The organism is Streptomyces griseochromogenes (genome assembly GCF_001542625.1).
Lineage (GTDB): Bacteria > Actinomycetota > Actinomycetes > Streptomycetales > Streptomycetaceae > Streptomyces > Streptomyces griseochromogenes.
On record NZ_CP016279.1, the window covers coordinates 10214788 to 10272458 of the forward strand.

Genomic DNA, 57671 nt, shown 5'->3' on the forward strand with positions numbered 1-57671 from the left:
CCCCGCTTCGAGATCGCGGAGGCGCTGGAGAAGGCGGCCCTGGAGGAGCTGCACAACCGGCGCCCCGACCGGATCCTGGCCACCAACGTCGAGTTCTGGGCCGCGATCATGCTGGACTTCGCGCAGGTCCCGGCGCACATGTTCACCTCGATGTTCACGTGCGCGAGGACCGCCGGATGGTCCGCGCACATCCTCGAACAGAAGCGGACCGGACGACTCGTGCGGCCCTCCGCGCGCTATGTGGGCCCTGGCCCGCGCGGCCCGCAGGAGATCGAGGGCTACGCGGACATCGCCCACTGACGGGGTCGATCAGGAGCACGGGCGACCGCGGGTGCATCGTGGCTTGTCGTGGTCGCGTGGCGGAGCCGCATGCCGACGCGGCTCCGTGCTCCTCGGGAAGTCGGTCAGGCCAGGGTCAGCAGGTTCCCGTGGTGGCGTTCCGCCACCAGCGGGTGTGCCCTCAGCTTGCCCTTGAGTTCGTTGTAGCCGTACTCGGCGAAGAGCGGGTTCGCCGGGTCGGTCGTGATGCCCGGGGCCGTGGCCGCGTGCGGGAAGGGCAGCGGCGCGATCCTGGCGTCCAGGCGGGGGTTGTAGAAGAAGGGGACCGAGAAGCGTTCGGTGGCTCCGGGCGGGCTGATCACCCGGTGGTTGGTGGCGATCAGGTAGCCGTTGGTGGCCACTTCCAGGAGTTCGCCGAGGTTGACGACGAAGGCGTCCTGGAGCGGGGGCACCTCGTGGAAGAGGCCGTCCTCGCGCTGGACCTGGAGGCCGCCGACGGTGTCCTGAAGCAGCAGGGTGAGGAACCCGTAGTCCTTGTGGGCGCCGACGCCCTGGTCGGTGCCGTCGCCCGCGCTGCCGGGGTAGCGGACGAGCTTGAGGTGCGGGTGTGCGTGGTCGCCGAAGATCGGGTCGTAGAAGCCGGCGGGGGCGCCGATCGCGGTGAGCAGTTCGTGCAGGAGGCGCTGGGCCACCGAGCTGAGCTTGTCGATCCAGGCCAGGGCGGCCGTGCGCAGCTCGGGGAGGGCGGCCGGCCACTGGTTGGGGCCCTCCAGCCACCAGTACGGCGGCTCGCCGGGGCCGGGGGCGTGGGCGGGGCGTTCGGCTCCTATGTCGAGCTGGTCGCGCCAGTCGCGTGCGCCGCGGGTCCGTTCGTCGCCGGTGCGGGTGTAGCCGCGGAAGTGCGGGGAGTTGACGTTGTCGAGCGCGAGCCTCTCGGCCTCGGGGAGGGCGAAGAAGGCGCGCATGGCTCTGAGCAGGGTGTCGGTCTCGGCTCGGGTCACGCCGTGTCCGACGAGCTGGAAGAAGCCGACGTCGTGGGCGGCGCTGTGCAGCTGGGCGTGGAGCAGGGCGCGGGCCTGGGGGCCGCGGTCGGCGGCCGACAGGTCGATGATCGGGAGCTGGTCGTACGACGGGGTCGTCGCGATGTGCGTCGTCATGGGTGCGTCCACAGGGTGTGTGGGCCACGGGCAGGCCGCCGAGGGTAGGGCGGCGCCCAGAATGCCGTAAGAAGGGGAGAAAAAAGGGGCTGAATTCAGGCCGAAAGCCGACAGCCCATGCTCGTGACGCGCACGTAGTCCACGTGGCGGCGGCGAACGAGCATCGGAAGCATGGGGCCAAGGGTAACGCGCCTCGGCGCGGACCCCTTCAGCCCCGGGCGGGCCCCTTCAGCCCAGCGATTCCTCCATGAGCACCGCCCACTGGGCCACCACCCGCTCGCGGCGGGCGGTGTCGTCGGTGAGGAGGTTGGCGAGGCCGAGGCCGCGGGCCATGTCGAGCAGTCCCTGGACGGTCTCGCGGACGCCGGGGCGCCTCTCGTCGGCGCCGAGGAGTTCTACGGCGATGCGGTGGGTCTCGCGGCCGACGCGGGCCTCCAGCTCGGTCACGCGCGAGCGCAGCTGCTCCTCGTCGGAAGCGGCGACCCACAGGTGCAGGGCGGCGCGGAAGAGGGGGCCGGTGTAGAGGTCGACGAGGGCGGAGACGACGGCGTGGCGGTCGGCGGCGCCGTCCGGGAACAGCTCCCTGAGGGCGGTGGAGCGCTGTTCGGCGACGTACTCGACGGCGGCCGTGAACAGGTCCTCACGGGTGGGGAAGTGGTGCTGGGCGGCACCCCGGGAGACGCCGGCGCGTTCGGCGACGACGGCGACCGTGGAGCCTGCCCAGCCGTGCTCGGCGAGGCAGGCCACGGCGGCCTCCAGGAGCCGCTGCCGGGTGGCCCGGCTGCGGTCCTGTTTGGGGCTGCGATCCGGCTTCGGGTCCGGCTTCGGGTCCGGTTTCGGGTCCCCATGCGGCACGTGGTCGCGTTCCGCCGTCGTGCTCACGTCCTCACACCACCCATGCCGCGTCCCGTCTTTCCAGGAAGGCCGTCATCCCCTCCCGGGCCTGGGCGGAGGAGAACAGCCGGGCCGAGAGCGCGGTCAGCTCCGCCGCGTCCCGGTCGAATGTCTCCAGCACCCTAGCCGTGAGCAGCGGTTTCGTCTCGGCCAGGGCCTGGGGGGAGGAGCGGCGCAGGCCGTCCAGGATGGGGGCGAGGGCTTCGTCCACGTCGTCGCCGGTGACGGTGAGCAGGCCGAGGCGTACGGCCTCGGCGGGGTCGAACCGCTCGCCGGTGAGGTAGTAGCGGGCCAGCGCCCGGGGGTCGGCGCGGGGGATCACCGGCAGGGAGATCACCGCCGGGGCCACGCCGATGCGGACCTCGGTGAAGGCGAAGGTGGCGCCGGTGGCGGCGGCGGAGATGTCGCAGGCGGCCAGCAGGCCGAGGCCGCCCGCGCGGACGTGTCCGGTGACCCGGGCGAGAACGGGTCTGGGCAGCTCGACGATCTGTCGCAGCAGGCCGACCAGGGCGTCCGGGTCGGGCGGGTCGCGCAGGTCGGCTCCGGCGCAGAAGGTGGTGCCGGTGTGGGTGAGGACGACGGCCCGGACCTCGGGGTCCTCGGCGCAGTCGGCCAGGGCCTTGGCGAGGTCGCCGACGAGGGCCGTCGAGAGTGCGTTGCGGGTGTCGGTGGCGTCCAGGCTGAGGGTTTCGACGCCGCGCGCGCGGGTGCGTCCGATCAGTGCGCTCATGTGTGCTCCCGGAGCTGCCGGCGCAGGATCTTCCCGGAGGTCGCGCGCGGCACGGTGTTGATGAAGGTGATCCGGCGGACGCGTTTGTAGGGCGCGACGCGCTCGGCGACGTACAGCATGATCTCGTTCTCGCTCAGGTCGTCGGCGGTGGGCTGGCGTACGACGAAGGCGTGCGGGATCTCGTTGCCGTCGTCGTTGCGGCCGCCGACGACGGCGGCGTCGGCGATGCCGGGGTGGGTGAGCAGCAGTGCCTCCAGTTCGGCGGGGGCCACCTGGAAGCCCTTGTACTTGATGAGTTCCTTGACCCGGTCGACGACGAAGAGCCAGCCGGCCTCGTCCACGTGGCCGACGTCTCCGGTGTGCAGCCAGCCCTCGGCGTCGATCATGGCGGCGGTGGCGTCGGGGCGGCCGAGGTAGCCCTTCATCACCTGCGGGCCGCGGATCAGGATCTCGCCGGACTCGCCGGTGCCGAGGTCCTTGCCGGGGTCCTCCAGGGAGACGATCCGCATCTCGGTGCCGGCGATGAGCTTGCCGACCGTGCCGGCGGGGGCCTCGTGCAGGGCGTCGAGGGGGACGACGTGGGTGCCGGGCGACAGTTCGGTCATGCCGTAGGCCTGGCCGATGGGCGGCAGGCCGAGCCGTTCGGCGCAGGCGGCGGCGAGCCGGGCGTCCAGCGGGGCGGCGGAGCAGATGACGTACTTCAGGGAGGAGAGGTCGTAGCGGGCCACGGCCGGGTGTTTCGCGAGGGCGAGGACGATCGGCGGGGCGACGTACAGGCCGGTGATGCGGTGGTTCTCGATGGCCGCGAGGAAGGTCTCCAGGTCGAAGCGGGGCAGGACGACGATCGTGGCGCCCTTGCGCAGGGGCGCGTTCATCAGGGCGGTCAGGCCGTAGATGTGGAAGAACGGCAGCACGGCGAGGATGCGGTCGCCGGGGCCCGTCGGGACGGGGGGCTCCAACTGGGCGAGGTTGGTGGCGATCTGCCGGTGGGTGAGCATCACGCCCTTGGGTATGCCGGTGGTGCCGGAGGAGTACGGCAGCGCGGCGATGTCCTCGGCCGGGTCGAAGTGGGTCCTCGGCTCGGGTGCGCGGGACGCGAGCATGTCGGCGAGGGAGCGGTGCCCGGGGGCGCTGTCGCAGACGAAGATCTCCTCCACCCCGCCCGCGATCTCGGCGGCCCGGCGGGCGGACTCCAGCAGCGGCGAGACGGTGATGATCCAGCGGGCGGCGCTGTCGGCGAGCTGTTTGGCGAACTCCTCGGGTGTGGCGAGCGGGTGCACGGTGGTGACGCAGGCCCCCGCGCGCGTGGCCGCGTAGAAGGCGGTCGGGAAGGTGATCGTGTTGGGGCTGTGCAGGGCGAGGACGTCGCCCTTGCGCACGCCCGCGTCGGCGAGGGCGGCGGCCAGCCGCCGGTGGAACCGGTCCACCTGCTCGTACGTGAGGGTGGTGCCGTCCGTGCCGTCGATGAGGGCCGGCAGGTCGCCGAATTCGGCGGCGCGGCCCAGTACGGCTTCGTGGATGGGCAGTTCTACGGGCGGAACGTCTGCGTACGCGCTGCGGAACACGGTTCCTCCATGCGGCTGCGGCGGCCTAGTACGACTTGGGCAGGCCCAGGGTCTGGTGGGAAACGTAGTTGAGAATCATCTCCCGGCTCACCGGAGCAATACGAGCCACACGCGCCGCCGTTATCAACGAGGCGAGCCCGAACTCGCGCGTGAGGCCGTTGCCGCCGAGGGTGTGGACGGCCTGGTCGACGGCCTTCACACAGGCCTCTCCGGCCGCGTACTTGGCCATGTTGGCCGCCTCGCCCGCGCCGATGTCGTCGCCGGCGTCGTACAGATGGGCCGCCTTCTGCATCATCAGCCTGGCCAGTTCCAGGTCGATGTGCGCCTGTGCGAGGGGGTGGGCGATGGCCTGGTGGGAGCCGATGGGGGCCTTCCAGACGGTGCGGTCGCGGGCGTACTCGATCGCTTTGGAGAGCGCGTAGCGGCCCATGCCGATCGCGAAGGCGGCGGTCATGATGCGTTCGGGGTTGAGTCCGGCGAACAGCTGCAGCAGACCGGCGTCCTCGTCGCCGACGAGCGCGTCGGCCGGCAGCCGTACGTCGTCCAGGACCAGCTCGAACTGCTTCTCGGCGGCGTTGAGCTCCATGTCGATGGGGTTCTTGTGGAAGCCCTCCGCGTCCGTGGGGACGATGAACAGGCAGGGCTTGAGGCGTCCGGTGCGGGCGTCTTCGGTGCGGCCGACGATCAGGACGGCGTCGGCCATGTCGACACCGGAGATGAAGACCTTTCGGCCGGTGAGGAGCCAGTCGGCGCCGTCCTTGCGCGCCGTCGTGGCGATGCGGTGGCTGTTGGAGCCGGCGTCGGGTTCGGTGATGCCGAAGGCCATGAGACGGGTGCCGTCGGCGATTCCGGGGAGCCACGTCTCCTTCTGGGCCTCCGTACCGAAGCGGGAGATCACGGTGCCGCAGATGGCCGGTGACACCACCAGCATGAGCAGGGGCGATCCGGCTGCGCCCAACTCTTCCAGGACTATGGAGAGTTCGGTGATGCCGCCGCCTCCGCCTCCGTGTTCCTCCGGGAGGTTGACGCCGAGGTAGCCGAGTTTCCCCGCCTCGGACCAGAGTTCGCTGAGGGGCTTGCCTTCGGCGACCGCGCGGGTGAGGTAGTCGCGGCCGTAGCGCCTGCCCAGGGCGGCTACCGCGGACCGAAGGGCCTTGTGTTCTTCGGATTCGAGGTGGGTGGTCATGCGAGTCCTCCGCGTGCGGGTTGGGTGTGGTTTCTCGCGCAGTTCCCCGCGCCCCTAGGTTTCTTGCACCACCGCCAGCAACATGCCCGGCTCCACCTGCTGCCCAGGTCTGGCGTGCAGGGCCGTGAGTGTTCCTGTGGCCGGTGCCGAGATCTGGTGCTGCATCTTCATCGCCTCCAGCCAGATCAGGGGATCTCCGGCCTGTACGGGCGTCCCTTCCGTCAGGCCCTCGGCGATGCGCACGACCGTGCCCGGCATCGGCGCGAGCAGGGAGCCGGGGGCGTGCTGGGCCGTCGGGTCGGGGAAGCGGGGCAGGGCGGTGAGGGCGGTGGAGTTGACGTGGACCTGGTCGCCGTAGCGTGCGATCTCGAAGCGCCGCTGTACGCCGTCCGCTTCGAGTACGACCAGGCGGGCGTCGGCGTGGACGACCCGTACCCCGTCGGCGGCGAGGCCCTGCCGGGTGTGCCGGTAGCGGACCTCGCGCTCCTCGCCCGCCATCTCGTACCGCTTGACCTGCGGCTGCGAGGGCAGGTTGCGCCAGCCGCCGAAGCGGGAGCGGCCGTGGGCGTCGGCGAGGGCGGCGGCCAGCGGGGCGTAGGGGTCGGGGGCGGGGCCGGTCAGGTCGGTGAGGTGGCGGTCGTAGAAGGCGGTGTCCATGCGGCCCGCCGTGAACTCCTCGTGCCGCAGGGAGCGGACCAGCAGGTCCCGGTTGGTGACCGGGCCGTGGAGCGCGGCACGTTCCAGGGCGCCCGCGAGCTTGCGGAGGGCCTCCGCGCGCGTGGGCGCGTGGGCGACGGCCTTGGCGAGCATCGGGTCGTAGTGGACGCCGATCACGTCGCCGTCGGTGTAGCCGGTGTCGAGGCGGACCCCTGCGGGTACGGCGAGGCGGTGCAGGGTGCCGGTCTGCGGGGCCCAGTCGCGGGCGGGGTCCTCGGCGTACAGTCGGGCCTCGATCGCGTGGCCGCGCGCGCGTGGCGGGTCTTTCGGGAGGGCGTGGCCCTCGGCGACACGGAGCTGTTCGGCGACCAGGTCGATGCCGAACACCTCCTCCGTGACGGGGTGTTCGACCTGAAGGCGGGTGTTCATCTCCAGGAAGTGCGCGCGGCCGTCGGCGACCAGGAACTCGACGGTCCCGGCGCCCACGTAGCCGACGGCGGAGGCGGCCTGTACGGCCAGCGCGTACAGATCCTCCGTGAGCCCCTCGGAGAGGCCGGGTGCCGGGGCTTCCTCGATCACCTTCTGGTGGCGGCGCTGGAGGGAGCAGTCGCGGGTGCCGAGTGTCCAGATCGTGCCGTGGGTGTCGGCGAGGATCTGCACCTCGACGTGGCGGCCGCGTTCGATGTAGGGCTCGACGAAGACCTCGCCGTCGCCGAAGGCGCTCGCGGCCTCGGCGCGCGCGCCCTCCAGCGCGGCGCTCAGCTCCTCCAGGCCGCGCACGATCCGCATCCCGCGTCCGCCGCCGCCCGCGGCCGCCTTGACGAGCACCGGCAGATCGGCCTCGGTGACCTCCCCGAGGGGGGCGATCCCCATCAGCTCCTTGGCGCGCGTCTTGGACGCCATCGCCTCGATCGCCTCCGGCGGCGGGCCGATCCAGACCAGGCCGGCGTCGCGGACGGCACGGGCGAAGTCGGGGTTCTCGGAGAGGAAGCCGTATCCGGGGTGCACGGCGTCCGCGCCGGCGGCCAGCGCCGCCTTCACGATCAGGTCGCCGCGCAGATACGTCTGGGCGGGCGTCGCCCCCGGCAGCCGTACGGCCGTGTCGGCCACGCGCGCGTGGAGCGCGTTCTCGTCCGCGTCCGAGTGCACGGCGACCGTCCGGATTCCCAACTCACCACAGGTGCGGAAGATCCGGCAGGCGATCTCGCCCCGGTTGGCGACGAGCAGAGTCGAAATCATGAGCCTCACATCCGGAAGACGCCGAAGCCGCCCCGCGCGCCCTCGTAGGGGGCGGTGTGGATCGCGGACAGGCACAGGCCGAGGACGGTGCGGGTGTCGCGCGGGTCGATGACGCCGTCGTCGTACAGCCGCCCGGACAGGAACATCGGCAGCGACTCGGACTCGACCTGCTGCTCCACCATGGCGCGCAGGGCGGCGTCCGCGTCCTCGTCGTACGGCGCTCCCTTGGCCGCCGCCGACTGCCGGGCGACGATCGAGAGCACACCCGCGAGCTGCTGCGGGCCCATGACGGCCGACTTGGCGCTGGGCCAGGCGAACAGGAAGCGGGGGTCGTAGGCGCGCCCGCACATGCCGTAGTGCCCGGCGCCGTAGGAGGACCCGATGAGGACGGACAGGTGGGGGACGCGGCTGTTGCTCACCGCGTTGATCATCATCGCGCCGTGCTTGATGATCCCGCCCTGCTCGTACTCCTTGCCGACCATGTAGCCGGTGGTGTTGTGCAGGAAGAGCAGCGGGATGTCGCGCTGGTTGGCGAGCTGGATGAACTGGGCGGCCTTCTGCGACTCCTCGCTGAACAGGACGCCCTGGGCGTTGGCCAGGATGCCGACGGGGTAGCCGTGCAGGCTCGCCCAGCCGGTGGCGAGGCTGGTGCCGTACAGCGGCTTGAACTCGTCGAAGTCGGAGCCGTCGACGATCCGGGCGATGACCTCGCGCGGGTCGAAGGGGATCTTCAGGTCGCCCGGGACGATGCCGAGCAGTTCCTCCGGGTCGTACTCGGGCGGGGTGGCCGGGCCCGGATCGCCGTACGCCTTGCGGTGGTTGAGGCGGGCGACCACGCGGCGCGCCTGGCGCAGCGCGTCCTGCTCGTCCACGGCGAAGTAGTCGGCGAGGCCCGACACGCGGGCGTGCATCTCGGCGCCGCCCAGGGACTCGTCGTCGCTCTCCTCGCCGGTCGCCATCTTCACCAGCGGCGGGCCGCCGAGGAAGACCTTCGCCCGCTCCTTGACCATGATCACGTGGTCGGACATGCCGGGGATGTACGCGCCGCCGGCGGTGGAGTTGCCGAAGACGACGGCGACGGTCGGGATGCCGGCGGCGGAGAGCCGGGTGAGGTCGCGGAAGATGGCGCCGCCCGGGATGAAGATCTCCTTCTGGGACGGCAGATCGGCTCCCCCGGACTCCACCAGGCTGATGCAGGGCAGCCGGTTGGCGAGCGCGATGTCGTTGGCGCGCAGGGCCTTCTTCAGGCTCCAGGGGTTGCTGGCGCCGCCGCGCACGGTCGGGTCGTTGGCGGTGATCAGGCACTCCACGCCCGCGACCACGCCGATGCCGGTGACCAGGGAGGCGCCGACCGTGTAGTCGCTGCCCCAGGCGGCCAGCGGGGACAGCTCCAGGAACGGGGTGTCCGGGTCGAGGAGCAGCTCGATGCGCTCGCGGGCGAGCAGCTTGCCGCGCCCCCGGTGCCGCTGGACGTACTTCTCGCCGCCGCCCGCGAGGGCTTTGGCGTGCTCGGCCTCCAGGTCGGCGAGCTTGGCGAGCATGGCCTCGCGGTTCGCCCGGTGGTCCGGGCCGTTGATGTCGAGGGCGGAGGACAGGACGGTCAAAGCAGGGCCTCCGGGATGTCCAGGTGGCGGGAGCGCAGCCATTCGCCGAGGGCCTTGGCCTGCGGGTCGAAGCGGTGCTGGGCGGCGACGCCCGCGCCGAGGATGCCCTCCACGACGAAGTTGAGGGCGCGGAGGCCTGGCAGCACGTGCCGGGTGACGGGCAGATCGCGGCTCTCGGGGATCAGCTCCCGGAAACGGTCGGCGGTCAGCTCGTGGACGAGCCACCGCCAGGCCTCGTCGGACCGCGCCCACACACCCACGTTGGCGTTCCCGCCCTTGTCCCCGCTGCGGGCGCCGGCGACGAGGCCGAGGGGCGCCCGGCGGGTCGGTCCGGCAGGGAGGGGCTCGGGCAGGGGCGGCTGCGGTGCGTCGTCCAGGGCGCGTGTCTCCTGGGGCGGGGACACAGGGATACGGCGTCCGTCGTCGAGGACCGCCACATGGTCGACGACACCATGGGGGACGTACACACCCTCGAAGACCCCATAGGGGGCACCCTTTCCGGGTGGCGCCAGCACATGGAACCCGGGGTAGCTGGCCAGTGCCAGCTCCACGGCCGCCCCGCTCAGCGCCCGGCCCACGACCTGCTGGTCCGGGTCCCGTACGACGAGTCGCAGCAGGGCGCTCGCGGTCTCCTCGGTGTCGGCGTCGGGCCGGTCGGTGCGCACCAGGTCCCAGCGGACCTCTGCCGGCGGGGACTTCGCCAGGGCCTCGGACAGCTGCTCCCGGACCAGGGCCGCCTTGGCCTCGATGTCGAGTCCGGTGAGGACGAAGGCGACCTCGTTGCGGAAGCCGCCGAGCCGGTTGAGCCCCACCTTGAGGGTCGGCGGGGGTGCCTCCCCGCGCACGCCCTCGATCCGCACCCGGTCAGGACCGTCCTGGCTCAGCCGTACGGTGTCCAGCCGGGCGGTGACGTCGGGGCCCGCGTACCGGGCGCCGCCGGTCTCGTAGAGCAGCTGGGCGGTGATCGTGCCGGTGTCGACGAAGCCGCCGGTGCCGGGGTGTTTGGTGATGACGCTGGTGCCGTCGGCGTGGATCTCGGCGAGCGGGAAGCCCGGACGGCGTACGTCGCCCTCGGTGAAGAACGCGTAGTTCCCGCCGGTCGCCTGGGTCCCGCACTCCAGGACGTGCCCGGCGACGACGGCGCCCGCGAGGCGGTCGTACTCCCCGGGCCGCCAGCCGAAGTGGGCGGCGGCGGGCCCGGTGACGAGCGCCGCGTCGGTCACCCGGCCGGTGATCACGATGTCGGCGCCGGCCCGCAGGCATTCGGCGATGCCGAACCCGCCGAGGTAGGCGTGGGCGGCGAGGGTGCCGGGGTGGGCGGCGGTCAGGTCGTCGCCCTCGACGTGCGCGACCCGGACCGGGATGCCGAGCCGGTCGGCCAACAGCCGTACCTCATCGGCGAGTCGGGCCGGGTTGAGACCGCCCGCGTTGGTGACGATCCGCACCCCGCGCTCATGGGCGAGGCCGAGGCAGTCCTCCAGCTGGCGCAGGAACGTGCGGGCGTAGCCGGCGGCCGGGTCCTTCAGCCGGTCCCGGCCGAGGATCAGCATGGTCAGCTCGGCGAGATAGTCGCCGGTGAGGACGTCGACCTCGCCGCCGGTGAGCATCTCGCGCAGGGCACCGGCGCGGTCGCCGTAGAAGCCAGAGAAGTTACCGATGCGCAGAACCGTCACTCCGGGGTCCCCTTCGGCGGGCGGCCGGTGCCGGGCGGGCCCGCGAAGGCCTGGGCGATGTCGAGCCAGCGGTCGGCGTCGGAGCCCTCGGCGTGGAGGGTGAGGTCGGCGCGGTGGGCGCGCTGGGTGACCAGGAGGCAGAAGTCGAGGGCGGGGCCGGTGACACGCTGGCGCGCGTCGGGCTCTCCATAGGTCCACACCTCGCCGGACGGGGCCGTCACTTCGACGCGGAACTCCTCGCCCGGCACGGGCAGGCCGTGCACGCCGAAGGCGAAGTCCCGCGCCCGCACCCCGATGCGGACCACATGGCGGAGTCGGTCGGTGGGTGGGCGCACCACACCTAGGGCGTCTGCGACATCCTGGCCATGGGCCCAGGTCTCCATGAGCCGGCCCGTGGCCATGGCGGCGCCCGACATGGGCGGCCCGAACCAGGCGAACCGGGCGCCGCTCGGCGCCGCCCTGAGCGCTCCGTCGAGCGCGGCCCGGCCCTCCCGCCACCGGGACAGCAGTTCGGCGGGCCGAAGCCGGGCGCCTTCCTCGGCGCCCTCGTCCACATAGGCGTCGGGGGCGGTCAGGGCCTGTTTCACGGACTCCTGGAAGCCGTCCGGGTCCGTCACGGCGAGCAGTGCGGCCTGGTCGGTCCAGTGCAGATGGGCGATCTGGTGGGCGATGGTCCAGCGCGGCGCGGGCGTCGCGAGCGCCCACCGCTCCTCGGTCAACTCGGTTACCAGAAGGTCGAGTTGTTCGCTTTCCTCGCGCAGGTCGTCGAAGACGGGCGTCGGGTCGGACATGGGGGGAGCATGGCAGCGGCACCAGAAACAATCAAGCGTGCTTGCATGAATTTGACCGGAAGCCGACCGGTGGGGGCGCTGCCCCCACCGTCCGTCACACCGCGTCCACCGGTGGATACACCGGCTCCCACCGCGCCGCCCGGACCGCCGCCTCGACGTCGTCCAGACCGGCCCGTGCCACTCCCTCCTCCGCCGCCGCCCCGGCCACCGCCACCGCGACCGCCTCCGACGTGCGGCGCAGGTCGCGGATCGGCGGGAGGACCGGCGTGTTCGGCCGGGCGGCATCCGCGTCGTCCGTCCGGCGGGCCACCGCGTCCGCCGCAGCACGGAGCATGCGGTCGGTGACCCGGGAGGCGCGCGCGACGACCGCGCCGAGGCCGAGACCGGGGAAGACCAGGGCGTTGTTGGCCTGGCCGATCTCGTACGTCGTACCGTCCCGTTCGACCGGCGCGAAGGGGCTGCCGGTGGCCACCAGCGCCTTGCCGTCGGTCCAGTCGAGCAGGTCGGCCGGGCCGGCCTCGGCGAGGGCGGTGGGGTTGGACATGGGCAGGATGATCGGCCGCTCGCTGTGCCGGGCCATCTCGCGGACGATCGTCTCGCTGAAGGCGCCGCCCTGGCCGGAGGTGCCGATGAGGATGGTCGGCCGCACCCTGCGCACCACCTCGTCCAGCGGAACACCGGGGAGGCTCTCGTCACGGCGCCAGTCATCGACCTCATCGGCGGGACGGGCGTACGGCACCTGGAAGTCGCGGAGCTTGTCGCCCTGGTCGGCGGTGAGCAGGCCGTACCGGTCGACGCACCAGAAGCGGGCGGTGGCCTCGGCCTCGGACAGCCCCTCGGCGACGAGGGCGTCCCGGAGCTGTTCGGCGACGCCGATACCGGCCGTGCCCGCGCCGAAGACCACGATCCGGTGCCGGGGCAGGGGCAGGCCGGCGGCCCGGGCGCCGGAGAGGACGGCGGCGAGGTTGACGGCGCCGGTGCCCTGGATGTCGTCGTTGAAGGTGCACACCCGGTCGCGGTAGCGGTCGAGGATGCGGCGGGCGTTGGCGGTGCCGAAGTCCTCCCAGTGCAGCAGGGCTTTCGGGAAGAGCCTGGTCGCCGTGGTGACGTAGGCGTCGATGAAGGCGTCGTAGGTGTCGCGGTCGGCGCGGGGGTGCCGGTTGCCGAGGTAGAGGGGATTGTCGAGGAGTTCCTGACGGTTGGTGCCGACGTCGAGCATGACCGGCAGGGTGCGGCGTGGGTCGATGCCGGCGGCGGCCGTGTAGACGGCGAGCTTGCCGACGGCGATGTCGATGCCGCCGACGCCCCAGTCGCCGATGCCGAGGATGCCCTCGCCGTCGGTGGCCACGATCAGATCGACGTCGTCGGCGCCGAGGCCGCTCGCGCGCAGGGAGCGCTCGATGTCGTCCGGGGCGTCCACGGAGAGGTAGATCCCGCGCGGGCGGCGGTACTCGTAGCTGTAGCGCTCGATGGCCGTGCCCACGGTGGGGGTGTAGACGATGGGCAGCATCTCTTCGAGGTGGTCGCCGACGAGCCGGTAGAACAGCGCCTCGTTGCGGTCGTGCAGGTTGGTCAGGTTGACGCTCTTGGCGAGGTCGTCCGGCTGCTGCCGGAACTGGGCGTAGGCCCGTTCGGCCTGCTCGTCCTGGGTGAGCACATGGGGAGGGATCAGACCGACGAGGTCCAGGGCCCGGCGTTCCGCTCCGGTGAACGCGGTGCCGCGATTGATCCGGGGGTCGGCGAGCACGGCTCGGCCACGGGCGGTGATCTTCAGCGGGCGGGGGGTGGTGTCGCTGGTGCCGGTCACGGGGCCACTTTTCCACAAGGGCGACTCCCGTGCGCACGTGAACCACTACTCTCAGTGAGCATCGTCGGGGATGATCACACCGTTGCTGTCGCAGGTGATCCGCTCACTGGGTGATGACGCGGATCGGGTGTCCCGGGTCGCGTGGGCACACCGTGATGATCAGGCGGCCGCGGCCCGGCGAGACGCCGGTGGGGGTGTTCGCCCGCTCGGCGTTGGGGTCCCGCTGGTCCTCGTGGGGGAGCCAGCTCGTGGTGCCGCTGTCCCATTCGCGGTCGGACACGGTGAGGAGGGGGACGCGTTCCGCGCGGCAGACGGAGCAGCTGAGGGGGCCCGGTCCGGTGAGGTTCCAGGCGATGTGGCCGCCGACCTTCCAGCCGGGTGCGGTGGACAGGTCGCAGACGTATCGGTCGCCTTCGTCCTCCGGTCCTGCCCATGCGGCGATACGGTCCTGCAGGGAAGGGGCGAGGACTTCGATCCACGGGTACTCGACGATCTCCTCGGGATGCAGCACGCAGGGGGACGGGACGAGTTCGGGGCGGCCGACGACCTCCGGTACCGGCTGCTCGGCCAGAACGGTTGCGACGTCCTCCGAGTGACGCCGGCGCAGCTGTACGTGGGGCTCGTAGCGGCTGTCCCCGTGCCTTTCGAAGCCGCACCAGAACACCTGGAGCAGGTCGCCCTCCCCCGTGTCGGGCAGTGCGGGGACGTCACGCCGGTACAACTGGGCCACGGCGATCAGCGGAACGGGGTCCGTGTCGGCGAGATGCGGGGCGTGCCGGCCGCGCTTGAACCCCGCGAGTTCCTCCCGTTCCTCGGCGTTCGGCCCGGTCCGTGGGTCGCGCCGCCAGGCCCGCCGCAGGATCTCGCGCTCGCGCAGTACGTCGGCATAGCGGTAGCCGCTCCCGCGCTTGTGCGGGATCACACAGACCGGCCAGGGCTCGTCGGCGGGCCACAGCAGCGGGCCGCCGGCCGAACTGTCGTGCGTCGTGGGGGTCCCGCGGCGGGGGTGCAGACGCGTGGCGGTGCGGCGCGTCGGGGTGAGTTCAGGGAAGATCGCCGCCACGTCGACGGGGCGGGGCGGGGTGGTACGGGTCATGTGCGGGAGATCCCTGGTGGGTGGTGGGGGCGTCGAGTGACGTGGTCATCGCGTGCCGGTCGGCCGCCACCTGCGCACGAGGTCTCCTTCTGTCGTCAGCCAGGTGCCGTCGCCGAGAGCGAGGGGGTCGCAGCACGTGGTGCCGGGATAGGCGAGCTCGCCGGTGGGCCGGAGAGTGTGGCCGTCCAGGATCAGGTGGCGGTTGTCCTCCGTGTCCTCCTCCTCGGCGACAGCGGCCAGGACCCGGTCCCGGTCGAGGAAACCGGGGCGATGGCCGACGAAGCGCAGGCCCTCGGGAAGCGTCTCCCCGACTTCGGCGACGACGTCTTCCGCACCCGCCTCCCAACGGCTGATCCACTCGCCTCCCACGTCCGTCTTGATCACCGCCCCGTCGAGGCTCAGCCCGGCGAACGGGTCGTTCTCCAGGCCTATGTTCGCCGTGTGCAGGGCATCGTCCCGCAGGGTGACCTCAAGGGAGTGGAACGTGTCGCCCATCAACGCGTCCAGGAACACCTGACCCGGGTCGGTGCGGGACTGCTGGAAGATGTAGCCCGCCGTCGCCGACGGCAGCACCGTGTCGGTGACGTGTCGTCCGTCGGCCAGATCGAGGGCGACGCACAGGTCTCCCCGGTACAGGCCGTCCCGGCCCGGTCGGCCCGTGGTGGTGACGAGAAGACGGCGGCCCGACGCGTCCGGGGTGCAGGCGGGGGTGGCGTTGTGCGCGTCCGGCCACGGCTGGAACCTGTACGTCCACCGCACGCGCCCCGCGATGTCGTACACCGTGACCAGGCCGTTGACGATCAGCGCGAGACCGCCGTCCGGCAGTGGCGAGGCGAACCCGTGCTCCTCACCGGACCGCGGGCAGGGCCAGTGGCGCTGTTCGGCGAAGAGGCGGGAGGCGTCCGCGGCCACCCTGCACACGACCGTCTCGTCCCCGGACCGGGAGACCAGCCAGCAGGAGCGGTCGCGCACCAGGAACGAGTCATGCCGGGTGGAGCAGTCGCGGTAACCCGGCAGTTCCTGTTCGGCGAGGAGTTCGGCGGTGTGGCATGCGTAGTTCATGATCCTGGATCATGGACGTCCGATCAGCGCCCGTCGGTTCCCGGGCCCTTGCCGCCGCCCGTGGAAAAGGGCGCGCGTGGCGGGTGGGCGCCGCAGTACCGTCGGCCGGTGCTCGATGACGACGGTTACTTCGGAGAGTCGGTAGCGGCCACGTACGACGAGTCGGCCGCGGGGATGTTCGAGGCGGAGGTCGTGGAACCGGCCGTCGGCTTCCTGGCGGAGCTGGCGGGTGAGGGGGGCCGGGCCCTGGAGCTGGGCGTCGGCACCGGACGGATCGCGCTGCCGCTCGCGGGGCGCGGGGTCGAGGTGCACGGCGTCGATCTGTCCCGGGCGATGGTGGAGCGGCTGCGGGCCAAGCCGGGCGGGGACGGGATCGGGGTGACGATCGGGGACTTCGCGACCACGAGGGTGGACGGCACCTTCTCCCTCGCCTACCTCGTCTACAACACGATCATGAATCTGACCTCGCAGGACGCCCAGGTGGACTGCTTTTGCAACGCCGCGGCCCATCTGGAGCCCGGCGGCCGCTTCGTCGTCGAGGTCGGGGTGCCCGATCTGCGGCGGCTGCCGCCCGGGCAGGACGCGGTGCCCTTCCGTGTGGACGGCGGGCGGCTGGGCTTCGATCTCTACGACGTGGCGACGCAGTCGCTCACCTCGCACCATGTGGAGGTCGTGGACGGCCGCGGTACATATCTGGCGGTCCCGTTCCGGTACGTGTGGCCGGCCGAGCTGGACCTGATGGCCCGGCTCGCGGGGCTGCGGCTGCGCGAGCGGTGGGACGGCTGGACCCGGGAGCCCTTCACCGGCGAGAGCCGACAGCATGTGTCGGTGTGGGAGAAACCCGCCCGCTGACGCCGTCCGGCGCCCGCTGACGCCTACTGACCCTCGGCCGGAAGGGGCGGCACCTTGCTCCGGCCCACCTGGGTCCGTACCGCGCCGATGCTCGCCGCGATGACCAGGGCGATCGCGGCGGCCTCCGCGGCGGACAGGGCCTGGCCGAGGATCAGGAAGCCGGCCGTCGCCGCGAGGGCCGGCTCCAGGCTCATCAGGATGGCGAAGGTGGAGGCGGGCAGGCGGCGCAGGGCGAGGAGTTCGAGGGTGTAGGGCAGGACCGAGGAGAGCAGGGCCACCGCCGAGCCGAGCGCGACGGTGCCGGGGTCGAGGAGACGGCTGCCTGCGTCGACGATGCCGAGGGGGAGGAAGAGCAGGGCCGCGATCGCCATGGCCAGCGCCAGTCCGTCCGCCTGCGGGAAGCGGCGGCCGGTACGGGCGCTGAAGACTATGTATGACGCCCACATGGCGCCGGCGCCCAGGGCAAAGGCGACGCCTATGGGGTCGAGGTCGCTGAAGCCTCCGCCGCCGAGCAGGAACACGCCCGCGAGGGCGAGGCCCGCCCAGAGCGCGTTGATCGCACGGCGGGAGGCCAGGACGGACAGGGCCAGCGGGCCGAGGACCTCCAGGGTGACGGCGGGGCCGAGCGGGATGCGGGCCACCGCCTCGTAGAAGAGGCCGTTCATCGCGCCCATGGTGATGCCGAAGACGAGCACCGTGCCCCAGTCGGTGCGGGAGTGGCCGCGCAGCCGGGGGCGGCAGACCACGAGCAGGACGATCGCCGCCGCGAGCAGACGCAGGGTGACGACGCCGAGGGCTCCGGCCCTCGGCATCAGGGTGACCGCGAGGGCGCCGCCGAACTGCACCGAGACACCTCCGGCCAGCACCAGGCCGACCGGACCCAGCGAGCCGAGGCGGCCGGGGGTGCGCGAAGACTGCGGCGGCATCGATGACATCGAGGTGGCGGCGCTGGGGCTGTTGACGGTGCTCACGGCGGTCCTGTGCTGGCTCGGATCAGATCATGTACATCTCCATGTACTACCGAGTCCAGGGTAATGGACTTCGTCAGGGGTGTGAACTGCTTATGGAACTGTCCTGGATGGTGAGATGCACCCCTCTCGGATACCGGTCCCGAGACCGGTTTCAGAGACCGGTTTCAGAGACCGGTTTCAGAGGCTGGTTTCAGAGGCTGGTTTCAGAGGCCGGGCCACGGCTCCTCGTGCGCGGGCCGGGGCCAGGTGGCGCCCTGGGCGGAGACCGGACCGGCGGCCTGGGCCGGGTACGGGTCGTGACCGTACGGCCCGTACCCGGTCGTGTACTCGTACACCGGCGCCTGCGCCGGTGCGGGCGGGGGCTCCTCCTCGAACAGCGGCAGCCGCAGCTCGGCCGTGTCCATGGACGCGTTGTTCTGTGAGCGGTGCAGCCGCGCGTACGCCCCGCCCCGGGCGAGGAGTTCGTCGTGACGGCCGGTCTCCACGATGCGGCCGCGGTCGACGACGAGGATGCGGTCGGCGTCGGGGGCGAGGTTGAGGTCGTGCGTGATCATGATCGTCGTACGGCCCGCCATCAGACGGCGCAGGGGTTTGACGACGCGGCGGGCGGCCATCGCGTCCAGGCCCGTGGTCGGCTCGTCCAGGACCAGCACCGGTGCGTCGCGCAGGATCGCGCGGGCGATCGCCAGACGCTGGAGCTGGCCGCCGGACAGCCGGGCCGAGTTGGGATCGATTCCGGTGTCGTAACCCTCGGGGAGCCGGACGATGAAGTCGTGCGCGTCGGCCGCCCGCGCCGCCTCCTCGATCGCCCGGTCGCTGGCGCCGGGGCGGCCGCAGGCGATGTTGGCGCGGACCGTGTCGTGCAGGACCAGGGTCTCCTGCGGGAGGAGGGTGACGTACTCGCGCAGCCGGGCCAGCGGGAAGTCGCGCAGCGGAACGCCGTCGAGGAGGACGTCTCCCGCGTCCGGGTCGTAGAAGCGGAGCAGGAGCTTGGAGACCGTGGACTTTCCGGCACCGCTCGGGCCGGTGATGATCACCAGTTCGCCGGGGCTGACCGCGAAGGAGAGTCCCTGGAGGGCGGCCTTGTCCGCGCCGGGGTAGCGGAAGGAGACACCCCGCGCCTCGACCGTGCCGTCCGGGCGGCCGGTCTCGGTGCCGTGCCGCGGGTCGGTGACCGAGGGCCGCACGTCCAGGATCTCGATCAGCCGCTCGGCGCCCGCCGTGGCCGCGGTGACCGTGAGCCCGAGCTGAGCCAGCCCGCGCACCGGCGGATAGAGGTAGCCGAGGAACGCGGCGAAGGCGAGGAGCTGGCCGAGCGTCATACGCCCGGTGGAGATCTCCCAGGCGCCGATGCCGATCACGGCGAGCACACAGACCGTCTCGATGACCTGGACGAGCTGCTCGTAGGCCTCGCCCAGCCGGGTCGAGCGGACGGAGGCACGGAACCAGGCGTTCGCCTCCTCGCGCAGCCGCCGGAGCTCGGCGTCCCGGCGGTCGTAGGCCTGGGTGAGCACGATGTTGCCGAGGGACTCCTCGACGACGGAGGTGATCGCGCCGTCGGCGACCCGGCCCTCGCGGGAGACGTCCTTGATGGCACCGGAGAAACGGCGCGCGGCCAGCCAGAACAGGGGCGCGAGGACGAAGGTGGCGGCGGCCAGGTCCCAGCGCAGCCAGAACGCGGCGGCCGCGTAGAAGAGGGCGGAGAAGGCGGCCGAGGCGGCGCCCACCAGACCGGACACGACCATCGTCTCGATCGCCTCGACGTCGCTGGTCAGGCGGGAGAGCAGATCGCCCTGGCGGTGGTGCTGGAAGAAGTGCGGGGGCAACTGCTGGACGTGGTCGAAGACATGCTCGCGCAGCCGCATCACGAAGCGTTCGGTCACCCACGCGGCAAGGGAGTTGCCCGCGTACGCGACCAGCGCGCCGACGACGGCGATGCCCAGCCACTTGACGGCCGGGCTCCAGAACGCGGCGAGCGAACCCTTCTGCAGGGCGTGGTCGGTGAGGTCGCTGAAGAGCAGGATGGCCTCGGTCTCGGCCAGCGCGGCGATCACCGTGCACACCCAGACCAGGAGCAGCCAGCGGCGCAGCCCTCCGGTCAGCGGCCAGAAGCGGCGGAACGCGGTGCGGGCCGGAATGGCGGGCGTGTCCTCGTACTCATATTCCTCGGCCTCGCTCTCAGCCACGCCCATTTCACACCCCTGCTTTCCTTCGCCGGAATTTCTGGAATTCAGAACCGCAAAGAGGACCGACGGCGAACCGTCGGTCCTCGTTACGGCTGGATCAGCGGTCCTGGCCGGGGATCGGCTTGGGCAGCGGCTTCGGCGCCTTCTTCTTGGGCTTCGGCTTCGGTGGCGGGGGAGGCAGCTGCTTCTTGGGCTTCGGGGGCAGCGGGGCGAGCTTCCTGAGGCTCATTTCCGACTCCTTTTAGTAGCGCTGTACTTGCGTCTTGAATTCCGTGTCCGGAACCCGACATCGAAGAAGCTACACAGGAGGTCTGTGATTACCCTTGGAATACCTGGGAGTTACTTTAGGGACTCAGCGGCGGGCCATGTAGACGTCGAACGCCTTGTGCAGCAGCCGGTTGAGCGGGAAGTCCCACTCGCCCAGGTACTCCACGGCCTCGCCGCCCGCGCCCACCTTGAAGCGGAGCAGCCCCAGCAGATGGTTGGACTCCTCCAGGGTGTCGGTGATGCCCCGGAAGTCATAGACATGGGCGCCGAGTTCATGGGCGTCGGTCATCATCCGCCACTGCATGGCGTTGTTGGGCTGGACCTCGCGCTTGCGGCTGGTGGAGGCGCCGTAGGAGTACCAGACGTGGCCGCCGACGATCAGCATGGTGGCGGCGGCGAGGACGTCACCCTCGTGCTGGGCGAGGTACAGGCGCATCCGGTCCGGGTCCTCGGCCGTCAGCGCCGTCCACATGCGCTGGAAGTACGACAGCGGGCGCGCGATGAACCGGTCGCGCTCGGCGGTCTCGGCGTAGAGACCGTGGAAGACCGGAAGGTCCTGGTAGCCCCCGCGTACGACCGTCACGCCCGCCTTGCCGGCCTTCTTGATGTTGCGCCGCCACTGCTGGTTGAGGCCGCGGTGGACGTCCTCCAACGACCGCCCGGCGAACGGAACCTGGCACACGTACCGGGGCTGGCCGACGGCGAAGCCCTCCTCGCCGCCCGGCTCGGCCTGCCGCCAGCCCAGGCGGCGCAGACGCTCTGCGAGTTCCCCGGCACGCGGCTCGTACGACGTCGCGTCCGCGTCCCGCAGCCGGTGTGCGCCCGGGTCGGCGATCGCGGCTTTGACCGCCTCGGGGCTCCACCGCCGTACCACCACGGGCGGCCCCATCTTCACCGAGAAGGCGCCCCGGCGCTTCAGGTACGCGAGCATCGGCTCCAGCCAGCGCTCCAGGCCGGGCGCGTGCCAGTCGATGACGGGCCCTTCGGGCAGGTACGCCAGATACCGCTTCACCTTGGGCAACGGCCGCAGCAGCACCAGCCCGACGCCGACCGGCCGCCCGGCCGCATCGAACCAACCCAGGCTCTCCGCCTGCCAGTCGGGCTTCACGTCCCCCCAGGACGGCAGCTGCATATGGCTGGCGGAGGGCAGGGAGGCCACGAAGGCCAGATGCTCGGCACGGCTGATGGGGCGGAGTGTGAGGGTCATGCGCGGGACTCCTTCGGGGTGACTGGTCCGGCCACCCTCTATGAGCCCCTCCGCGGAACCGGCGGTTGCGGGCACCAGGGGCAGCCCGGCGCCCGCAACCGCTCCCACCGTGGAACTCAGGTCGAAGAACTCAGTTCACGTGCTCCTGGCGAGCGCGGACCCACGTCACCACGACGAGAGCCGCGGTGACGTACATGACGACGCTGGCGGTGGCCACGGATTCGACGTACGGCTCGTAGCCGTCCGCGCGGAGCTGGAGCGTCAGGAAAGCGAGAGCAGTGCCGAGCGCCGCTATCGCGGTCGCCAGACTCGCGAACGGGACCTTGGCCATGGGTTGTTCCTCCAAACTGCGAGACGACTGGTCACTCCCGAGTCTACGGATGCCCCGTCAACTGCCCTTTTCGCATGCGGGAACACCTCTCAGCTCCCCTTTTCCTTCTGCAACCCCTCCGCCAGCACCTCCGCCAGATGCCGCCCCCGCACCCCCGCCAGCTGCTCCAGCTGCGTCCGGCACGAGAAGCCGTCCGCCAGGATCACCGTCCCCTCGGCCGCGTCCCGCACCGAAGGCAGCAGCTGTTCCTCGGCACACGCCTTCGACACCTCGAAGTGCCCCGCCTCGAAGCCGAAGTTGCCCGCGAGGCCGCAGCAGCCGCCGCTCAGCTCGCCGGTCAGGCCCGCGGACTCGCGCAGTGCGCGGTCGGCGGTGTCGCCGAGGACCGCGTGCTGATGACAGTGGGTCTGCCCGACGACCGGACGGTCCACGGCGGGCGGGGTCCAGTCGGGCGCGTGCCGCCGCAGTGCCTCGGCGAACGTGAGGACCGCCGAGGCCAGCCGGGCCGCGCGCGGGTCGTCGTGCAGCAGCTCCGGGAGGTCGCCGCGGAGGGCCGCCGCACAGCTCGGCTCCAGGACGACGACCGGAGCGCCTTCGCGCAGCACCGGTTCCATCAGGTCCAGCGTGCGGCGCAGCACCGCGCGGGCCCGGTCGAGCTGGCCCGTGGAGACATAGGTCAGGCCACAGCAGACCTGCCCGCCCGACGGCCGGGACGGCGGGGGCACCACTCTGAGCCCGGCGTCCTCCAGCACCCGTACGGCCGCCTGCCCGACCGAGGGCGAGAGGTGCTCGGTGAAGGTGTCGGGCCACAGGACGAGCGGCTCTCCCGTGGTGCGCCGCTTCCGCCGCCGCCACCAGCGGCTGAACGTCTCCGGCGCCACCCGGGGGATCTCCCGCTCCGGCGCGATCCCGCCCAGCCGCTTCCCCGCCCGCGCGAACAGCCCCACGGCCGCGAGCCTGTTGAGCAGCGGGGCGGTGCGGGTCCGTGCCACCCAGCGCAGCCACACCGGCAGCCGGCCCATCGAGTAGTGGGCGGCCGGGCGGCGCCGTCCCGCGTAGTGATGGTGCAGGAACTCGGCCTTGTAGGTGGCCATGTCGACGCCGACCGGGCAGTCCGAGCGGCAGCCCTTGCAGGACAGGCACAGGTCCAGCGCCTCCCGGACCTCCGCCGAGCGCCAGCCGTCCGTGACCAGCTCGCCGGCCAGCATCTCGTGCAGCAGCCGGGCCCGCCCGCGCGTGGAGTGCTCCTCCTCCCCGGTCACCCGGAAGGAGGGACACATCACGGCCGGCCCGGCCGCCGTGCTCGTACGGCACTTGGCGACGCCGACGCAGCGGCGGACGGCCGCGCGGAAGTCGCCGCCGTCCGCCGGATAGCCGAAGGCCACGTCCACCGGACGGCGGGGCAGGACGGAGAAGCGCAGGTCGGCGTCGAGCGGGGCCGGGCGGACCAGCATGCCGGGGTTGAGCAGGTCGTCGGGGTCCCAGACCGCCTTGGCCCGCTCGAAGAGCCGTACCGTCTCGTCGCCGTACATGCGCGGCAACAGCTCCGCGCGGGCCTGTCCGTCGCCGTGCTCCCCGGACAGCGAGCCGCCGTGGGCGACGACCAGGTCGGCGAGTTCCTCGGAGAAGCGCCGGAAGCGGCCGATGCCCGCCTCGGTGAGCAGGTCGAAGTCGATGCGGACGTGGATGCAGCCGTCCCCGAAATGGCCGTACGGCGTGCCGCGCAGGCCGTGGGCGGCGAGCAGGGCACGGAAGTCCCGCAGATACGGGCCGAGCCGGGCGGGCGGCACCGCGCAGTCCTCCCAGCCGGGCCAGGCCTCGGTGCCGTCGGGCATACGCGTCGCCGTACCGCTCGCGTCCTCGCGGATGCGCCACAGGGCCCGCTGGGCCGCCGCGTCCGTCACCACGAGGGAGTCGACGACGTCGGCCGCGCGGACGATCGCCTCCGCACGCGCCCGTGCCTCGGCGACCGTCTCCCCGCCGGTCTCCACGAACAGCCAGGCGCCCCCCTTCGGCAGCCCGGCCGGCGAGCGCACCAGGTCGGCCGCCATGCCCTCCACCGTCAGCGGGCCGAGCGGCAGAAGCCCGGCGGCGGCCTCGGCGGCGCCGCTCTCGTCGCCGTACCCCAGCACCGCGAGGGCACGCGCGCGTGGCGCCTCCACCAGCCCTACGACCGCCTCGGTCAGGATCCCGAGGGTGCCCTCCGAGCCGCAGAAGGAGCGGGCGACATCGGCGCCCTTCTCGGGCAGCAGGGCGTCGAGGGCGTATCCGGAGATGCGGCGGGGCAGATCCGGGAAGCCGGTGCGCAGACGGGCCAGGTCGCCCTCCACCAGGGCGCGCAGCCCGTCCGGGGCACCGGCCCAGTCCCGGCCGAGCCGCAGCCGCTGCCCGCGCGCGGTGATGACGGACAGCTCCCGCACACTGTCGGCCGTGGTCCCCCAGGCGACCGAATGCGAGCCGCACGAGTTGTTGCCGATCATTCCGCCGAGCGTGCAGCGGCCGTGGGTGGACGGGTCGGGGCCGAAGCGCAGACCGTGCGGGGCGGCGGCCTCCTGGAGGCGGTCGAGGACGAGCCCCGGCTGGACGACGGCCGTGCGCGTGCCCGGGTCCAGCTCCAGCAGCCCGTTCATGTGCCGGGTGAAGTCCAGCACCACGCCCGTGCCGGTCGCCTGCCCCGCGATCGACGTGCCTCCGCCGCGCGCCACCACCGGCACCCCGCGCGCCCGGCACACCTCCAGCACCGCCGCGACGTCGTCCGCGTCCCGCGGGGCCACCACCCCCACCGGGACACGCCGGTAGTTGGACGCGTCCATGGTCACGAGCGCCCGGGCGGTGACATCGAAGCCGACCTCACCCCGGACGACCCCGCGCAGCTCCGTCTCAAGGCCCGAGAGATCCGTCATGCGTCAAGGATGCATCCGATCACACACAGTCACCAGAAGTTTTCCACAGTCCCGCACATATCGTCGTACAACCTCACAGGGTCCAGGACTCGGCGATCTCGTCTCATCGGACGGACATGGTTCCGTCCCGTTTCGTCTAGCGGATACCCTCCGACTCGTGGCCGACATCCAGATTCCCGCTGACATCAAGCCCGCCGACGGACGCTTCGGCGCAGGCCCCTCCAAGGTGCGCACCCAGGCGCTCGACGCGCTCGCCGCCACCGGAACCTCCCTGCTCGGCACCTCCCACCGCCAGGCCCCCGTCAAGAACCTGGTGGGCCAGGTCCGCGAAGGCATCAGCTCCCTGTTCTCCCTCCCCGAGGGCTACGAGGTCATCCTCGGCAACGGCGGCTCCACCGCCTTCTGGGACATCGCCACCCACGGACTGATCGACAACAAGTCCCAGCACCTCAACTTCGGCGAGTTCTCCTCCAAGTTCGCCAAGGCAGCCAAGCTCGCCCCGTGGCTGGCCGAGCCCACCGTCATCTCCTCGGACCCGGGCACCCACCCCGACACGCAGGCCGAGGCGGGCGTCGACGTCTACGCCCTCACCCACAACGAGACCTCCACCGGTGTCGCCATGCCGATCAAGCGCGTGGCCGGTGCCGACCAGGGCTCCCTCGTCCTGGTGGACGCCACCTCCGGCGCCGGCGGCCTGCCCGTCGACATCGCCGAGACCGACGTCTACTACTTCGCCCCGCAGAAGTCCTTCGCCTCCGACGGCGGCCTGTGGATCGGCATCTTCTCCCCCGCCGCCATCGAGCGCGCCGAACGCGTCCACGCGTCCGGCCGCCACGTCCCGGAGTTCTTCTCGCTGCCCACCGCGATCGACAACTCCCGCAAGAACCAGACGTACAACACCCCGGCCCTGGCCACCCTCTTCCTGCTGAACCAGCAGCTGGAGTGGCTCAACGGCCAGGGCGGCCTGGCCTTCTCCACCGCCCGTACGAAGGACTCCTCGACCCGCCTGTACACCTGGGCGGAGGAATCCAAGTACGCCACCCCGTTCGTCACCGACCCGGCCAAGCGCTCCCAGGTCATCGGCACGATCGACTTCTCCGACGAGATCGACGCCGCCGCCGTCGCCAAGGTCCTGCGCGCCAACGGCATCGTCGACACCGAGCCCTACCGCAAGCTCGGCCGCAACCAGCTGCGCATCGCCATGTTCCCGGCGATCGACCCGGCCGACGTCGAGGCCCTGACGAAGTGCGTCGATCACGTGATCGAGAAGCTGTAGTCGTTCTCCCCCGACACTCAGGGCGCCCGGTGCCGACACCGGGCGCCCTCTTGTTCGTTCGGCTCCGCGGTGAGGCCTTCAGCCCCGTCGCCGCAACCGCCGCACCCCGAGGCCGGCAGCGATCCCGATCGCGGCGAAGGCGGCGACGACCGCGCCGGTCTTGAAACCCCCGCCGAAGGTGGCGCTGTTGCCCACGCCCGTGGCGGAACTGCCCCCTCCCGAGGGCACCTTGCCCGAAGACGCCCCCTCCGGTGCGTCCTCCGCCTGCACCGAACTGTCGGCCCCCTCACTGCCGTACATCAGCTTGGTGCCGTCCGGTGAGTACGAGACGGACTCCCCCTGCCCCTGCAGGGGGACGTCGAGGCGCCCTTCCCGTTTGATCCGCCCGCCGTTCCAGTCGTAGTAGATGCCGCCGAAGTACCCCCGTACGGCGAGCTGTCGGCCGTTCGGCGAGAAGGCCGCGTCGGTGGCCCAGAGGTCGACGGTGGCGACGGGCCTGAAGATGTTCGCGCCGGAAGCGGACAGGGTCGCGGGCCCCTCGTACAGATGCCCGCCGTCCTCCTTCTTGTCGATGATGTACACGCGCCCGGTCTTCGGATGGACGAGGAGCGACTCGGCGTCCCTCGGCCCGTTCGCGTACTTCACGACGTACTGCGTGGCGCTGACCGTCTGGTTCTTGAGCACCTTCGGCTCGGGCAGCCGGTAGATCCACACGTACGGCCACTTGCCGCCGAGGTTGTCGCCGATGTCTCCGACGTAGATCTGGTGGTCCGGCCCGATGGAGATGGCCTCGACATCGCGCGGGGAACCGATTCCGCGCAGGGTCACCGTGGCGACGGTCTTTCCCGTCCGGCTGTCCACGGCGTAGATGTACGGCCCGTCGTCGCTGTCGTTGTGCGTCCAGTAGATGCCGGGGTGCAGCGTGGAGGCGGCCAGGCCGCTGGACTCGGTGATCCTCGGGTCCTTGATGGTGAACCCCTGATCACCGGTACTGCCACCGTCGGCGGCGGATGCGGGCAGCGCACAGGCACCCGCGAGCAGGACCCCGGCGAGCAGGGCGAACGGTCGACGCATGCGTCAAGCCTGCCATTCCTCGCGGGGGTTTACGGGGCGTGGCGGGCCTCACACCCCACACGCGCGCGTGATCGTCCATCATGAGCGGATGCTCAGGTTCATGCCCGTAGGTGACTCCATGACGATCGGGAGTACGGGCGAACACACGTGGCGTTACCGGCTGTGGCGGCATCTGTGCGAGGCGTACGACGGCCCGTTCACGTTCGTCGGCCCGCGCGAGGAGCTGTACGACAAGCACGCCGAGGCGCCCACGTCGTACGCCTACGCCGAGCCGGACTTCCCCCGCTCGCACCTGGCAGGCTGGGGCGAGGGATGGCTGCACATGGCTCCGCTGATCGGCGAGGCGATACGGGAACACCGGCCCGGCGTCCTGCTCGTCTCCCTCGGCCTGATCGACCTGGGCTTCTACACGAACGCCGAGCAGACGGCGGAGAATGTACGGGCCTTCGTCGCGGCCGCCCGGGAAGCATCGCCGCGCATCCGCATGGTCCTGCTCCCGGTGATCCCGAACATCCGCGCCCACGCTGACGCGCCCTTCGCCGAGCAGGTGGACCGGTTCAACGTCCTGCTCGCCAAGGCCGTGGCCGACCTGGACGAGCCCCGCTCGCCGATCCTGCTGGCGTCGCCGCCCGAGTCGTACGACATCCACGCCGACACCTACGACGGCACGCATCCCAACGCGAGCGGGGAGCACCGGATCGCGGGGGCGTTCGCGGGGGCGATGTACGAGGCGTGGGGGGTCGGACAGGCGTACATGGCTGGAACGGACTGACCTGATTCCGGCGCCTCCCCGTCACTGTACGTATCGTTGTACTGCGCGGCTGCACTCGTGCGTGGGGCAGCCGGGGAGGAGCGCCACGATGACCGTCCTTGAAGACAGGATCGAGATGGCCGACGCCGACGCCGACACCAAGGGCTTGGACGAGTGGTTCGAGCGCCTTGAGCGGATGCCCGTCCCCGAAGGATTCCGGGTCGAGATCGTCGGGGGCAACGTTTTTATGACGCCGCAGCGCGACACGCATTGGATGGTCATCCGCGAGTTCCTCTGGGCCGTCGAGGACAGGTTCGGGAGGAGTGTCAGGGTGTTCTCGGATGTCCGCATCGACTTCCCGGGCTACCAGAACGGCTTCTGCCCGGACATCGCCATGCTCAAGGACTCGGCGAAGAAAGACGACAAGGGCCACTGGCGGTACCAGGACGTCGAGTTCGTCGCAGAGGTCATCTCCCAGGGAACGGCCCAGAACGACTACGGCCCGAAGAAGATCGCCTACGCCGAGGCCGAGGTCCCCGTCTATGTCATCGCCGATCCCTACCAGGGCCGCTGCTACGTCTACACCGACCCCAAGGACGGCGACTACGAGAACAGGACGCCGGTGGATTTCGGCACCGACATCGACCTGACCGGCACCGTGGTCGACCTCGTCCTCGAAACCGACGACTTCCCCCGCGACTGAGTTGCTTGCCTAGAGCCCACTCCAAGCCGTTGGCTAATGGACCATGAAGTACACACAGCTAGGACGCACGGGACTCAAGGTCAGCCGACTCGTCCTCGGCACCATGAACTTCGGCCCGCAGACCGACGAAGCCGGCAGTCACGCGATCATGGACGCGGCGCTGGACGCGGGCATCAACTTCTTCGACACCGCGAACGTGTACGGGTGGGGTGAGAACAAGGGGCGGACCGAGTCCATCATCGGGAACTGGTTCGCCAAGGGCGGCGACCGGCGCGACAAGGTCGTCCTCGCCACCAAGATGTACGGCAACATGGCCGGCGACGGCGAGCCCTGGCCCAACCACGACAAGCTCTCCGCGCTCAACATCCGACGGGCCGTGGACGCCAGCCTCAAGCGGCTGCAGACCGACCACATCGACCTGTACCAGTTCCACCACATCGACCGGAACACTCCCTTCGAGGAGATCTGGCAGGCGATCGACGTACTGATCCAGCAGGGCAAGATCCTCTACGTCGGCTCCTCCAACTTCCCGGGCTACAAGATCGCCCAGGCCAACGAGATCGCCGCCCGCCGAGGCGGCACCATCGGGCTCGTCAGCGAGCAGTGCCTGTACAACCTGGCCGAGCGCCGTGCCGAGATGGAGGTCATCCCGGCCGCGCAGGACTACGGCCTCGGGGTCATCGCATGGTCGCCGCTGAACGGCGGCCTGCTCGGCGGCGTGATCAAGAAGGAGGTGCAGGGCGTGCGCCGCGCCTCCGGCCGGGCCGCCGACGCCCTCGCCGATCCCGCCTCCCGCGCGCAGATCCAGGCGTACGAGGACCTGCTCGACAAGCACGGCGTGGAGCCCGGCGAGGCCGCCCTGGCCTGGCTGCTCACCCGCCCCGGCGTGACCGGCCCGATCGTCGGCCCGCGCACGGCAGAGCAGCTGGAGTCCGCGCTGCGGGCGGTCGAGCTGCGGCTGAGCGAGGAGCTGCTGTCCGGGCTGGACGAGATCTTCCCGGGTCCGGGCCCGTCCCCGGAGGCCTTCGCCTGGTAGCGCCACGACAGGGGCGACGGGGCCGCATTCGATGTGCGGCCCCGCCGCGTGGGCGCGACCGGCCAGGAACGGCTCGCGGCCGACGTACGAGGCCACAGTTCCCCAGCCCGGCCGGGGAACTACCTGAGCGCCGCCGACACGGCAACCACCACGAACATCAGCACAAGCACACCGGCCATGATCCGGTTCCGGGTTTTCGGGTCCACGTACCCGAGCCTAACCGGCCCCGCCGAGCGCCCAGCGGGCGACCGTCTCGTACCGGGGCTGCTCGCCGGGCACCCCGGATCTGGGCAGGTTGCTGCGCACCAGGGCGAGGTCGCCCACCGTCCAGGTGCGGCTCACGAAGGTTTTCAGGGCCTCGACGTACGGCCGTACGTTCACCGAGTCCCGGGCGCGTGCCACCGTCAGATGGGCCAGATAGCGACGGTGCTCCCCCATCGGCACACCGGACTTCACCGCCGCCGCCTCCGTACGATCGGCCAGCAGCCGCATGGCCGGCAGGTCCCCGTCGGCGCCCACCCACAGCACTTGCCCGTGCCCGAACTGCCCGCCGCCCCGCAGGGCCAGCGGGAAGGGGGACGTACGGTGGGCCGCGCGGCCCAGGCGGGTCGACAGGTCCGGCACGACGGCATCGTCGACCTCGCCGTAGAAGGCCAGCGTGAAGTGCCAGCCGGGGCGGTTGGTCCAGCGCAGGTTCTCCGCGCCGGGCAGCCTCTTCAGCTTCGCGACCTCGGCGGCCAGCTCATGGACGACATCCTCCGGGGGCAGCACGGCGGCGAAGAGTCTCATGCCTTCACCTTGGCAGACACCGGTCGGCATGATGGGCCCATGACGATCAACATCCGAAAGGCCGGCCCGGACGACATCCCCGTGATACTCGGCATGTTCGACAGCGCCGTTCAGTGGCTGGTCTCGCAGGGGCGCACCCGGCAGTGGGGCACCACGCCCTGGTCGGAGAACCCCAGGGCGGTGGCCATGATCACCCGGTACGTCACCGAGGGCAGCCCGTACATCGCCGAGTACGACGGTGTCCCGGCCGCCACGCTCACCCTCACCGACGCGCCCGGTGAGTATCTGGAACCCGCCGACGAGCCCGAGCGGTTCATCCACATCCTCGCCTCGGACCGCCGCTTCAAGGGCCTCGGCACCGGTGCCGCCCTGCTCGCCCACGCGGTCGAGGAGACCCGGAAGGCCGGGATCTCGCTCCTGCGCGTCGACTGCTACGCGGGCGACGACGGCAAGCTGGTCGCCTTCTACGAGAACAACGGCTTCATCCCGGCCGAGTCCTTCACCGTCGCCGTGCCCGGCGACGACACATGGCCGGGGCAGGTGCTGGCCCGGAGGGTCCGGTAGCAGACCCCCCGGGGGCGGGGACGGCTCAGGCCGCCGTGGCCAGCCGCTCCCGGTCCCGCGGGACGAACCGCACCCGCGGGTGGCCGCGGTGCCAGCCCACCGACAGGCGCAGCCCGCCGACGCGGACCAGGACCAGGCCGATGGTGGCGGCCGCGGCGACGGAGACGATGCCGCCGAGGGCGAAGCCGACCCGGGGGCCGTAGGTGTCGGTGATCCAGCCGACGACCGGGGCACCGAGCGGCGTACCGCCCATGAAGACCATCATGAACAGGGCCATGACCCGGCCGCGCATGGCCGGATCGGTGGCCATCTGCACGGCGGTGTTCGCGGTGACGTTGACCGTCAGGCCGAAGATCCCGATGGGGACCATGAGCAGCGCGAACAGCCAGTACGACGGCGCGAGCGCGGCCACGATCTCCAGCGTGCCGAAGGCCATCGCCGCGGCGGTCAGGATGCGCAGACGGGCCGTGCCGCGTCTGGCGGCCAGCAGGGCGCCGCACAGGGAGCCGGCGGCGATCAGCGTGTTGAACAGGCTGTAGCCGCCCGCACCGGCGTGGAAGACGTCGTCGGCGTAGGCCGACAGCCACACCGGGAAGTTGAAGCCGAACGTGCCGATGAATCCGACGAGGACGATCGGCCAGATCAGCTCCGGGCGGCCGGCGACATAGCGCAGGCCCTCGCGCAGCTGGCCCTTGCCACGCGGGGCTCGCTCGACCACGTGCAGCTCACGGGCGCGCATCAGCAGCAGGCCGGCGATGGGGGCGACGAAGGACAGGCCGTTGAAGAGGAACGCCCAGCCGGTGCCCACGCCCGTGATCAGGACGCCTGCGACGGCGGGGCCGACCAGGCGGGCGGACTGGAAGTTCGCCGAGTTCAGGCTGACCGCGTTCTGCAGCTGCTTCGGGCCGACCATCTCGGAGACGAAGGACTGCCGGGCCGGGTTGTCGACCACCGTGGCGAGGCCGACGGCGAGGGCGGCGACGTAGACGTGCCAGACCCGGACGTCCCCGGAGAGGGTCAGGAAGGCGAGCGCCAGGCCCGTGACGGCCATGGACGCCTGGGTGACCAGCAGCGTGGGGCGCTTGGGCAGCCGGTCGACGAGGACGCCGCCGTAGAGGCCGAGCAGCAGCATCGGCAGAAACTGCAGGGCCGTCGTGATGCCGACGGCCGCGGAGGAGCCGGTGAGGCTGAGTACGAGCCAGTCCTGGGCGATGCGCTGCATCCAGGTGCCGGTGTTGGAGACGACCTGGCCGATGAAGAAGAGGCGGTAGTTCCTGATCTTCAGCGAGCTGAACATCGAGGACTTGCGGGAGGTGGGGGTAGTAGGTATCGGTGCGGGGGCGGAAGGTGCTCCGGGTCCCGTACTCAAAAGGTTCGCCTCCTTGGCGACGGTTTCTACAGGTGCGCGAGCTTCTCCAGCACGGGGGCGGCGGCGCGCAGTTTGGCCCACTCGTCCTCGTCGAGGCCCTCGACCAGGCCGGCCAGGAACGCGTTGCGCTTGCGGCGGCTCTCCTCGAGCATCGCCTCGGCCTCTTCGGTCCTGCTGACGACCTTCTGGCGCCGGTCCTCGGGGTGCGGCTCCAGACGGACCAGGCCCTTGGCTTCGAGCAGCGCCACGATGCGGGTCATCGACGGCGGCTGGACGTGCTCCTTGCGGGCCAGCTCACCCGGGGTGGCCTGGCCGCAGCGGGAGAGGGTGCCGAGCACCGACATCTCGGTCGGGCTCAGCGACTCGTCGACCCGCTGGTGCTTGAGTCGGCGGGACAGCCGCATCACGGAGGAGCGGAGGGCGTTCACGGCGGCAGCGTCGTCGCCATGGGTAAGGTCCGGCATGTTCTTTAGAGTAACTCATTACCCTCTCTAAGGACCACCGGAAATGCGCCTACAGGCCCGTGACCCTGGCCACGGGACCCAGATATCACTCATATGGGTGATCCACACGTGGAACGTGACGCATCGGCCAGATAAGTACAGCGACCCTCGTGTCCATGGGGACCAGCGTGCTCAGCCTGCGCATGGACGGGGAGCTGCTCGAAAGGCTCCGCCGTCACGCGGCGAAAAGAGGAATGAGCGTGCAGGACTATGTGGTCCGCACGCTCATTCGGGACGACTTCGACCAGCGATTCCAGACCGCCGTCGAGGAGACGGAGAAGTTCTACGGGGTCACCTGAGGCCTCAGGTGAGTCCCAGGGCCGGCATCAGGTAGTAGAAGAGGAAGACCGCCGAGACGACGTACATCGGGACCGGGATCTCACGGCCCCGCCCCGCGGCCAGGCGCAGCACCACGAAGGTGATGAAGCCCATGCCGATGCCGTTCGTGATCGAGTACGTGAACGGCATCATCAGCATGGTCACGAAGGCGGGGATCGCGATGGTGTAGTCCGCCCAGTCGATCTCCTTGACGGAGTTCGACAGGATCAGGAAGCCCACCGTGATCAGAGCCGGCGTGGCCGCCTGGGACGGGACCATGGTGGCGACCGGCGTGAGGAAGAGGGCCACCGCGAAGAGGGCGCCCGTGACGACGTTCGCGAAACCCGTGCGCGCGCCCTCGCCGACACCCGCCGTGGACTCCACGAACGCGGTGGTGGCCGAGGAGGAGCTGGCGCCGCCCGCCGCGACCGCGAGGCCGTCGACGAACAGGACCTTGTTGATGCCCGGCATATAGCCCTGGGCGTCGGTCAGCTTGGCCTCGTCGCTGACGCCCATGATCGTGCCCATCGCGTCGAAGAAGCACGACAGAAGGACGGTGAAGACGAAGAGGATCCCCGTCAGGATGCCGACCTTGGAGAAGCCGCCGAACAGGCTGACCTGGCCGATCAGGCCGAAGTCGGGGGTGGCGACCGGGTTGCCCGGCCACTTCGGGACGGTCAGGCCCCAGGTGGAGACGGTGGCCACCGAGTTGATGATCAGCGCAAGGACCGTCATCCCGACGATGGAGATCAGGATCGCTCCCGACACCTTGCGCACGATCAGCGCGAAGGTGAGCAGCGCGCCCAGGATGAAGATCAGCACCGGCCAGCCGTCGAGGTGGCCGGTGGCGCCGAGCTGCAGCGGGACGGTCGTCTGGGCGGCGTCCGGGATACGGGTGACGAAGCCGGAGTCGACCAGGCCGATCAGCATGATGAACAGGCCGATACCGATGGAGATGGCCTTGCGCAGGCCGAACGGCACCGCGTTCATCACGCGCTCGCGCAGACCCGTGGCGACCAGCAGCATGACCACGAAACCGGCCAGCACGACCATGCCCATGGCGTCGGGCCAGGACATGCGGGGCGCGAGCTGGAGCGCGACGACCGAGTTCACGCCGAGACCGGCGGCGAGCGCGATCGGCACATTGCCGATGACACCCATCAGGAGCGTGGCGAACGCCGCCGTCAGGGCGGTCGCCGTGACCAGCTGGCCGTTGTCCAGATGGTGCCCGTACATGTCCTTCGCGCTGCCGAGGATGATCGGGTTCAGCACGATGATGTACGCCATCGCGAAGAAGGTGGCGAAACCGCCACGGATCTCGCGGGCCAGGCTGCTGCCGCGCTCGGAGATCTTGAAGTAGCGGTCGAGGGCGCCGTAGGCGGGCTCGCCACCCGGCTGTTCGGGGGCGGGGACCTTGGCGGGTGCCGGGGTGGACATGCGGGACCTCATCACCGACAGGGTTCCCCCGAGCCCTGTTGGAGTTTCATACGATCAGAAGTGGCCGAAGACAAACGGTTTCAGTATGAACGTATGAGTGTTAGATCGCTATCTCCGCGCGTAGATATGTCAGACCCTTAAGCTGTGCCCCATGGCTAAGTGGACCCCCAAGCACGACGCGCCGGAGCCTCTGGAAGGCCCCGTGGTCGCCACCATCACCGGCGGCACGGTCGTGTGGTTCGTCCTCTTCCTGGTCCAGCTCCCCTTCTACGGCTGGTTCGCCGACCACGACCACACCTGGTGGCTGTGGACCTGCCTGGCCGGAGGCGGGCTGGGGCTCATCGGTGTCTGGTACGTCCGCAGGCGGGACGCGGCGATCAAGCGGGCCGCTTCGCTGGAGTCGGCGGAATAGCTCCGTCGACCGACGGGACGACCGGGGGCTCCGCCCCGGTCGGGTGGGCGGGCGGGCGAGTCCGCACGTACCGTCGAATCCATGAGCCATATAGACGCGGGTGCTGAACTCGACCCTGTGCACCCCGTGGCGCTCCCCGAGCACCCGTCGGCGGGATTGACCGGCGCCGAAGTCGCGGAGCGAGTGGCGCGCGGACAGGTCAACGACGTGCCGGTGCGCAGCAGCCGCTCCCTGGGCGAGATCGTCCGCGCGAACGTCTTCACCCGGTTCAACGCGATCATCGGCGTCCTGTGGCTGATCATGCTGTTCGTCGCACCGATCCAGGACAGCCTCTTCGGCTTCGTGATCCTCGCCAACACCGGCATCGGCATCGTGCAGGAGTGGCGCGCGAAGCAGACCCTCGACTCGCTCGCCGTGATCGGCGAGTCCCGGCCGACCGTCCGCCGCGACGGGAACGCCACCGAGGTGGCCACGAACGAGATCGTCCTGGACGACCTCATAGAGATAGGCCCGGGCGACAAGATCGTCGTGGACGGGGTGTGCGCCGAGGCCGACGGTCTGGAGATCGACGAGTCGCTGCTCACCGGTGAGGCCGACCCCGTCGTCAAACACCCCGGCGGCCAGGTGATGTCCGGCAGCTTCGTGGTCGCGGGCGGCGGCGCGTTCCGGGCGACCAAGGTGGGCCGCGAGGCGTACGCCGCCCAGCTCGCCGAGGATGCCTCCCGCTTCACCCTCGTCCACTCCGAGCTGCGCTCCGGCATCTCCACGATCCTCAAGTACGTGACGTGGATGATGGTCCCGGCCGCGATCGGCCTGGTCGTCACCCAGCTCGTCGTCAAGAACGACGACCTGAAGGACGCGGTCGCCCGCACGGTCGGCGGCATCGTCCCGATGGTCCCGGAGGGGCTGGTGCTCCTCACCTCCGTGGCCTTCGCGATCGGTGTCATCCGGCTGGGCCGCAAACAGTGCCTGGTGCAGGAGCTGCCGGCCATCGAGGGCCTCGCCCGCGTCGACACCGTCTGCCTGGACAAGACCGGCACGCTCACCGAGGGCGGCATGGACGTCACCGAGCTCAGGACGCTGGACGGGGTCGACGAGACGTACGTACGCAAGGCGCTCGGTGCGCTCGGCGAGTCCGACCCGCGCCCCAACGCCTCCCTCCAGGCGATCATCGACGCCTGCCCGGACAGCGAGGAGTGGCGCTGCATCGAGTCGCTGCCCTTCTCCTCCGCCCGCAAGTACAGCGGCGCCGCCTTCAGCGAGGGCGACGGCGAGGCCAGCACCTGGCTGCTGGGCGCCCCCGACGTCCTGCTCGGCGCCGACGACCCGGCCCTGGCCGAAACCGAGCGCCTCAACGAACAGGGCCTGCGGGTCCTACTCCTCGCCCGCGCCACCCGCGACCTGGACGACCCCGAACCGGCCCGGGGCGCCCGCCCCACCGCTCTGGTGGTGCTGGAGCAGCGGCTGCGGCCCGACGCCGCCGACACCCTGCGCTACTTCGCGGAACAGAACGTCCGCGCCAAGGTCATCTCCGGCGACAACGCGGTGTCCGTCGGCGCGGTCGCCGACAAGCTGGGCCTGTCCGGTACGGCGGTGGACGCGCGTCGGCTGCCCGGCGACCGGGAGGGCATGGCGGGGGCGCTGGACGAGGGGACCGTGTTCGGGCGGGTCACCCCGCAGCAGAAGCGGGACATGGTCGGCGCGCTGCAGTCGAAGGGGCACACGGTCGCGATGACCGGCGACGGTGTGAACGACGTGCTCGCCCTCAAGGACGCGGACATCGGCGTCTCGATGGGCTCGGGCTCGGAGGCGACCCGAGCGGTCGCGCAGATCGTCCTGCTGAACAACAGCTTCGCCACGCTGCCCTCGGTGGTCGCCGAGGGCCGCCGGGTGATCGGCAACATCACGCGGGTGGCCACGCTGTTCCTGGTCAAGACGGTCTATTCGGTGCTGCTGGCGCTCCTGGTGGTGTGCTGGCAGGTCGAATACCCCTTCCTGCCCCGCCACCTGACCCTGCTGTCCACCCTCACCATCGGTGTCCCGGCCTTCTTCCTGGCTCTCGCGCCCAACAAGGAACGGGCCAGACCCCACTTCGTGCGCACGGTCATGCGCTACTCGATCCCGGGCGGGGTGGTGGCCGGGGTGGCGACCTTCGTGACGTACCTGATCGCCCGGAACCACTACGCCGGGCCGGGCTCCCTGGACGCGGAGACCAGCGCGGCGACCCTGACCCTGTTCCTGGTCTCCATGTGGGTCCTGGCGATCATCGCCCGCCCCTACACCTGGTGGCGCCTCACCCTGGTGGCGTCGATGGGCGTGGCATTCGTGTTCGTCCTCGCGGTGCCCTCGCTCCAGAACTTCTTCGCGCTGAAGCTCATCGGGGTCACGATGCCGTGGACCGCGGTAGCCATCGCCGTGGTGGCGGCGGCCGCCCTGGAGTTCCTCTGGAAATGGGTCGACCGCCGGTTCCCGGTGTGAGGCTGTAAGGGCTACTGCACGTCGACGAAGTCACCCGTGGCGTTGACCGCCGGGGTGGTCGAGGTGCCCGCGAAGCTGAAGCGCCAGTAGCCGTCGTAGTTCGCGGTGGTGGTGGTCTTCAGGTTGCCGTACGAGTCCGTGTACACCGTCTTGACGGTGGTGTACGTGGTCGTGCCGTACTTGCGGAACTGGAGCTTGACCGGCTGGTTGGTGTAGCCGTGGTACTGGTTGTCGTCCCAGTTGGCGCGGGACAGCTTGCCCGTCACCGTGAGGGTCTTGCCCTTGGCGATGGGCTCCGGGCCCGCGTCCACCGTCAGCTTGGAGTAGCGCTGGACCAGGGTGGAGCCGAGGCCGCCCTGGTCCTTGTAGCCCACCTTGCTCAGGTCGGAGGGGTTCTGCTGGTCCTGACCGTTGAAGGCGACCGCCTCGGCCGCCACGCCCCAGGTACCGGCGTCCGCGCTCTTCGGGTCGGGGTCGGTCGGGTAGATGTCGACCGTGCCCGTGCAGGTGGCGGTGGTGGACGAGGTGGCGGTGCAGGTCGCCGGGTTGTCGCCGTACAGCTCGGTGGTCTCGGTGTCGTAGGAGCCCTTGTAGAGGAAGGCGTCCGTGTAGAAGTCGCTCGCGGTGATGTCCACGTCCGAGCCGTGGGTGAGCGTGTACGAGTAGGTCGTGCTGACCTTATTGGTCGAGCCAACCTTGATCGCGCCTGCGATCGTGACGTTCGAGAAGCTGACGTTCAGGGTGTACGGCGTGCCGCTCGTCCCGGTGGCGTGCGCGGCCGGCACGGCGAGGGAGGAGAGGGCCAGGGCGCCGGAGACGGCGGCCACGGTGGCACGTATGCGCATGTGTTCCCCTGGAGGGAGAAGTGATCGTGGAGTCGGTTGACTCAAGCGATCAGATCCGCGAGGGGGGTGGCGGGTTGTACGGCAAGATCGATTCTCGGCCACATTTTGACCGTGCATTACCGGCCCGTGACGGAAGTGAGAGGAAACGTTCCGGCCGCCGGAAGCGCATGCTCCCGACGGCTGGAACGGCCCTGTTCACCTCACGTCGACGAAGTCACCCGCGGCGCTGACCGCCGGGGTCGTGGAGTCGCCCGCGAAGGCGAAGCGGTAGTAGCCGTCGGCCGACGCGGTCGTCGTGGTCTTCAGGTTGCCCCTGGAGTCCGCCCTGACCGTCTTCAGCGTGGTGTAGGTGCTGGAGCCGTTCTTGCGGAACTGGAGCTTGACCGACTGGCCGCTGTAGCCGGAGTACTTGGCCGCGTCCCAGTTGGCCCGGGTCAGGGCACCGGTGACGGTGAGGGTCTTGCCCTTCTTCACCGGCTCCGGGGCGGCGTCGGCCGTCAGCTTGGACAGACGCTGGGCCTGGAAGGTCTTGGCGTTGTCCCGCTGGACGTAGTTGGTGTCCCTGGCCCGGGCGATCGCCCAGACCTTCCACGTGCCGGCCACCTTGTTGACGAGGTTGGCGCCGGCCTTCAGCGTGTAGGTCGCCGTGCAGGTCGACTTGGTGGCGCTGACCACCGTGCACTTGGACCGGTGGTCGCCGGTGTTGGCGACCGCACCGCTGTCGGACTCGTCGATGTTCGGGCCGTGGTACAGGATCGCCTGCGCCCACTCGACACCCCCGTCGTCCGTCACGGTGAAGGACACGGAGAAGGTCTTGCTCCCGGTCGCGCCGACGACGACGGGCTTGCCGCCGTTGACCACGACGTTCGAGATCTTGGTGTCGCCGCGGCCCGCGTCGGCGTGGGCGGCCGGAATGGCGAGGGCGGAGAGGGCCAGGGCGCCGGATACGGCGGCCACGGTGGCACGGAAGCGCATGTACGTTCCCCCGGTGGAGAAGGATGGACACGGGGTCCAGATGGTCATGGGAGCCGATCGGCTCCCATGATCAGACCGTCGAGGCCGCCGAGTGGTTGTACGTGTGTTCGGATGAATCCGGCCGACCACGGACCCGGACACCCGGCTCACGTGACCTACCGCACGTCGACGAAGTCGCCCGGGGGTGGGACGCGTCGAGATCAGTCGAACCAGCGGTCTCGGGCGAGTTCCTCCGTCCGTGACGGGTCCTCCAGCAGGGCCGCCACCTCGAAGCGGCGCGGCCACTGGCCGGCCGCCCAGGCCAGACCGGCGGCGACGCCCTCCAGGGTGGCCGCGTGCAGAACGCCGTCGCCGGTCAGCCGCCAGTCGATCTCCACGCCGTCCACGACCAGTTCCTCGTGCTCGACATAGGTGTCCGGGGTGCGCGGACCGAGCAGCGCCCGCACCGGCTCCGGTACGTCGTGCTCGGCGCCCTCGGAGTGCACCTCGCCGGTGACGGACTCGCTCAGCCGCCGCACCTGGAACAGCTCGGCCAGCTCGGCGGCCCGGGACGGCCGCACGGGCAGCAGCGGGACGCCGGAGGTGAACGGCAGCAGATCGGGCGAGTCGACCACCACGGCGTCGGAGGCGTCCACGACCTCCACCCGCCCGTCGGCCACGGCCCGCAGCTCGTCCGGGAGGGTCACCTGCTCGGGGTCCAGCTCGGCCAGCGCGCCGTACAGCCCGTGCAGCTGGGCCGAGGTGACCGGCCGCTCGGGGTCGGCGAGGCGGTCCAGCAGCTCGGCACCGCCACCGGGCTCGTCCAGCAGGGCGGCGACGGAGGTCCGCACCCCCAGGGCGTGCAGCACCTGCTCGTCCTCGAAGCCGGTGGCGTCGGCCTCGTCGTACAGGCCGCGCAGCAGCGGGTCCCCGCCGGCCGCGAGCAGACCGGCGGGCCGCCGCCCGTCCAGGACGGGGTGCCCGCGCAACCACCAGGCCGTGTACGGCCGTACGACCTCGTGGGTGCCGTCGGGCAGCAGGATGCGCACCGGCTGGGTGAGGGCGTCGCGCAGCGGCGGCCGGGCGAGCAGGGAGAGGGCCTCGGGCCAGTGGTCGTCGTCCACCAGGTCGAGGTCTCGTACGGCGACCAGCTCGGTGGCGACCGGAGGCACCGGGCTGTCCGGGAAGCGGTCGAGGACGTCCTCGCACCACACGTCCACGGCGTCCAGCAGCCCCGCGTCGTCCGGCTCGGCGAAGTCGCCTTCCCTGGGCTCCAGTTCGTCCGGATCGAGAACGACGTCCGTGGCCCGGACGAGCGCGAAGTCCGCGAGGACACCACAGGCGGTGAGCGGTTGTTCACCCCATTTCGCGGCCAGCTCACCGTCCACGGCCGCCAGTTCACCCTCGCGGATCACCCGGGCGAAGGCGCTGCCGGGAAAGACCAGCTCGCCCGCCGGTGCGAGCTCACCGTCCTCGTCGGGCAGGGCGAGGGCGCCCAGCCAGGGCTCGTCACCGGGTTCCAGACCCGCGTCGCGCACCAGGGCGAGGACGGTGTCGGCCAGCTCCTCCGCGTCCGGTGCGTCCTCCTCCCACAGCACGCCGCCCTCGTCGTCCAGTGAGGCGGCCACCGCGGCCCGCACCTGCGGGGTGGTCAGCACCGCGCGCGGGGTCGCGGGCAGCGCGCCCAGCTTCTCCAGCAGCGGGTGGGCGGCGTCCTCGTGGGCGACCTTGAGCCCGAGCCGGCCGAGCACGTCGGGGTGGATGAGGGCGGCGTCCGGGCTGGGCAGCATGACCTGCCGGGGCCCGATGGTGGTCCGCCCGTCGGCGAGCGGCACGGGCAGCCCCGACAGCCGGTCGGGGTCGACCCCGGCGAGGCTGTCGTAGAGCCGCCACCACCAGTCCGGGTCCTTCTCCAGACCGGCGAGCCGGTCGACGACGTCGGCGAGCGGAAGCCGGGCGACCCCGAGGGTGCGCAGCTCGACGCGCCGTTCGAGCCCGGCGGGGAGCAGGGTCGGCAGCACCTCCGCGAGAACCCGTACGGTGTCCGCTCCCGCGCCCTCCACCACTTCGGCGTCCCGCGGCCGCAGCGCCTCCGGAAGCTCCACGTCCCCCTTGGGCTCGACGGCCGGGGGCAGGAAGGCGGTACGTGGCAGCCGCTCCAGAACGGCCTGGCGCAGCGCGCCGTCCAGCTCGCCCTTGCCCAGCGGCCCCGGTACGAGGTCGATGACGCCGTCGCTCACCGGGCGCCACTGTGCGAGCAGTTCCGTGTAGGCGTCCGCCGCCCGCTGGACCAGGAAGTCGGTCAGCGGGCCGGGGGCCGCGTGCCGGCGGGTGGTGTCCAGCGGGAAGGACCCGATGAGGAGCGCGGGTACGCCGAGGGGCTCGTCGCTCGGGGTGGGCGCGTGCACGACGGCGGTGGTGCGCGGCCGGACCGGCCGCCCGTCGGCATCCGCCGGCACGGCCCAGGTGACCGACCAGTGCGGGCGCAGACGCTCCTCGACCGGGCGATCGGCGAGCAGGTCCGGGGTGAGCGGCCCGTGGGCGGAGACGGTACGCCAGCGGGTGGCGCCCTCCCGCGAGTCCTCCACGACGGTGAAGGTGCCCTCGGTACGGCGGCGCAGCGTGCGCGGGGCATCGCCGTCGACCTCCACCACCACTTCCTCCAGCCCCGGCAGGGCGAGGAGCAGGGCGTCGTCGACGGCGGTGAGGAGGCGCTCGGCGAGGTCGGCGGCGGCCGTGTCGCGCAGGGGCAGGATCACGGCGGTGTCGTACGGCTCCGGGGCGGAACCCTCGGCGGCGAAGGGCAGCCGGAGGAGGGGCACGTGCCCGTCACGGCGCCGGATCTCGTCCCCCAGCCCGGGGCTGTGCCGGGCGGTGTCTCCGGCCAGCTCACGCGCCTCGGCCAGCGACCACCGGACCCCGCCGTGGCGTCCGACGATGGCGGGCTCGTCGGTGACGGCGATGACGGCGGCGAACCCGACCCCGAACCGGCCGACGGCGCCGTGGGTGTCCTGCGCGTCCCGCTTGGCCGAGGCACGCAGGGTGGACAGCGACTCGACACCGGCCGCGTCCAGCGGGGCGCCGGTGTTCGCGGCGACCAGCACACCGTCGCGGAGGGTGAGCCGCAAGCGTCCCGGCGTCTTCGCCCGTGCGGCGGCATCGGCGGCGTTCTGGGCCAGCTCGACGACCAGCCGGTCCCGGTAGCCACCGAGGACCAGGTCCTCCTCGGCGTTGGCGTCCTCGCGGAACCGGGCGGGGCTGGTGGCCCAGGCGTCGAGGACACCGCGGCGAAGACGGGCGCTGCCGAAGGGGTCGGCGCCCTCGGCGGCCGGCCGCACGTACTTGCTCACGTTCACTCTCCCTGTCGACGTGAGGACGAAGGTACAGCGCGGGCGGCCACGAGACCGAAGGGAGAGGTCAGGCCTTCGGGGGTGGTCGTTGACGGCGGCGCGCCAAGGGCCGTGGACACGCCAGGAGCGGTGGGTACGGCGCGGCCCGCGGGCGCGAAGCCCCTGCCCACCGCGAGCCGCCCGGCCCGCCCGACGCGCGGGCCGGACGCGAACGCGGCCCGTGCAAGGGACCACCCCCGGCAGGCCGGGTCAGGGCGCGCTCTCCTTCTCGTCGAGGCGCTCGCCGGCCCTGGTCGTACCGGAATCCGCGGAATCGCGCCGCGGCGCGGTGGTGCCCAACTGGGTCGGCGTGGCGCCCTGTTGCGCGCCGATCGCCGCTAGGAGTGCCCCAGTTCCGCCGTCTCCTCGTCCCCCGGCTCCGGAACCGAGCCCGAGTCGCGGGACGGCCGGAGGGGGAAGACGTCGACCTTCATCTCGTCGATCACCGGCACGGCCGGCTGGGGCGGCTTCGGCATGACCGCCGCCTCCGAGTGGCCGCCGCAGCCGTACGACAGGGAGACCACGCGGCCGTCGGCCGGGGAGAACTCGTTCGCGCAGACGCCGAAGGCCTGGCCGAGCGAGCCGCCGATGGGGGTGAGGAAGCCGCAGGACATGCACGTCGCGGGGGCGGCCTGGGCCATCGGCGTCTTGGAGCCGAACGCCTCCTCCCAGCGGTCGGCGGCGATGTGCAGGCCGTAGCGGGAGAGGACTCGGGCGCGGCGCATGCCCAGTTCCTCGGCCAGTGCGGCGATCGAGCCGCGGACGGGGACCGTCGGCTGGACGGCCGGGGTTCCCGGGCTTACGTCCGCGTCCTCGGCCTCCGCCAGTTCCGCCATGTCCTCGGACACGACCGAGTTCGGCGGGGGCTCCTCCTCGCCCAGGTAGCCGGGCTCCAGGCGCAGGTCCTCCTGGTCGGTGGGGAGCAGATCGCCGGGGCCGAGGTCGCCGGGGCGCAGGCGCTCGCTCCAGGGGACCCACTCGGGGGCGAGGAGGGCGTCGGGGCCGGGGAGGAGGACCACCTCGTCCAGGGTCACGATCTTGGCGCGGGAGGCCCGGGCCACGGTCGCCGCCCAGCGCCAGCCGCGATAGCCGAGTTCTTTGCACTCGAAGAAGTGCGTGACAACACGGTCGCCCTCCGACACCAGGCCGACGTGCTCACCCACCACACCGGGCGCGGCCGCCTCCTCGGCGGCGGCTCGGGCGAGGTCCACCGCCTCGGCGCACAGACGGTCGGGGGTGCGGCTTCGCGTTGTCGCTGCGCTCACAGGTATCGCTTCTCTCCTACGCCGTCTCTGAGTGCGGCTGCCTCCGGCGGTGAAGCGGACGGAGCGGACCTGGGGACCGCATCGACGTCCGCATCCGATCGCGCTCGGGCGCACCTCTGCCATCCATTGTGCTTGATGGCTGAGATACGCACGCTACCCCGTCGCCAGTGGTCGGGGACAGTCCGGCGCTTCGCGGCGGTATTTCCGAGCCGCCCACCGGACTCGCCCGGCCGGGAGGCGGCGACCCGGCATCCCGACTCGCTTGAGCTCAAACCGCACTATCGGGCGGTGTCTCGGGGCACTATGAACCACGTGGCAGGCGCGGACAGGGGGAGCGTTCGGGGCGGCGGTTCGGGTCGGGTCGGTGGGGCCGTCCGCGCGGTCGGGCGTGCCCTGCACTTTCCCGTGACCGGAACCGCGCGCGGGATCCGGAAGGCCACGCACGCCCATGGCGCCGGCGAGTCGGGGCTGGGGAAGCTGATCGAGCTGCACGCGGTCAACGGGGCCGGTGACGTCATGATCACCGTCGCCCTGGCCTCCACCGTGTTCTTCTCCGTGCCCACCGACGAGGCCCGGGGGCGCGTCGCGCTGTATCTCGCCATCACCATGGCCCCCTTCACCCTCCTCGCCCCCGTCGTCGGCCCCCTCCTGGACCGGCTTCCGCACGGGCGGCGGGCCGCGATGGCCGCGGCGATGCTGACCCGGGCCCTGCTCGCGCTGATCATCTCCGGGGCCGTGGCCGGCGGCGGTCTGGAGCTCTATCCGGCCGCGCTGGGGGTGCTGGTGGCTTCGAGGGCGTACGGGGTGGTGCGCAGCGCTGTCGTGCCGCGGCTGCTGCCGCCCCGGTTCTCCCTGGTCAAAGCCAATTCGCGGGTCACCCTCGCCGGGCTCCTGGCCACCGGTGTGGCCGCGCCGATCGGGGCGGGGCTGCATGCCGTCGGGGATCCCTGGCCGCTGTACGGCGCTTTCGTGATCTTCATTGCAGGGACGTTCCTGTCCTTCTCGCTGCCGCCCAAGGTGGACTCCGCCAAGGGCGAGGCCCGGGCCCTGCTCGCGGCCGACGAACAGCATCTGCACGGGCCGTACCGCAAGCAGGCCAGGCGGCCCGGGCTGCGCACGGTCGGGCCGGCCGTCACCCATGCCCTCGGAGCCAACGCCGCGCTGCGCTGTCTGTCCGGCTTCCTGATCTTCTTCCTCGCCTTCCTGCTGCGCGAGCACCCGCTGACCGGGGAGAGCGCGGCGGTCTCGCTGGGAATCGTGGGCGTGGCGGCGGGCGCCGGCAACGCGCTGGGCACGGCCGTCGGCGCCTGGCTGAAAGCGAGGGCTCCGGAGATCATCATCGTGACCGTCGTCGCGGTGGTGCTCGGAACCGCGATCGTGGCCGCGCTGTTCTTCGGGGCCTTCCTCGTGGCCTGTCTGGCCGCCGTAGCCGGGTTCGGGCAGGCGCTGGCGAAGCTGTCCCTGGACGCGCTGATCCAGCGGGACGTGCCCGAGCTGGTGCGGACCTCGGCCTTCGCGCGCTCGGAGACGCTGTTGCAGATGGCGTGGGTGTTCGGCGGCGCGATCGGCATCGTGATGCCCCTCAACGGCGCCCTGGGACTGGTGGTCGCGGCGGCGATCGTGGCCGCCGGCTGGCTGACCACCCTGCGCGGACTGCTCGCCTCGGCGCGGCACGGCACCAGGCCGCGGGCGCGAGTGGCGTAACGAACCGGGCACGCCGCACCCCACATGGGCGGACGGCTCCGGGTGCCCGATAGCCTTCGGCCATGACCACGCTGCAATCCGTTGTGCGACGCCGCCGCGCCGTCGCCGCCGCCGGCGCCGTTTCCGCCGGACTGCTCGTTCTGTCGGCATGCGAGAAGCCCACGCCCGTCGCGACGATCACCGTCGGCCGAAGCTCGGTCAACTCCGAGGCGCTCTGCTACAACGACGGCAAACCGCTGGACCAGAAGTCGCTCGCGAAGTGCGCCAAGAAGGCCGGCGACATCGAGTCGATCAAGGTGGACCCGGACCAGACAATCCGTGTCGGTGTCGACCCGAAGATCGCTGACGCGGGCTGGGTCCTGCTGGTGAACGGCCGCCAGTTCACCGACGTGAGCAAGAAGACCTACACCACCGTCCCGGGCAGCGCGTTCTTCAACGTCCAGTACGGCACCCAGGGCGACACCAACACGGTCTCCATCCAGATGGGCCAGAGCCCGGCGAAGGGCCTGTGGTCCTTCAAGCTGAAGAAGGCCTGATCACGCCTTCCGTACGCGCCCTCGTAGCCACCGCGGTCCCCGCCGAACGGGACGCGGTGGCACAAGCGTTCCCCGGCGCGGGTGAGGCGATACGGCTGCCGGGGGCCCCGGAAGGCCCGGACCTCCCCGGGGTCTCGGTGGTCCGGACGGCCGCCGGGTACGACCTGCTGGCCGCCGGTGTCGGGCCCGCCCGCGCCGCCGCCTCCACCGCCACCGCGCTCACCGCCGCCGCCGTCGGCGGCGCCCCTTACGGCCTCGTCGTGTCCGTCGGGATCGGCGGTGGCTTCCAGCCCGGGGCGCCGCTCGGCTCGCTCGTCGTCGCCGACGCGATCACCGTGGCCGATCTGGGCGCCGAGAGCGCCGACGGCTTCCTCCCGGTCACCGAACTCGGCTTCGGAACCGTCACCCACCGCTCGCCCGCATCACTCGTACGAGCAGTGTCCGAGGCGGTCGGCGCGCGCGTCGGCACCATCCTCACCGTCTCCACCGTGACCGGCACCGCCGCCCGCGCCGCCGAGCTGCGCGCCCGCCACCCGCGGGCCCTCGCCGAGGGCATGGAGGGGTTCGGCGTGGCCGAGGCGGCAGCCGCGCACGGGGTGCCCGTGCTGGAGATCCGCGCCGTGTCCAACCCGGTCGGCCCGCGCGACCGAGCCGCCTGGCGCATCGGCGACGCCCTCGCCGCCCTCACCGAGGGCTTCGGGAAGCTCGCGCCCGCATTGGAGAGTTGGAACACCCATGACCAGTGATGCGCTGCAGATCGCGTACTCCCCCTGCCCGAACGACACGTTCGTCTTCGACGCCCTCGCCCACGGCCGCATTCCCGGCGCGCCCGCGCTGGACGTGACCTTCGCCGACATCGACATCACCAACGGCATGGCCGAGCGCGGCGAGTTCGACGTGCTGAAGGTGTCGTACGCCGTGCTGCCCTACGTCCTCGACGAGTACGCGCTGCTGCCGTGCGGCGGTGCGCTGGGGCGGGGGTGCGGGCCGCTCGTGCTCACGCGGGAGGCGGGTGCGGACCTGACGGGCCGTACGGTCGCGGTGCCGAGCGAGAAGTCGACCGCCTATCTGCTGTTCCGGCTGTGGGCGGCGGACACTCTGCCCGGAGCGGTCGGCGAGATCGTGGTCATGCCGTTCCACGAGATCATGCCGGCCGTGCGCGACGGCAAGGTGGACGCCGGGCTCGTCATCCACGAAGCCCGCTTCACCTACCAGGACTACGGGCTGCACAAGCTCGCCGACATGGGCGAGCACTGGGAGCGCAGCACCGGGCTGCCGATCCCGCTGGGCGCGATCATCGCCAAGCGGTCGCTGGGGGCCCGGGCACTCGGTCTGCTCGCGGACTCCATCCGCGACTCCGTCCGGGCCGCCTGGGACGACCCGGAGGTCTCTCGGCCGTATGTCATGGAACACGCCCAGGAGATGGACCCGGCCGTCGCCGACCAGCACATCGGGCTGTACGTCAACGAGTTCACCGCCGGCCTCGGCGAGGACGGCTATGCGGCGGTCCGCGGGCTGCTCACACGTGCGGCGGCCGAGGGGCTGCTGCCGCCCCTCGGCCCGGATGCTCTCGCCTTCCCCTGACCGGACCTACACGTCCAGCTGGTCCGCGACCGCGCGCAGCAGGCCCGCGATCTTCTTGCCGGAGGCCTTCTCCGGGTAGCGGCCCTTCTCCAGCATCGGCGTGATGTTCTCGAGAAGGGTCGTCAGGTCCTGCACGATGGAAGCCAGCTCGTCCGGCTTCTTGCGCTGCGCGGCCGCGACCGACGGGGTCGGGTCGAGCACGGTCACGGAGAGCGCCTGATCACCGCGCTGACCGGCGACGACGCCGAACTCCACGCGCTGTCCCGGCTTGAGTGAATCGACTCCGGCGGGGAGAACCGAGGAATGGACGAAGACGTCACCGCCGTCGTCGCGGGAGAGAAAGCCGAAGCCCTTCTCGCTGTTGAACCACTTGACCTTGCCGGTAGGCACGTCTGTCCTCGTCCTCGTACTCGTTGGGAAAACTACTTCGGAAACGGCTCTTGATAGCACTAGAGCGGGTCGCCCATGACCCGCCGCTACCAAGCGCTACCAAGGCTAATGGTCTTCGGGCGGGTGACAAGACGTCCCCCGGTTGTTCTCTCGCGCAGGGAACTACCCTGGTCCGGTGCGTGACAAAACCCAAACGAATTCCGCCGGGCCCGGTGACCGACTGATCCGAGCCGGAGCGGTGCTGTTCTTCATCGGGGCCGTGGCCACCCTGGTCACCGTGGTCCCGCTGTTCCTCGGCGCGAAGCCTTTTCCGACGTACATGTACGGGCTGAGCATGCTCATGGCCGTCGGGTTCCTCGTGGCCGGAGCGGGAGTACTGCGCTCGATCGCCGCGGGGCGGCGTCAGGCACGCTCGGCCGCGCCGGGCGCCTCGCGGTAACCGGCCAGCCAGGCCGGGAAGGCGGTGAGGTCGTCGAGTACGACGTCCGCGCCTGCGGCACGCAGTTCCTCCGCGTCGCAGGGGCCGGTGGCCACGGCCACGGGCAGTGCGCCGGCCGCGCGCGCCCCGCGTACGTCCCCGACGTGGTCGCCCACATAGACGCTCGCGCCGTACTCGCGCAGCGCCTCCGCCTTCTGCTCGGCCCACAGGTCGCCGACGACCACGTCGGGCTCCAGGCCCAGGTGGGCGAGGTGCAGCTTGGCGTTCGGCTCGTACTTCGCGGTGACCACCATCGTCCGGCCGCCGGCCGCGCGCACCGCCTCGATCGCCTCCCTCGCGCCTGCCATGGCGGGGGTCGCGGCGACGGCGATCGACGGGTACATCTCCCGGTACAGGTCGGCCATCGCGGGAATCCTCTCGGCCGGGAACCAGTTGACCAGCTCCTCCGCGAGCGGGGGTCCCAGGCGGGTCACCGCGAGGTCGGCGTCGATGTAGGTCCCGGTCCGCTCCGCCAGGGCGAGGTAGCAGGCGTGGATGCCCGGGCGGGAGTCGATGAGGGTCATGTCTAGGTCGAAGCCGATGGTGAGGGACATGGCCGCCATTGTGCCGCGCGGCGTCAAGGGCCATCACCCCGGCCTCCGGCCGCGTTCCGCCTCCCACCCGCACCACCCGTACAACGCTCACCACCGGGTGCGGGTGGCCCCCGCGGGGCTGATCCCCCGACGGCAAGTGCGGGCAGTTCCGGTGGAGTCGGGGTGTTGTGGGAGTGCCGGCGGGTTCGGTGAGGTCGGATCGTTGTCGGGCGGCGTCGGCGTCATCGCTTGCGTTGGGAGCGCCAGAGCAGGAACAGGGCCGAGGCCACGGCCGCGCCGCGGAGTACCCAGGGCCAGGTCCCGGCCACGGCGTCGTTCATGTGGCCCTGGGCGATGGGAGAGCCCCAGCGGCCGCTGCTGCGGCCCCACAGCCAGACCAGGCCGGACGCGACCGCGAGACCGGGTACGCCCAGTACCGCCCACTTGGTCTCGACGGGGGTCAGCCGGCGGGAGGTGTAGGCGATCAGCCAGCCCGCCCCCAGCGCGACCAGGTTGTCGAGCACGGCGCCGGCGACCAGCGCCGCGGCCGCCAGCAGGAGGAGGGGGTTGGACCAGCCGGCGGCTGGGCCGGGGAGGAGACGGCGGGCGGGGCGGGCCGCAGGAGCCGGCGGGGCCGGTGGCGGGGTGCGGCGGGCGAACAGGCGGCGGCGAAGGGTGCGCGGCCGGGCTGCGGGCTGCTGGTCCGCGGCCTTCGCCGGCTCCTCGGGGGTGCCCTCCGCCTCCTCCGGCTCCTTCCGCGGCTGTTTGAGCAGGTCGGGGATCTCCACCCCGCCGACGAAACCCGGTACGAGGTCGTCACCGCCCGCCGGTCCGAACGGACTGTCCTGTACCCGCCACCAGTCGGGCTGCATCGCGCTGTCCCCGAGTTCGTGCGCGGCGGCGAGATGCGGCGGGGACGGTGCGGAGCGCGGGGCGGGCCGCTCGGGCTCGGCGGGGCGTGGCCGGGGGACGATCCTGCGCAGCCCCTTGGGCCGTTCCTCCCCGTCCGGCGTATCCCGCGTGCCGCGGCTGTCCGTCCCCCGGTGGACGGGCACGGCGGCGGACGGCGGCTGAGGCCGGCCCGCACCGCCCGCCGCCTCGACCACCTCGTTCGGCGTGCCCAGCCGGTCCAGGATGCGGCGCACGGCGGCGGGACTGTCCGCCGTCGCCTTGGCCCGCTCCCGGTCGATCTCGTTCCGCAGCTCCGACACCAGCCGCATCCGCACGGCCGACGGCAGCTGCCGCTGGTGAGCGACATCGCCGACGCGGCTCAGATACTCGTAGACGACCTGGTCGCTTTCGATCCCCACGCAGCCCCTCCGGGGTGACACCGATGAACCCCGCTGAGGACGGTACCGCTTCTTCCCTCTCGCCCGGAGCCGCTGCGCCCGCCCGGTCGGCTACCGTTGGCCGGATGAGCCCCGAGGCCCACTCAGCCCCCCGGTCCCTCGCCGAGTCGCTCCGCATGAGGGACGACGCCTCGCTGGCCGCGCTGCTGCGCAGCCGACCCGATCTCATCACCCCCGTCCCCACCGACCTCACCCAGCTGGCGACCCGCGCCGGCACCCGCGCCTCGGTCCTGCGCGCGCTGGAGCGGCTGGACGCCTTCGCGCTGCAGACCGCGGAGGCGCTTGCCGTGGCCCCGGACCCGGCGTCGTACAGCGAACTCCTCGGGCTGATGGCGGGGGACGCCGGGGACGAGACCGTGGCCGCCGCGCTGCCCCGCGCCGTCGCCACCCTGCGCGAACAGGCCCTGGTATGGGGCGACGACGAGCGGCTGCGCCTGGTGCGGACGGCACGGGAGCTGCTCGCGCCGTCCCCGCAGCACCCCTCGCCGACCGGCCTCGGCCCGACCGTGCAGGAGGCCGGCTCGGGCATGTCCCCGGGGCGGTTCCAGGAGATCGTCACCGCCGCCGGGCTGGGCTCGACCCATGACTCGGTCTCGGCGGTGGCCGCGCTCACCTCGCTGTTCACCGACCGCACGAAGATGACCGCGCTGCTCGCCGAAGCCCCCGAGGCCTCCCGCGAGGTGCTGTCGCGGCTGGTGTGGGGGCCGCCGTACGGGCAGGTCACCCCGGACCCGGCCGCCCATCTGCGCTGGCTGCTGGACCGCGGCCTGCTGCTGCCGACCGGCCCGGGCACGGTCGTCCTGCCCCGCGAGGTGGCCCTGCATCTGCGCGAGGGCCACGCCCACCGCGCGCCCGAGCCGCTGCCGCCGGCCGTCGAACCGGCCGCCACGCACGCTCCCCAGGTGGTGGACGCCACCGCGGCCGGGCAGGCGTACACCTCGCTGGCCACCGTCGAGGAACTGCTGAAGGACTGGGACGAGGGCGGTCCCGCCGTGCTGCGGGCCGGCGGGCTGAGCGTGCGGGACCTGAAGCGGACCGCCGTCGCCCTGGACGTGCCGGAACCGGTCGCCGCCTTCTGGGTCGAGCTGGCGTACGCGGCGGGACTGCTGGCCTCCGACGGCGAGGCCGACGAGCGGTACGCGGCCACCCCCGCCTACGACGAGTGGCTGGAGCGGCCCCCCGCCGAGCGCTGGGCGCGGCTCGCCGAGGCCTGGCTCACGGCCACCCGCACGCCGGGGGTGGTCGGCGGGCGGGACCCGAAGGACCGCGCGCTGTCCGCGCTGGGACCCGGACTCGACCGGTCCGCCGCGCCCGAGGTACGGCACCGGGTGCTGATCCTGCTGGCCGGCCTGCCGCAGGGCACCGCCCCGACCGCCGAGTCGGTGCTGGCCCGGCTGCGCTGGGAACGGCCGCTGCGCGGTCAGCAGGGAGAGGGCGGCGACGACGATCTGCGCTCCCGGCTGGCCCGCTGGACCCTCTCGGAGGCGGAACTGCTCGGCGTCACCGGGCGCGGGGCGCTGTCCGCGCACGGGCGGGCACTGCTCGGCGCCACCCCCGCGGCCGCGTCGGCGGCTTCGTCGGCATCGGCAGCCGACGCGGCGGGCTCCGGCTCCCCGAAGACCTCCGGTCCCGGTGACAAGCTCCCCGTCCACCACCGCCCGGCCGCGCACGCCGAGCCCCACTCCCCCGTGGAACGGGCCGTCGCCTCCGCCGCCGCTGCCCGTCTTCTCGCGCCCCTGCTGCCCGAACCGCTGGACCACGTGTTGTTGCAGGCCGACCTGACGGCGGTGGCCCCCGGCCCGCTGCGGCGTCCCCTCGCCGCCATGCTGGATGTCCTCGCGGACGTCGAGTCCAAGGGCGGCGCGACCGTCTACCGCTTCACCCCGGCCTCGGTCCGGCGCGCCCTGGACGCCGGCCGTACCGCCGCCGACCTGCACGCCTTCCTCACCGAGCACTCCCGTACGCCGGTCCCGCAGCCGCTGGCGTACCTGATCGACGACGTGGCCCGCAAGCACGGCCATCTGCGGGTGGGCGCGGCCTCGGCGTATGTGCGCTGCGACGACGACGCCCTGCTGAACGAGATCCTCGCCGACAAGCGGGCGGCCGCCCTGCGGCTGCGCCGCCTCGCCCCGACCGTGCTGGCCGCCCAGTCGGACCCGGGCTCGCTGCTGGAGGGCCTGCGCGCGATGGGCTACGCGCCCGCCGCCGAGTCGGCGGAAGGCGATGTGCTGATCACCCGCGCCGACGCCCGCCGCACCCCGCCGCGCACCGCGCCCGAGCCGGTGCCGGACGGGCCGCCGCCGCCCGATGCCACGCTCCTGTCGGCCGCGATCCGCGCGATCCGGGCGGGCGACCTGGCCGCCACCACCCCGCGCAAGACGGCCGGGGCGCCGCTGGCGGGCGGCGAGCTGCCGCGTACGTCCTCCGCCGAGACCCTGGCCACCATGCAGGCCGCCGTGCTGACCGGCGGCTCCCTGTGGATCGGCTACGTCAACGCCGAGGGCTCCGCCAGCCAGCGGGTCATCGCCCCGATCCGTGTCGAGGGCGGCTTCGTGACGGCGTACGACCACACGGCCGACGAGGTGCGGACGTATCCGCTGCACCGGATCACCGGAGTCGCGGAGCTGGCGGACGACTGAGGCGTGGGGCGGGCCCGGTCAGCAGTCCCTGACGGGAGCGTCCGCGGGCAGGCCGAAGTGCCTGCGGGCGTCGGCCTCCAGTTCGGTGGACGGCGCCCGGTCCGCGGGGCCGGGCTCCCCGAAGAGACTGAAGTGGTCCTCCACCCACTGCGCGTTCCCCGCGCCGTCCGGCGCCTCCTCCCGCGACACCACGCGATAGCCGTCGCGCGCGCCCGGGTCCCGCGCCAACCGCACCACCTGCGGGACCTCGTCGCCGGAGCACTCCACCAGAGCGCCCTTGCGCTCCCCGTACTCCCGGCACGAGGTGGTCACGCCCGCCCGGACGACACCGTCGTGCTCGTCGAGGTCACGTGCCTCGGCCCGGACATCGCCCCGCCTTCCTCCCCGGGGGGGGAGAGATCGCACCCGCGCCGCTCCCGCGGATCGAGACCCGTGACGGGGGCCCATGGTTGCGACGTCCCGCCGTGATCATCCGCCGGTAGGGCACACTGGAGATTTGGCCGTGCGGAAGGGAAGTGCGTAGGTGAACGGACCGCTGATCGTCCAGTCGGACAAGACCCTGCTCCTGGAGGTCGACCACGAGCGGGCCGACGACTGCCGTCGGGCCATCGCGCCCTTCGCCGAACTGGAGCGGGCTCCCGAGCACATCCACACCTACCGGGTCACCCCGCTGGGTCTGTGGAACGCGCGGGCGGCCGGGCACGACGCCGAGCAGGTCGTGGACGCGCTCGTGCAGTACAGCCGGTATCCGGTGCCGCACGCGCTCCTCGTGGACATCGCCGAGACGATGGACCGGTACGGCCGGCTCACCCTCAGCAAGCACCCCGCGCACGGACTGGTCCTGACCACCACCGACCGGCCGGTGCTGGAGGAGGTGCTGAAGTCCAAGCGGATCGCGCCGCTGGTCGGCGCACGTATCGATCCGGACAGCGTCGTCGTGCACCCCTCCGAGCGCGGGCAGATCAAGCAGGTGCTGCTGAAGCTGGGCTGGCCGGCCGAGGATCTCGCCGGGTACGTGGACGGCGAGGCGCACCCGATCGAGCTGCTGGAGGAAGGCTGGGCGCTCAGGCCGTACCAGAAGCAGGCCGTGGAGAACTTCTGGCACGGCGGCAGCGGTGTGGTCGTACTCCCCTGTGGTGCCGGAAAGACGCTGGTCGGCGCCGGGTCCATGGCGCAGGCGAAGTCCACCACCCTCATCCTCGTCACCAACACCGTCTCGGCCCGGCAGTGGAAGCACGAGCTGGTGAAGCGGACCTCGCTGACCGAGGACGAGATCGGCGAGTACAGCGGGACCAGGAAGGAGATCCGCCCGGTCACCATCGCCACCTACCAGGTGCTGACGACCAAGCGGAAGGGCGTCTACCCGCACCTGGAGCTGTTCGACTCCCGTGACTGGGGCCTGATCCTCTACGACGAGGTGCATCTCCTTCCCGCGCCGGTCTTCAAGTTCACGGCGGACCTCCAGGCCCGTCGCCGCCTCGGCCTCACGGCCACCCTGGTCCGTGAGGACGGCCGCGAGTCGGACGTGTTCTCGCTGATCGGGCCCAAGCGGTTCGACGCGCCCTGGAAGGAGATCGAGGCGCAGGGCTACATCGCGCCCGCCGACTGCGTCGAGGTCCGGGTGAACCTGACCGACTCCGAGCGGCTGGCCTACGCCACGGCCGAGACCGAGGAGAAGTACCGCTTCTGCGCCACCACCGCGACCAAGCGGAAGGTCACGGAGGCGATCGTCCGCCGCTTCGCCGGGCAGCAGATCCTCGTCATCGGCCAGTACATCGACCAGCTGGACGAGCTGGGCGAGCACCTCGAAGCCCCGGTGATCAAGGGCGAGACGTCCAACGCGCAGCGCGAGAAGCTCTTCGACGCGTTCCGCGAGGGCGAGATCAGCGTGCTCGTCGTCTCCAAGGTCGCCAACTTCTCCATCGACCTGCCGGAGGCCACGGTCGCCATCCAGGTGTCGGGCACCTTCGGCTCCCGCCAGGAGGAGGCCCAGCGCCTCGGCCGTGTCCTGCGCCCCAAGGCCGACGGCCACCAGGCCCACTTCTACTCGGTCGTCGCCCGCGACACCATCGACCAGGACTTCGCCGCCCACCGCCAGCGCTTCCTGGCGGAACAGGGCTACGCCTACCGGATCGTGGACGCGGACGAGATCCTGGCGGAGGACTAGGCGAAGAACCGGGGCGGGCGGGACACGCGGCCTAGAAGAAGGAGTGCTCCTCCATCCAGCCCGTGGTCCTGCCGAACTTGCCGTAGTACCAGGAGCCGCCCTTGGCGGTGCAGTACACCCGCACGTTGTTGCCCGCGAACACGGACTTCTTCACCTTGGACTTGAAGCTGGGGCTGGTGTACATGTCGGCGTGGTCCCACTGGACGACCTGCAAGGTCTGGTCCTTGATGTTCTTGGTGCACGCGGAGGAGCCCACGGCCGAGGCGGTGGGAGCGGCCATGAGGGTGGCGCCGAGGGCGAGCGCGGCGGCGGCGGTCACGCCGCTGACCGCCTTGCGGAACGGAAGCTTCGAGAAAGGCATGCCAATTTCCCCGTTTACTCGGTCGAAGAGCGACCGAAGAGATTCGGACAACAGCTGATCATGTTGGCACACGCCCCTGAAAGCCGGAGCGCCAGGTTCGGGTGAGGGGGCCGCCAACAGCTGCTGCCACCAGGGAAGTTCGACCCGACTACTTGTGGTGTATGCCCGCTTCCTCGCCGTACTCACCGAGGATCACGACGCTGAACGCGGCCTCCACGAACACCTTGACGGCGCGCAGGGCGTTGCCCAGCGGGTGGTGGTGAGAGCCGTCCACGGCCGTGGCGCCGGTCGGGGGCCGGACAGGGGCGGGAGAGATGGTTGCTGCGCTCATGTCTCCATGGTGGAACTTCGGGCACCGATCCGGTATCGGTCTCGGGGGCCAATTCCCCGGGCCTCCGTGTAGCCCTCCGGGTGGACCCCCACCCCTACACCGGGAGGGCCGCGTCCCCTAGGGGGCGCGGCCGCCGGGCCGCCCGCAGGACACCTCACGGAAATTCATTGGCCCCCTCCCCGCCACCTCGCCTAAAATCTCCGCTCTTGCCCGCCTCCCTCACGGAGAGCCCGCCCGTCGCCCACCACCGCCCTCAAACGAGGCCCTATGGGCCGCCCCAACGTTCTGCCCGGCCGGAAACCGGACGGCATACGTCGTAGCCACGCATCGCACGCAGCAGGCCCACCGGAGGCACCCCCTTGTCCACGCCCGCCCACGAACCGCTCGACGCCCCCCTCGGCGACTCTCCCGCCGACCCCCTCACCCGCGAGCGCTCCCACCTCGGCGCCTCCCGGGCCGCCCTGCGCGCCATGCGCGAGGACGTCGAGGCGCTGGACATCAGGGACGTCACCGCGAACTGGGTCAACGCCGAGGTGCTCGCCCGCCAGATCGACGAGCGCATCAAGGCGCTCGCCGACCTCAGCGACACCCCCCTCTTCTTCGGGCGGCTCGACTACCTGCACGCCCCGGGCGCCACTCTGGCGGAAGGGGCGGAGGGCGAGCGCTTCTACATCGGGCGGCGGCACGTCCACGACGCCGACGGCGACCCGATGGTGATCGACTGGCGCGCCCCCGTCTCGCAGCCGTTCTACCGCGCGTCCAAGAAGGACCCGATGGACATCGGGCTGCGCCGCCGCTTCGGCTACACCGGCGGCGACCTGACCGCGTACGAGGACGAGCACCTGTCCGATCCGGCCGATCCGTCGGGGGCCGCCACCACCAGCAAGCTCCTCCAGCAGGAGATCGAGCGGCCCCGCGTCGGCCCCATGCGGGACATCGTGGCCACCATCCAGCCCGAGCAGGACGAGATCGTCCGCAGCGGGCTGGGCGGGACCGTGTGCGTACAGGGAGGTCCCGGCACCGGAAAGACCGCCGTAGGCCTGCACCGGGTGGCCTACCTCCTCTACGCCCACCGGGACCGGCTCGCCCGCACCGGCACGCTCGTCATCGGCCCGAACAAGTCCTTCCTCCACTACATCGAGCAAGTCCTCCCGGCCCTCGGCGAGTTGACCGTGCAGCAGGCGACCGTGGACGACCTGGTCGCGCATGTGGAGGTGCGCGGGACGGACGACGCGGCCGCCGCGATCGTCAAGGGCGACGCCCGGATGGCCGAGGTGCTGCGCCGGGCCCTGTACTCCCACGTGGCCATGCCCACCGAGCCGGTCGTCGTCGTGCGCGGCTCACGCCGCTGGCGCGTGGCGGCGTACGAACTGGAGGAAATCACCCGGGAGTTGCTGGACCGGGACATCCGCTACGGCGCGGCCCGCGAGGCCCTGCCGCAGCGCATCGCGCACGCGGTGCTGGTGCAGATGGAGCGGGCCGGGGAGGCGCCCGACGACCGGGTGCAGGACGCGGTGGCCCGCGACGGCGCGGTCAAGGCGGCCGTGAAGGCGGTCTGGCCTGCCGTCGACCCGGCGAAGCTGGTGCTGCGCCTGCTCACGGACGCCGGCTTCCTCGCCGAGCACGCCGAGGGGATCCTGGACGAGGACGAGCGGAAGACGATCCTGTGGGCGAAGCCGGTGCGCAGCGTGAAGTCGGCGAAGTGGTCGGCGGCGGACGCGGTGCTGATCGACGAGGCGGCCGATCTGACCGAGCGCACCCACTCGCTCGGACACGTCGTCCTGGACGAGGCGCAGGACCTCTCCCCCATGCAGTACCGGGCCGTCGGCCGCCGTTGCACCACCGGCAGCGCGACCGTCCTCGGCGACCTGGCACAGGGCACCACGCCCTGGGCGACGCGGAGCTGGGACGAGGCGCTGGCCCATCTCGGCAAGAGCGAGGGGATCGTCGAGGAGCTGACGGCGGGTTTCCGCGTCCCC

Annotated in this window: 51 protein-coding genes (2 of these 51 only partly in view); 18 read left to right on the forward strand and 33 right to left on the reverse strand. The window is 71.7% G+C overall.

Going from position 1 to position 57671, the window contains the following annotated elements; all coding sequences use genetic code 11:
* Positions 1-300, forward strand: partial view of a citrate synthase 2 gene (locus AVL59_RS44560; RefSeq protein WP_067315850.1) — the 3' portion only. It extends 801 nt beyond the left edge of the window; 300 of the gene's 1101 nt are visible here — the last part of the coding sequence; its start codon lies off the left edge, out of view; its stop codon occupies positions 298-300.
* A 104-nt stretch (positions 301-404) separates the two neighbouring features.
* Here the strand turns inward: AVL59_RS44560 and AVL59_RS44565 are convergent, their stop codons facing one another.
* The 12 genes from AVL59_RS44565 to AVL59_RS44620 all read right to left on the reverse strand — a co-directional run bounded on the left by AVL59_RS44565 (position 405) and on the right by AVL59_RS44620 (position 15740).
* On the reverse strand, positions 405-1436 hold the full coding sequence (locus tag AVL59_RS44565; RefSeq protein ID WP_067315853.1) for an isopenicillin N synthase family dioxygenase: 1032 nt from the start codon (positions 1434-1436) through the stop codon (positions 405-407).
* Positions 1437-1664: 228 nt separating this feature from the next.
* Positions 1665-2291, reverse strand: coding sequence for a TetR/AcrR family transcriptional regulator (locus AVL59_RS44570; protein WP_067318516.1), 627 nt, complete (start codon positions 2289-2291; stop codon positions 1665-1667).
* Positions 2292-2322: 31 nt separating this feature from the next.
* The gene (locus AVL59_RS44575) at positions 2323-3060 is read right to left on the reverse strand and encodes an enoyl-CoA hydratase family protein (protein WP_067315856.1); all 738 of its coding nucleotides are present in this window, start codon (positions 3058-3060) and stop codon (positions 2323-2325) included.
* Positions 3057-4625 carry a 4-coumarate--CoA ligase family protein gene (locus AVL59_RS44580; protein ID WP_067315858.1) on the reverse strand — a complete coding sequence of 523 codons (1569 nt, stop codon included), beginning with the start codon at positions 4623-4625 and terminating at the stop codon, positions 3057-3059. The genes AVL59_RS44575 and AVL59_RS44580 overlap by 4 nt, the downstream gene beginning before the upstream one ends.
* Positions 4626-4650: 25 nt before the next feature.
* Positions 4651-5811, reverse strand: coding sequence for an acyl-CoA dehydrogenase family protein (locus AVL59_RS44585; RefSeq protein WP_067315861.1), 1161 nt, complete (start codon positions 5809-5811; stop codon positions 4651-4653).
* Between the two features lie 54 nt (positions 5812-5865).
* Positions 5866-7707 (reverse strand): acetyl/propionyl/methylcrotonyl-CoA carboxylase subunit alpha, encoded by a 1842-nt coding sequence (locus tag AVL59_RS44590; protein WP_067315863.1) that lies wholly within the window; start codon positions 7705-7707, stop codon positions 5866-5868.
* Positions 7708-7712: 5 nt separating this feature from the next.
* Positions 7713-9311 (reverse strand): acyl-CoA carboxylase subunit beta, encoded by a 1599-nt coding sequence (locus tag AVL59_RS44595; RefSeq protein WP_067315865.1) that lies wholly within the window; start codon positions 9309-9311, stop codon positions 7713-7715.
* Entirely contained in the window at positions 9308-10984 is a 1677-nt protein-coding gene (locus tag AVL59_RS44600) for an acyclic terpene utilization AtuA family protein (protein ID WP_067315868.1), read from the reverse strand. Before AVL59_RS44600 ends, AVL59_RS44595 begins: the two co-directional genes overlap by 4 nt.
* Complete coding sequence (locus tag AVL59_RS44605) at positions 10981-11775, reverse strand: TIGR03084 family metal-binding protein (protein WP_067315871.1); 795 nt, start codon at positions 11773-11775, stop codon at positions 10981-10983. The genes AVL59_RS44600 and AVL59_RS44605 overlap by 4 nt, the downstream gene beginning before the upstream one ends.
* Positions 11776-11869: 94 nt before the next feature.
* A complete protein-coding gene (locus AVL59_RS44610; protein WP_067315873.1) occupies positions 11870-13582 on the reverse strand; it encodes an NAD-dependent malic enzyme in 1713 nt (570 codons plus the stop codon).
* Positions 13583-13685: 103 nt separating this feature from the next.
* Positions 13686-14678: a hypothetical protein gene (locus AVL59_RS44615; RefSeq protein WP_067315875.1), complete on the reverse strand. Its 993-nt coding sequence runs from the start codon at positions 14676-14678 to the stop codon at positions 13686-13688.
* Positions 14679-14723: 45 nt separating this feature from the next.
* A complete protein-coding gene (locus AVL59_RS44620; protein ID WP_067315878.1) occupies positions 14724-15740 on the reverse strand; it encodes a hypothetical protein in 1017 nt (338 codons plus the stop codon).
* 108 nt (positions 15741-15848) lie between these two features.
* On the opposite strand from AVL59_RS44620, the gene AVL59_RS44625 reads away from it, so the two are divergent.
* A complete protein-coding gene (locus AVL59_RS44625; protein WP_067315880.1) occupies positions 15849-16592 on the forward strand; it encodes a class I SAM-dependent methyltransferase in 744 nt (247 codons plus the stop codon).
* A gap of 23 nt (positions 16593-16615) precedes the next feature.
* Here the strand turns inward: AVL59_RS44625 and AVL59_RS44630 are convergent, their stop codons facing one another.
* The 6 genes from AVL59_RS44630 to AVL59_RS44650 form a co-directional block, all read right to left on the reverse strand.
* Positions 16616-17527, reverse strand: coding sequence for an EamA family transporter (locus tag AVL59_RS44630; RefSeq protein ID WP_067318518.1), 912 nt, complete (start codon positions 17525-17527; stop codon positions 16616-16618).
* A gap of 239 nt (positions 17528-17766) precedes the next feature.
* On the reverse strand, positions 17767-19749 hold the full coding sequence (locus tag AVL59_RS44635; RefSeq protein ID WP_372450398.1) for an ABC transporter ATP-binding protein: 1983 nt from the start codon (positions 19747-19749) through the stop codon (positions 17767-17769).
* 97 nt (positions 19750-19846) lie between these two features.
* Complete coding sequence (locus AVL59_RS55800; RefSeq protein WP_257785115.1) at positions 19847-19978, reverse strand: hypothetical protein; 132 nt, start codon at positions 19976-19978, stop codon at positions 19847-19849.
* A gap of 123 nt (positions 19979-20101) precedes the next feature.
* On the reverse strand, positions 20102-21223 hold the full coding sequence (locus AVL59_RS44640; protein ID WP_067315882.1) for a lipid II:glycine glycyltransferase FemX: 1122 nt from the start codon (positions 21221-21223) through the stop codon (positions 20102-20104).
* Between the two features lie 130 nt (positions 21224-21353).
* Complete coding sequence (locus AVL59_RS44645; protein ID WP_067315884.1) at positions 21354-21554, reverse strand: SCO3870 family protein; 201 nt, start codon at positions 21552-21554, stop codon at positions 21354-21356.
* An 89-nt stretch (positions 21555-21643) separates the two neighbouring features.
* On the reverse strand, positions 21644-24457 hold the full coding sequence (locus AVL59_RS44650) for an FAD-binding and (Fe-S)-binding domain-containing protein (protein WP_067315886.1): 2814 nt from the start codon (positions 24455-24457) through the stop codon (positions 21644-21646).
* Between the two features lie 157 nt (positions 24458-24614).
* Here AVL59_RS44650 and serC point away from each other — a divergent pair, with 157 nt between their 5' ends.
* On the forward strand, positions 24615-25733 hold the full coding sequence (gene serC, locus AVL59_RS44655; protein ID WP_067315889.1) for a phosphoserine transaminase: 1119 nt from the start codon (positions 24615-24617) through the stop codon (positions 25731-25733).
* Positions 25734-25811: 78 nt separating this feature from the next.
* Here serC and AVL59_RS44660 read toward each other — a convergent pair whose 3' ends face one another.
* On the reverse strand, positions 25812-26807 hold the full coding sequence (locus AVL59_RS44660) for a hypothetical protein (RefSeq protein WP_067315892.1): 996 nt from the start codon (positions 26805-26807) through the stop codon (positions 25812-25814).
* A gap of 88 nt (positions 26808-26895) precedes the next feature.
* Between AVL59_RS44660 and AVL59_RS44665 the strand changes: the two genes are divergently transcribed.
* The 3 genes from AVL59_RS44665 to AVL59_RS44675 all read left to right on the forward strand — a co-directional run bounded on the left by AVL59_RS44665 (position 26896) and on the right by AVL59_RS44675 (position 29297).
* A complete protein-coding gene (locus tag AVL59_RS44665) occupies positions 26896-27579 on the forward strand; it encodes an SGNH/GDSL hydrolase family protein (RefSeq protein WP_067315894.1) in 684 nt (227 codons plus the stop codon).
* A gap of 88 nt (positions 27580-27667) precedes the next feature.
* A complete protein-coding gene (locus AVL59_RS44670) occupies positions 27668-28261 on the forward strand; it encodes a Uma2 family endonuclease (protein ID WP_067315897.1) in 594 nt (197 codons plus the stop codon).
* Between the two features lie 43 nt (positions 28262-28304).
* Entirely contained in the window at positions 28305-29297 is a 993-nt protein-coding gene (locus AVL59_RS44675) for an aldo/keto reductase (RefSeq protein WP_067315900.1), read from the forward strand.
* A 216-nt stretch (positions 29298-29513) separates the two neighbouring features.
* Here AVL59_RS44675 and thpR read toward each other — a convergent pair whose 3' ends face one another.
* Positions 29514-30086 carry an RNA 2',3'-cyclic phosphodiesterase gene (gene thpR, locus AVL59_RS44680; RefSeq protein ID WP_067315903.1) on the reverse strand — a complete coding sequence of 191 codons (573 nt, stop codon included), beginning with the start codon at positions 30084-30086 and terminating at the stop codon, positions 29514-29516.
* 39 nt (positions 30087-30125) lie between these two features.
* On the opposite strand from thpR, the gene AVL59_RS44685 reads away from it, so the two are divergent.
* Entirely contained in the window at positions 30126-30650 is a 525-nt protein-coding gene (locus AVL59_RS44685) for a GNAT family N-acetyltransferase (RefSeq protein WP_067315905.1), read from the forward strand.
* Between the two features lie 25 nt (positions 30651-30675).
* Here the strand turns inward: AVL59_RS44685 and AVL59_RS44690 are convergent, their stop codons facing one another.
* Positions 30676-32019, reverse strand: coding sequence for an MFS transporter (locus AVL59_RS44690; RefSeq protein ID WP_308281859.1), 1344 nt, complete (start codon positions 32017-32019; stop codon positions 30676-30678).
* 26 nt (positions 32020-32045) lie between these two features.
* Entirely contained in the window at positions 32046-32483 is a 438-nt protein-coding gene (locus AVL59_RS44695) for a MarR family winged helix-turn-helix transcriptional regulator (protein WP_067315911.1), read from the reverse strand.
* 155 nt (positions 32484-32638) lie between these two features.
* On the opposite strand from AVL59_RS44695, the gene AVL59_RS44700 reads away from it, so the two are divergent.
* Positions 32639-32821: a ribbon-helix-helix protein, CopG family gene (locus AVL59_RS44700; RefSeq protein WP_067318520.1), complete on the forward strand. Its 183-nt coding sequence runs from the start codon at positions 32639-32641 to the stop codon at positions 32819-32821.
* A gap of 4 nt (positions 32822-32825) precedes the next feature.
* Here the strand turns inward: AVL59_RS44700 and AVL59_RS44705 are convergent, their stop codons facing one another.
* Positions 32826-34277 (reverse strand): NCS2 family permease, encoded by a 1452-nt coding sequence (locus tag AVL59_RS44705; protein ID WP_067315914.1) that lies wholly within the window; start codon positions 34275-34277, stop codon positions 32826-32828.
* A 151-nt stretch (positions 34278-34428) separates the two neighbouring features.
* Between AVL59_RS44705 and AVL59_RS44710 the strand changes: the two genes are divergently transcribed.
* Entirely contained in the window at positions 34429-34689 is a 261-nt protein-coding gene (locus tag AVL59_RS44710) for a DUF2530 domain-containing protein (protein ID WP_067315916.1), read from the forward strand.
* Between the two features lie 81 nt (positions 34690-34770).
* The gene (locus AVL59_RS44715; protein ID WP_067315919.1) at positions 34771-37167 is read left to right on the forward strand and encodes an HAD-IC family P-type ATPase; all 2397 of its coding nucleotides are present in this window, start codon (positions 34771-34773) and stop codon (positions 37165-37167) included.
* An 11-nt stretch (positions 37168-37178) separates the two neighbouring features.
* On the opposite strand, the gene AVL59_RS44720 is transcribed toward AVL59_RS44715, so the two are convergent.
* From AVL59_RS44720 to AVL59_RS44735, 4 genes are all read right to left on the reverse strand, one after another.
* Positions 37179-38012, reverse strand: coding sequence for a hypothetical protein (locus AVL59_RS44720; RefSeq protein ID WP_067315922.1), 834 nt, complete (start codon positions 38010-38012; stop codon positions 37179-37181).
* 195 nt (positions 38013-38207) lie between these two features.
* Positions 38208-38987 (reverse strand): calcium-binding protein, encoded by a 780-nt coding sequence (locus AVL59_RS44725; protein WP_067315925.1) that lies wholly within the window; start codon positions 38985-38987, stop codon positions 38208-38210.
* A 200-nt stretch (positions 38988-39187) separates the two neighbouring features.
* Positions 39188-42316 (reverse strand): sacsin N-terminal ATP-binding-like domain-containing protein, encoded by a 3129-nt coding sequence (locus tag AVL59_RS44730; protein ID WP_067315928.1) that lies wholly within the window; start codon positions 42314-42316, stop codon positions 39188-39190.
* Between the two features lie 377 nt (positions 42317-42693).
* Positions 42694-43620, reverse strand: a complete 927-nt coding sequence (locus tag AVL59_RS44735; protein WP_067315929.1) for a DUF3027 domain-containing protein — start codon at positions 43618-43620, stop codon at positions 42694-42696.
* Positions 43621-43923: 303 nt separating this feature from the next.
* Between AVL59_RS44735 and AVL59_RS44740 the strand changes: the two genes are divergently transcribed.
* The 4 genes from AVL59_RS44740 (at position 43924) to AVL59_RS44755 (ending at position 47444) form a co-directional block, all read left to right on the forward strand.
* Positions 43924-45324, forward strand: a complete 1401-nt coding sequence (locus AVL59_RS44740; protein ID WP_067315932.1) for an MFS transporter — start codon at positions 43924-43926, stop codon at positions 45322-45324.
* Positions 45325-45386: 62 nt separating this feature from the next.
* Entirely contained in the window at positions 45387-45860 is a 474-nt protein-coding gene (locus AVL59_RS44745) for a DUF2771 domain-containing protein (RefSeq protein ID WP_067315935.1), read from the forward strand.
* Positions 45833-46606, forward strand: a complete 774-nt coding sequence (locus tag AVL59_RS44750) for a futalosine hydrolase (protein WP_079147290.1) — start codon at positions 45833-45835, stop codon at positions 46604-46606. The genes AVL59_RS44745 and AVL59_RS44750 overlap by 28 nt, the downstream gene beginning before the upstream one ends.
* Positions 46596-47444, forward strand: a complete 849-nt coding sequence (locus tag AVL59_RS44755; protein WP_067315941.1) for a 1,4-dihydroxy-6-naphthoate synthase — start codon at positions 46596-46598, stop codon at positions 47442-47444. The genes AVL59_RS44750 and AVL59_RS44755 overlap by 11 nt, the downstream gene beginning before the upstream one ends.
* A gap of 6 nt (positions 47445-47450) precedes the next feature.
* Here AVL59_RS44755 and AVL59_RS55925 read toward each other — a convergent pair whose 3' ends face one another.
* Positions 47451-47834 (reverse strand): cold-shock protein, encoded by a 384-nt coding sequence (locus AVL59_RS55925; protein WP_067315943.1) that lies wholly within the window; start codon positions 47832-47834, stop codon positions 47451-47453.
* Between the two features lie 175 nt (positions 47835-48009).
* Here AVL59_RS55925 and AVL59_RS44765 point away from each other — a divergent pair, with 175 nt between their 5' ends.
* The gene (locus tag AVL59_RS44765; RefSeq protein WP_067315946.1) at positions 48010-48273 is read left to right on the forward strand and encodes a hypothetical protein; all 264 of its coding nucleotides are present in this window, start codon (positions 48010-48012) and stop codon (positions 48271-48273) included.
* On the opposite strand, the gene AVL59_RS44770 is transcribed toward AVL59_RS44765, so the two are convergent.
* Together AVL59_RS44770 and AVL59_RS44775 are read right to left on the reverse strand one after the other, a co-directional pair.
* Complete coding sequence (locus AVL59_RS44770; RefSeq protein ID WP_067315948.1) at positions 48237-48875, reverse strand: HAD family hydrolase; 639 nt, start codon at positions 48873-48875, stop codon at positions 48237-48239. The two genes, AVL59_RS44765 and AVL59_RS44770, sit on opposite strands and share 37 nt — an antisense overlap.
* Positions 48876-49087: 212 nt before the next feature.
* On the reverse strand, positions 49088-50155 hold the full coding sequence (locus tag AVL59_RS44775) for a hypothetical protein (RefSeq protein WP_067315951.1): 1068 nt from the start codon (positions 50153-50155) through the stop codon (positions 49088-49090).
* A gap of 104 nt (positions 50156-50259) precedes the next feature.
* Here AVL59_RS44775 and AVL59_RS44780 point away from each other — a divergent pair, with 104 nt between their 5' ends.
* Entirely contained in the window at positions 50260-52833 is a 2574-nt protein-coding gene (locus tag AVL59_RS44780) for a helicase-associated domain-containing protein (protein WP_067315953.1), read from the forward strand.
* 18 nt (positions 52834-52851) lie between these two features.
* On the opposite strand, the gene AVL59_RS44785 is transcribed toward AVL59_RS44780, so the two are convergent.
* A complete protein-coding gene (locus tag AVL59_RS44785; protein ID WP_159400216.1) occupies positions 52852-53238 on the reverse strand; it encodes a hypothetical protein in 387 nt (128 codons plus the stop codon).
* Between the two features lie 118 nt (positions 53239-53356).
* Between AVL59_RS44785 and AVL59_RS44790 the strand changes: the two genes are divergently transcribed.
* The gene (locus tag AVL59_RS44790; RefSeq protein WP_067315957.1) at positions 53357-55000 is read left to right on the forward strand and encodes a DNA repair helicase XPB; all 1644 of its coding nucleotides are present in this window, start codon (positions 53357-53359) and stop codon (positions 54998-55000) included.
* A 31-nt stretch (positions 55001-55031) separates the two neighbouring features.
* Here AVL59_RS44790 and AVL59_RS44795 read toward each other — a convergent pair whose 3' ends face one another.
* Both AVL59_RS44795 and AVL59_RS44800 read right to left on the reverse strand, forming a co-directional pair.
* Positions 55032-55361, reverse strand: coding sequence for an SH3 domain-containing protein (locus AVL59_RS44795; protein ID WP_067315958.1), 330 nt, complete (start codon positions 55359-55361; stop codon positions 55032-55034).
* A gap of 148 nt (positions 55362-55509) precedes the next feature.
* Positions 55510-55692 carry a hypothetical protein gene (locus AVL59_RS44800; RefSeq protein ID WP_067315960.1) on the reverse strand — a complete coding sequence of 61 codons (183 nt, stop codon included), beginning with the start codon at positions 55690-55692 and terminating at the stop codon, positions 55510-55512.
* A 359-nt stretch (positions 55693-56051) separates the two neighbouring features.
* Here AVL59_RS44800 and AVL59_RS44805 point away from each other — a divergent pair, with 359 nt between their 5' ends.
* Positions 56052-57671, forward strand: the 5' portion of a protein-coding gene (locus AVL59_RS44805) for a HelD family protein (RefSeq protein WP_067315962.1). Its footprint extends 468 nt past the window's final position; only the first 1620 of its 2088 coding nucleotides appear in the window; it begins with the start codon at positions 56052-56054; its stop codon lies off the right edge, out of view.

Coding starts and splice junctions, on each gene's coding strand:
- AVL59_RS44565 (WP_067315853.1), bottom strand. CDS start 1,436: ATGACGACGCACATCGCGACGACCCCGTCGTACGACCAGCTCCCGATC.
- AVL59_RS44575 (WP_067315856.1), bottom strand. CDS start 3,060: ATGAGCGCACTGATCGGACGCACCCGCGCGCGCGGCGTCGAAACCCTC.
- AVL59_RS44585 (WP_067315861.1), bottom strand. CDS start 5,811: ATGACCACCCACCTCGAATCCGAAGAACACAAGGCCCTTCGGTCCGCG.
- AVL59_RS44590 (WP_067315863.1), bottom strand. CDS start 7,707: ATGATTTCGACTCTGCTCGTCGCCAACCGGGGCGAGATCGCCTGCCGG.
- AVL59_RS44605 (WP_067315871.1), bottom strand. CDS start 11,775: ATGTCCGACCCGACGCCCGTCTTCGACGACCTGCGCGAGGAAAGCGAA.
- AVL59_RS44615 (WP_067315875.1), bottom strand. CDS start 14,678: ATGACCCGTACCACCCCGCCCCGCCCCGTCGACGTGGCGGCGATCTTC.
- AVL59_RS44620 (WP_067315878.1), bottom strand. CDS start 15,740: ATGAACTACGCATGCCACACCGCCGAACTCCTCGCCGAACAGGAACTG.
- AVL59_RS44630 (WP_067318518.1), bottom strand. CDS start 17,527: ATGTCATCGATGCCGCCGCAGTCTTCGCGCACCCCCGGCCGCCTCGGC.
- AVL59_RS55800 (WP_257785115.1), bottom strand. CDS start 19,978: ATGAGCCTCAGGAAGCTCGCCCCGCTGCCCCCGAAGCCCAAGAAGCAG.
- AVL59_RS44640 (WP_067315882.1), bottom strand. CDS start 21,223: ATGACCCTCACACTCCGCCCCATCAGCCGTGCCGAGCATCTGGCCTTC.
- AVL59_RS44645 (WP_067315884.1), bottom strand. CDS start 21,554: ATGGCCAAGGTCCCGTTCGCGAGTCTGGCGACCGCGATAGCGGCGCTC.
- AVL59_RS44650 (WP_067315886.1), bottom strand. CDS start 24,457: ATGACGGATCTCTCGGGCCTTGAGACGGAGCTGCGCGGGGTCGTCCGG.
- AVL59_RS44660 (WP_067315892.1), bottom strand. CDS start 26,807: ATGCGTCGACCGTTCGCCCTGCTCGCCGGGGTCCTGCTCGCGGGTGCC.
- AVL59_RS44665 (WP_067315894.1), top strand. CDS start 26,896: ATGCTCAGGTTCATGCCCGTAGGTGACTCCATGACGATCGGGAGTACG.
- AVL59_RS44670 (WP_067315897.1), top strand. CDS start 27,668: ATGACCGTCCTTGAAGACAGGATCGAGATGGCCGACGCCGACGCCGAC.
- AVL59_RS44675 (WP_067315900.1), top strand. CDS start 28,305: ATGAAGTACACACAGCTAGGACGCACGGGACTCAAGGTCAGCCGACTC.
- thpR (WP_067315903.1), bottom strand. CDS start 30,086: ATGAGACTCTTCGCCGCCGTGCTGCCCCCGGAGGATGTCGTCCATGAG.
- AVL59_RS44685 (WP_067315905.1), top strand. CDS start 30,126: ATGACGATCAACATCCGAAAGGCCGGCCCGGACGACATCCCCGTGATA.
- AVL59_RS44695 (WP_067315911.1), bottom strand. CDS start 32,483: ATGCCGGACCTTACCCATGGCGACGACGCTGCCGCCGTGAACGCCCTC.
- AVL59_RS44700 (WP_067318520.1), top strand. CDS start 32,639: ATGGGGACCAGCGTGCTCAGCCTGCGCATGGACGGGGAGCTGCTCGAA.
- AVL59_RS44705 (WP_067315914.1), bottom strand. CDS start 34,277: ATGTCCACCCCGGCACCCGCCAAGGTCCCCGCCCCCGAACAGCCGGGT.
- AVL59_RS44710 (WP_067315916.1), top strand. CDS start 34,429: ATGGCTAAGTGGACCCCCAAGCACGACGCGCCGGAGCCTCTGGAAGGC.
- AVL59_RS44715 (WP_067315919.1), top strand. CDS start 34,771: ATGAGCCATATAGACGCGGGTGCTGAACTCGACCCTGTGCACCCCGTG.
- AVL59_RS44720 (WP_067315922.1), bottom strand. CDS start 38,012: ATGCGCATACGTGCCACCGTGGCCGCCGTCTCCGGCGCCCTGGCCCTC.
- AVL59_RS44725 (WP_067315925.1), bottom strand. CDS start 38,987: ATGCGCTTCCGTGCCACCGTGGCCGCCGTATCCGGCGCCCTGGCCCTC.
- AVL59_RS44740 (WP_067315932.1), top strand. CDS start 43,924: ATGAACCACGTGGCAGGCGCGGACAGGGGGAGCGTTCGGGGCGGCGGT.
- AVL59_RS44745 (WP_067315935.1), top strand. CDS start 45,387: ATGACCACGCTGCAATCCGTTGTGCGACGCCGCCGCGCCGTCGCCGCC.
- AVL59_RS44755 (WP_067315941.1), top strand. CDS start 46,596: ATGACCAGTGATGCGCTGCAGATCGCGTACTCCCCCTGCCCGAACGAC.
- AVL59_RS44770 (WP_067315948.1), bottom strand. CDS start 48,875: ATGGCGGCCATGTCCCTCACCATCGGCTTCGACCTAGACATGACCCTC.
- AVL59_RS44780 (WP_067315953.1), top strand. CDS start 50,260: ATGAGCCCCGAGGCCCACTCAGCCCCCCGGTCCCTCGCCGAGTCGCTC.
- AVL59_RS44795 (WP_067315958.1), bottom strand. CDS start 55,361: ATGCCTTTCTCGAAGCTTCCGTTCCGCAAGGCGGTCAGCGGCGTGACC.
- AVL59_RS44800 (WP_067315960.1), bottom strand. CDS start 55,692: ATGAGCGCAGCAACCATCTCTCCCGCCCCTGTCCGGCCCCCGACCGGC.